A 57,001-nucleotide genomic window follows, 5' to 3' on the forward strand; every position below is an offset into this window, starting at 1 on the left:
CCTAAAAAGGCGGCTGATGCTTTGGCGAACCTGGGTGTTGAGGTCAAAGACCTTGATGGTAATTTGCGCTCGGTTCCCGAGTTGTTGCAGGAATTAGCGCATGCGACCGAGGGGTTGGGATCGGCAGAGCGAGCCGAAGCAATCAAACAAATATTCGGTGAAGAAGCTTCGGCCGGTATGACCGAGCTACTTAAGCAAGCCGGAACCGGCGCGCTGGATAGCTACATTCAACAACTACAAAAAGCCCAGGGTACGGCTGATGCCATGGCTCAGAAAATGAGTGCAACTACCTCTGGTAGCCTCAAACGACTGGGTAGTGCGCTAGAAAGCGTGGCCATTAGTGTCGGTAGTTTATTGCTGCCAACCATTGCTGCAGGCGCTGAACTGTTTGCGGGCATGGCCAGTTGGGTGTCTGGTGCCGCACAAGAATACCCCATGCTCACGAAAGCGATTGTGGGTGCAACCGTGGGCTTGGTGGCCATAAAGGTTTCTGCCATTGCAGGTGCTTACGCCTTTACCTTTCTCAAAGGCGGTGTGCTTTCGTTGATGACAGCCTACCGAACCTTAAGTGCTGGTTTAGCGCTGGCGCAGCTGGGTATGGCTCGAATGAATGTGTTGTCAGCATTAAGTGCTGTGCGCATGGGGGTCGTCACGGCGGCTCAGTGGGCGCTTAATATTGCTATGACTGCCAACCCCATTGGTCTAATTATCGCGGGTATTGCTGCACTGGCTGGTGCAGCTTATCTACTGTTTCAGCATTGGGAGCCTATTGGCGAGTTTTTCTCTGGCCTTTGGGATGGCGTAAAAGAAATCACGAGCGGCGCTGTGGATTGGCTTCTTGGTAAGTTGGACTTGCTCGCTAAACCCTTTCAGTTACTCGGTGCTGCCTGGGATGCTGTGGCTGGCTGGTTTGATGATGACGAGTCCCAGTCTCCAAGTTCTGGCAATGGTCAACGAAAACGTAATGTCGCGACTGCAGCGGTTGGTAGTGTTTTGGCCGCTCAGCCAGTGATGGCATTACCTGATGGCAGCAACGAAGTCACTCCCAGAATCGAAGCTGCTTCCCCTGCAAATTATCAGCAAAACAGTGTCGCTATTGATGCGCCCATCACAATTCATGCCGCACCTGGCATGGATGAACGGGCGATTGCTGGAGAAGTACAACGTGCCTTAGAGCAGCGTGAAGCGAGAGCTGCCACTGAGCGTCGAGGTGCGCTTTTTGACGGAGGGTGAATGATGAGTGAAACCATGATGGCATTGGGAGTTTTTCGTTTTTCTTTAGATACCGCCGCCTACCAAGACTTTAAACGAAGCCAAACGTATCGCTGGCAATCACAAGAGCGATTGCTACGCAGACCTGCTTTGCAATTTATTGGACTAGGGGAAGAAACCATCGAATTGAACGGACTCATTTATCCGCATTTTCGCGGCGGCTTAACTCAAGTGGAGGCCATGCGTATTGAGGCCAGCAAAGGCTTGCCACTTGTGTTGGTAGATGGGCTTGGTTTTGTCTGGGGGCAATGGGTCATCAAACAGATCAGCGAGGGCCAAACGGTTTTCCAGCCAAACGGGCAACCACTCAAGCAGACGTTTCAATTAAGTCTTTCTCGCTATGGGGATGATATCCGATGAATACGGCTGCGAAGTATCGGACTCGACAAGGCGACATGCTTGATCGCATTTGCATTGAATACTACGGGTATTCGAGCGAGGCCGTTGAAGCAGTGTTGAAGCACAACCCCGGCTTAGCTGCGCTTGGTTCTGTGTATGAGTCAGGAGTGATCATTGCCTTACCTGACTTAAAGAGGCCTGAACTAAAACTACAGGGGCAAGCCGATCGTGTGCGGCTTTGGGACTGACTGGAAAAATTAATGTGGAGTGAAATGTGCGGCCTGACTTTCGAATCATTGCTGATGCGCAGGATATTACAGAGGTGATTCGCGATCGTTTGTTATCCCTTCGACTCACCGATGAATCCGGTACCCAATCCGACGCTTTGGAGATCCAGCTGGATGATCGAGATTCAATCATTGAATGGCCTGCCCATGGTGCAGAATTGGTCGTGTCGCTGGGCGACACCAAAGATAATCTCGTCGCCATGGGTGTGTATACCGTTGATGAGATCGAACATGCCGGGCCACCTCAAACACTGACGATTCGAGCCAAAGCTGCCGATATGAGAGCGTCATTGAAAGCGCCTAAATCACGCAGTTGGGATAACCTCAGCTTGGGTGACTTAGTGCGAACGATTGCGGCAGAGCATGAGTTAGAACCAAAAATTGCTGAGGCCTTAGATGGGTTTGCATTTGAGCACTTAGATCAAACCGATGAATCTGATTTGCACCTATTAACACGGCTCGCTCGTGAACACGGTGCCGTTGCCAAACCCGTAGCAGGTAACTTGATTTTCGTACCAAGAGGCGAAGCCCGATCAGCGACAGGACAAGCAATTGAGACTTTAGAAGTGTTACCTACCCACGTACAACGCCATCGATTTACTCAGGCGGAGCGTGGCAAATATTCAGCGGTAAAAGCCTTCTGGCACGATGCCAATAATGCCGAAAAGCAGAGCTTCATCGTCGGTGATGGTGAGCCTGTTTTCGCCATACGTCATACCTACAGTGATGCTCAGCAGGCAACGGCAGCAGCTAGTGCCAAGCTCAAAAGCCTGATTCGAGGTACAGCTACCTTGTCACTAACGCTAGTTGGGAATCCATTGGTTCAAGCAGAAGGCAAGCTACGAGTCGGCGACATTCGTGACCCGGTTAACGGTGAGTGGCTTGTTACTCGGGTTGAGCATCAGCTCGATGCGAGCGGACTGCAAACACGGTGTGATGCTGAAGTCCCCAATAACTGATTGAATATTCTTGATTGTTGAAACCGCCCCTGAGGCGGTTTTGTTGTTTTAGGAGAGCATAAATGGCGCCTGCCAAAGAAAAAGAGAACGGCATGGTCGTCATGCCAAAAGACGAATTTGAGAGCCTTTTGAATAACGCTGCCGAGCGAGGAGCTGAACGAGTATTGGCACATCTGGGTTTAGAAAACGGTCATGCCGCACGTGATATTCGAGAGCTTAGGGACCTATTGGAAGCCTGGCGAGATGCTAGGCGAACCGCATGGCAAACGGTAATCAAAGTCGCCACCACTGGCATTCTAGCCACATTACTGCTAGGTGCCGCCATCAAATTGAAACTGTTCGGAGGACAATAATATGCTCACATTGTTAGGTAGTCTACTTGGCTTTATTTCAAGCGCTTTTCCTGACTTGCTGAAAATCTGGCAAGACAAACAAGACAGAAAACACGAGCTACAAATTCTCGATCGACAGATGGAGCAGATACGCCTCGGCCATAATCAGAGGCTTGAAGAAATTACCGTCAATGCGGATATCAACGAAAGCCTCGCTTTGCTCAAACACGACAGTCAGCCTTCCGGAGTAAGGTGGGTGGATGGGCTTCGAGCTTCTGTGCGCCCGGTAATCACTTACGCTTTCTTCCTGCTGTTTACCACTGTAAAAGTCAGTGCGCTTTATGTGCTGGTGGTTGATCAGGGTATGGAGTTTGTTGTGGCTTTGCCACAAATATGGGATCCAGAAACGCAAGCACTGTTTGCTGCTGTGATGAGTTTTTGGTTTGGTCAGCGTGCTTTGGCAAAATCTAGGGGGCAGTAATATGCGCCACATTACCCAAGATGGCATCGACTTGATCAAGCGATTCGAAGGTTTTAGCTCGTCAGTTTATATCTGCCCCGCCGGTTACCCAACCATCGGCTATGGACACTTGGTCCGTTCGGGCGAGTCTTTTACCGAAATCACTGAGACTGATGCCGAGGAACTATTGCGTAAAGACGTTGAGTCAGCAGAGCGGGCGGTTTTACGTTTGGTGAATGTCCCACTAACTGATGGCCAGTTTGATGCGTTGGTTTCATTTACCTTCAACCTTGGATCAGGGGCTTTTCAACGATCTACTCTTCGAAGAAAGGTCAATCGCCAAGCTCATTCCGAGGTACCGGAGCAGCTAATGCGCTGGGTGTGGGCTGGTGGGCGTAAGCTAAACGGCCTCCGCAAACGGAGGAGTGCTGAATCGATACTTTATCGGTTACAAGCGTAGGTTGTAGATAAAATTTTACAGACTATTACTGCTAACTAAATCGATTCAACAAAAACCGACTAAAAGAAGTATTATCTGCTCCAGGAATAAGTGGTAGAGCTCCAACCCCTGTTAAATCAAATTCACTTTCAACCTCTTCCACAACCTGTGATGGCTTTGAATTAACAAAGAACTTAAATTTGTTTCCTGGATATAAAACAATAGCACTGTCAGAATCATAAATAGCATCTAGGTATGCGTGCATTTTATTTACATCATCGTTCTTAAATGTTTTATATTCCAAATCATCACTACCAATATAGGAATTAATCCGATATTTAGCATCGAAATGAAAAAAGACTCCCGTAGCCTTATTCTGAACAGTAATGTCTGGGCGCAAAGTAGTTGAATAACTTCCACCACCAGAAATAGAAAATGACCTGTTATAACTAACGGCAAAATTATCATTTTCAAATGTCGTACTGTACTTTATTGTATCCTCCTTAATCTTGGAGGTTTTTTCTGAAACAAAAACTTGCTCGCCCAATATTTGATAGGAGACTTTATAAAAACACCACATCTCATAAAGAGTCGCAATATCAACAAGGTCTACTTTAAGCTCATTCTCAAATTCCTCGAAAATATGACGAACAGAAAACAATGAGTTCGTAAAATACTTCAATAGATTGTTATAGCCATCACGAGAAGAAAGAACAGTTGAATTCGTAGAAATCCTTGAAGGGCTATCAATATCTATAAAAAACGAATCTGACAATATCCGCCTGATGGTTAACAAAAGAGAATTAGCGCGTTCCACTACCGCATCAGGCAACTTTTTTATATTTAATACACTCAAACATATTTGTTGGCAGTATTCGTAGAAAAACTTCACAAACTGGTTTTCAAGAGTATTAGAAGAAAGAACACTCTCTTCGTAATGAACCCGATGCGATGCTGCTTCATTACCACCACTGAACCCAACTTTAGCCAACTGCCTTACTGTACTAGGTGATATTTTTCGAAGCTTCCAAATTGGGGTCTCTCTAACGGAAACCTCATATTTCAAAGAAGTGTTTCTCTTTATCTTTTCAAGCTGATAGCCCGCTTGTTCAAACTGTTCATACTCAAAAAATATCTGATATATGTAATTAAGCCGATGAACAAGATTATTCTCCACAGACTCCCAATCTTTCTCGGCGTGATTATATAAAGCAGAACTATAGGAAAATGACATCTTCCTACTTAATTCATCCAACTCATCCACAATCACTTTTATTTGTTCTGCCCCAGTCATTCCCGAGTCGAATTTTTCAGACCTAACATCGATCTCTCTATCAAAAAACCTAATCTTTCCTATAAAGTTTTTTATGCAAAGTTCTGCAATCTTATTTCCATGATGCCAGGACAAATGAGCCTTTAGCTCACTTCTACTAAAAAAATCAGAAACCTCTGCACTATCTGGGGAATCGAGCAAAATAAAATACGTCCGATTTTCCAGAATAAAATCGTCTTCAACGGCAACTTTGGGATTCAGGCTTGAGTATATGGTGAACATTGTTATTCAATGAAGCTAGCAAAACCTTGGGTAGATAATGTTTTATACATCTTTATAAGCTTCTCAAGACTCCTGCTGAAAGTGAGTGCGTCTAAGTCTAAGGCTTCGATTTGATTCATGTTGAAATTCTCAATCCCCCCATCTGAACCTGACAGAAAATAGATAATTTCTTTTAGTGGTTCATTTAACTTCGCAAAATTCCCATAGAGTTTAGGAAGCACTTTTTGAAGAATCTGAACATCTAAAGCTTGAAGCTCAATATCTTCGTTATCAGCGATATTTACCTTGGAATTTGAAATAAAGTGAGAAACTTCGCTAATAGTTCTATATCCAAAGTGCAAATTAGACTTTTTCAATACATCAAGAAGCCCAACAATGATACGCTTAGCTTCATCACCCAATCCATCAAACTGATCAACGCTAGCTTTTGTAAAAGTTGTAAAATCGGGAAAACTGGTTAACTTGAAGTTTCCGCCATTGGGCATGCCTCCCAAATATACTTCGTTAAACTCAATGACGTTTGCCCTATCCAAAACCTTTGGGCTAAACATATAAGTTGTATCATCTACATTTACAGTTCCAGTAACATAGAGATTAAGAGGCAATTCTAAACTTGATCGAATCTCATCATATTCATCATCATCAGTAGAAACAAAATGATTCCCAGAGTAGAGGTGAATCCCTTCTTGTTTAACACTGCCATCATCGTTAACCGTCCTACTCTCCATACAGCTTAGAAAGTCACTGAAATAATGCTCAACCTTCGACAAATTCATTTCATCCAAAATGACAAAAAAAGGAATCTCAGGGTTTTCTTCAGCAACAAGAATAAACTTTAGAAGTTTAGTCATTGTGTATTTTTCAGTGATTGGATTGTAGTAACCAAATAACTCAGATGAATCAGTCCAATTACTTTTTACCGAGATAAAACATTTGTTGTTTATCTCTGAAAGCCTAACCGCTTCATTTTCATCATTAGCAGCGACAACTTGCTCATCATTAATAGAGTCAACTCTAAACCGATGAACTCCAACCCTTCTTAGTTTCAAAATATCCCCAACCTCGAAGTTATTCTGAAAGAACTCACTTGAGTCAAACTCTTGAGCAGCACCACGCGCTGACTTGGCTCTTATTCTTACAAGAGGATTTCTAGCTCGCTGGAGGTAAACACCTATTTCTGCACTCTGCCCATCAGCCAGCTCAATCGTCATCACAACTGGCTGAGATATATTTTCATCACTCTCTGGGCGATTTTCACGAATTTCTTCAATTCTTGCGTTTAGATCCTCTATCTCTGCTTGCTCAAAGATATGATCTAATTGATTATATTGAAAATTTCCTCGATCACCTTTCATTAAACCATTTTGCACTTTTAGAATTATTTCACCGTCACCATGAACAGCTTGATTTTGTTGCTGTGGCACAATATTGGGTAATTGAGGTTCAAATAACTGTGCTATTTTTGTTTTACCTGTTCCAGAGATACCTGAAAGTATTACAAAGGGTTTTGTTGAAAGGGAGAGCGCATACCTGGTCAAAATTTCATCAGAAAATTTATATCCCTTTCTAGAATAGCTTTCAAAATACTCATCTATAGCCACAAAAATAACCTCTATTATATGTATATGGTCAAAATACTATACAAATCAATGCTGATCCATAATTTAAGCCAAGAGTTGCTTCTTATTAAAATAACGATGTTTAAGGTTGCATCGGGTTTTCGGTTCAGGTAATTTAGCATGTATAAGGTTTGACTCTATTTTCGGTTCTAAAAGTCTCTAAGGATATTCTTATATGGGAAATGCTCTTTCGATTGAAGTTGCCTCAAATATTTTGGGCGTATGCAAACAGACCCTAAGAAGATGGGACGAAACTGGAAAGCTAAAGGCAGCAAGAAGCGAAAGTGGATATAGACTGTACCATTTGAATGACCTTCAAAAGCATATCCCTGAAGACAAGGCAAAGCCTTTCTTGAAATGGGCTGGCGGTAAATCTCAGCTACTTCCAAACATACTTCCCCATGTACCAGATGATTACGAGGAATATCTTGAACCTTTTGTAGGTGGTGGTGCATTATTTTTTACGCTTCAGCCCAAAAAAGCAAAGCTAAACGACATTAACCCAGAGCTAATAAATACTTATAAACAGATCAGAGATAATGTCGATGAAGTCATTTCTATTTTAGACTCTCACCAGAAGAAACATTCCGAAGAATATTATTACAAGATTCGCTCAATGAATGTCAGCCGCATGAAGGAAGTTAGTCGAGCGGCTAGATTTATCTATTTAAACAAAACCTGCTTCAATGGATTGCATAGAGTTAATCAAAAGGGGCAATTTAATGTTCCAATGGGAAACTATAAAAACCCTAAAATCCTTGACGATTCGAACCTGCGAGCTTGTTCAAAAGCCCTAGAAAATACCGAACTGTTTTCAATGGATTATCGGGAGTTCCTTAAAGCACATAGCACACCTAATAGCTTCATTTATCTTGACCCTCCATATATTCCAGTATCTGAATATTCGGATTTTGATCGATATGCGGAGGGGAAATTTAGAATTGGTTCCCAGCTTGACCTTTCATATTTGTATTCAGAATTAGTCGAAAGCGGTGCAAACGCACTGCTTTCCAATTCTTCATCAGAACTATCTTACAGACTGTATTCAGAGTTTAAGGTTGAAACAGTCCAGGCAAGCAGGTTTATAAATAAAGACGGTAGTAAGCGAGGAAAAGTAGATGAAATTTTAGTTCATCCTAAAAGAGTGCAAGAACCATCCTTTCCTTCTACACGGTACATGGGAAGCAAAACATCTCTGCTTCCATATATTTCTGAGATTTTAAGCAAACAAAATGGCTCTACTGTTTTAGATGCCTTTAGCGGAAGTGGAGTTGTAAGCTACCACCTTAAAAAGCTTGGATTTGAAGTTATCTCTAACGACTTCCTTTCATACTCTTCTTCAGTAACCACTGCTCTGGTAGAAAACAATTCAGTCAAACTCGAAGCCAATGATATTGACTTCCTACTTTCCAAAAACAGGAAAGCAGGAAAGTTTGTTCAAACTACATTTAAAGATATATATTTCTACGATGAAGACAACAAATTTCTAGACAACACTCTGGCAAACATTGAGCTTTTAGACTGTAAATATAAGAAAGCTCTAGCCAGATCAGCGTTGTCTCGTGCTTGTTTAAAACGCAGACCTAGAGGTATATTTACGTATGTAGGCTTCAAATATGATGATGGCCGCAAAGACTTATCTTTCTCTTTAAGGGAACACTTTCTTTTTTCTGTTGATGATTTTAATAAAGCTGTATTCAACAACGATCGAAAAAACAAGGCATACAATATGTCGGCACTTGATCTAAATGTCGAGTCTCCAGACATTGTTTATTTAGACCCTCCCTACTTCTCCAAACACTCTGACAATGATTATGTTAGGCGGTATCATTTTATTGAAGGTTTGTGCCGTAACTGGGAGGGTATCGAACTTCAGGAGCACACAAAAACAAAGAAGTTTAAAACGTATTCTTCGCCATTTAATACAAAGCCTGGCACATATGAAGCTTTTGAGGTGCTATTTAATAAATATAAGAACTCTACATTCTTAATATCCTACTCTTCAAATAGCTTGCCAACAAAGGAAGAGCTAACTGCAATGCTTGAAAACGTTGGAAAAAAAGTGACACTGAAAGAAATTGACTATAAATACTCAGCAGGGACTCAAGGTCACAAAGTAAACAATAACAATAATGACGCACTAGAATATTTGTTTTTGGCTGAATAAGAGACCTTAAGCTGATTCAGTTAACACATATAAGCATATTCGTCATCGAGAAGTCACGGACTCTGATTTTCATATTATTTTTCACTCGCTGTTTTGGTAGGTTGTCCCCACTCCTACCAATACTGCAAACAAACCTTTCTCCAAGTCCGTCGATAACCTATTGATTTTAAAGGGCTGTGTTTTCTCTGGTCATGGACTTCGGCACTAAGTAAATGGGAGAGGCGCAGAGAGTATTCGGCAATTTAGAGAATATTCGCCTTGGATAGTCTGAGATTAAGAAGAGGGCGAAGTCCGTAAACCCTTGCCACGTAAGGCCTGTAGCGCGGGGCGCAGGCATAAAAAAAGGTGAACTGAGATCAGTTCACCTTCTTCAATTGGTGGAGCCGGGGGGAGTTGAACCCCCGTCCGCAAGCACTCTGCCTTAGGGTCTACATGCTTAGTTCCACTATTTGATTTAACTCATTACAGCCCAGTGGCCAAGACGTAACAAGCGATCCTGATAAAAGTTTAGCTGATCCACCCCAGGCAGGCTTCACTGCGATCCTGTTCTATATGACAGTCAGTAGCGCGGTACAGGCACCTTGCTAAAGACCGCTAGCGGCGAACCACTAGATGGTGTTACAAAAGGCTACTTACGCAGCCAGTGCAGCACCGTAGTTGTCATCGTTGGCAACTAATAATGTGCAGCTTTGGATTTACGTGATTCGCTACCCTCACGACATGCACCTAAGGTTTTGTTACCGACGTCGAATCCAAATCGGCCCCTTAGAAGTTCGGCATTATAGGCAAATTCCATCCAAGAAGACAGGTTTACCTTAACCTTAAGACCATTAATGGGGGCGATGGGTTCCGCTTTCAAGGGGCCGGTGGTCTTGTGTCGGCTGCGGGCAGGTGCTCGGGAAAGATGGGTACCATCAGGGTGTTGTCCGCAGCGCGGGCAGGCAGGCCGACCATTTCATCGTAGGCGCTTTGTTGACGCAGGAACATGGCTGCGGGCTTGAGTGGGTCCAGCTGATCGCGCATTTCAATCAAGCTGCGGGTTTTCAGCGGGGTGTCGTCGTCCAGCCAGATCAGGCGTTCTGTGTCGCCTTCACAGTGAAAGGCCTGATAGATGCCGCCTTCGTAGGAGTCGATGATGACGTGCAGCGGTTCCCCGCTGCGCAGATCGTGCAACATTACCTTGTTCATGATGCCACCTCAGGGTTGGGTTCACCCTGAATATACGCATCAATGTCAGAAGGCGATCACTTTTTGACCGTTGATGCTGCCACTAATGTTAGCCGCCGGTTTTAACCACCGATGCTCTGGATCAGGGTGGTCAGTACCAGCAGCGGGCAGACGAATTTGACGTAGTTGGGCCAGACTTTCCAGAAGAAGGTGCCTTCGATTTCCGGGTGGCCGGCCTTGATTTCCTGCAGCAGGTTGTCACGATGCCAGATCCAGCCGGCAAACACACACAGCATCAGGCCCAGCAGGGGCTGGCTGTAGACGGTGGTGAGGTTGATGACGAAGTCGAACAGGGTGCCAAAGTTAAACAGGATCACGGTGGAGCAGCCAAAGATCAGGGTGCCAATGACCAGCGTGGCCTGGCGGCGGCTGAAGGAGGTTTCTTCCACGGCGAGGGAAACGGGGACTTCCAGCATGGATATGGAGGAGGTCAGCGAGGCAATGGACATCAGGATAAAGAAGGCCAGAGCCACCCACATGCCGATGGCGCCCATGGATTCAAACAGGGTGGGCAGTACCTGAAAGATCAGGTCGGGCCCGGCGATCAGGTCGCCGGCTTCGGTAAAGATGTTGGCGCCGTATTGTTTGGCGACGTAAATCGCCGGGATGATCAGCAGGCCGGCGACAAAGGCGGTGCCCGAGTCCACCAGCGTCACCATCACACCCAGTCGCGGCAGGCTCTCTTTGTTACTTAAATAAGAACCGTACACCAGCATGGTGCCAACACCCAGCGACAGGGAGAAGAAGGCTTGTCCCATGGCGTCGACAAACAGGCTTGGCTTGAGCTGGCTGAAGTCCGGCAGCAGATAGACGCGCAGGCCTTCGCCGGCGCCGGGCTGGGTCATCACGTAGATGATCAGGCCCGCCAGAATCACCATCAACATGGGCATCAGGCGGGTGGACCACTTCTCAATCCCGCCGGAAATGCCGTTGGCGATGATGTACATGGTCAGCAGCATGAAGATGCCCATGCTGATGATGTTGCGTTCGTTGCCAAAGCTCACCAGCCACTGGCTGGCACTGTCCCAGCCCAGCAGGCTGGTGACGGATTCGGCCAGGTAGCAGAGCATCCAGCCGGCGACGATGCCATAAAAACTCAGAATCAGGCTGGCAATGATCACGCCGTAAATGCCGACGCCGGTGCCCAGAATACGGGAGGCCTGATTGGGTGCGATGCCGCGCAGGGCGGTGAGGATGTTGGATTTGGAGTGGCGGCCAATGATCAGTTCGGCCATCAGGGCGGGGTAGGCGAGGGCGAAGGCCATCATAAAGTACACCACCACAAAAGCGGCACCGCCGTTGCTGGCGGTCTGGGTGGGAAAGCCCCAGATGTTCCCCAGGCCAATGGCGGAGCCCGCCGCCGCCATAATAAAGCCGAATTTGGATGAAAACTGTTCTCTGGATGCCATACCGAAGCTCTGTTTGTTTCTGCCGAAGCTCTGAATTTGTTCTTGTTGGGAGCGATCCTGTCCGCTCGCTGAGCTGGGGTGGGAGCACTGGTAATCGGGTATTGTGCGTGCAGAGGGGATGTGGGTTCAAGTTTTATCCCAAATAGGCGGCTTTCTGGGGGCTGCGTCACGTCTGGCTTAGGTCTGGACTGGCCAGTCAGCTTAAGTTGTTGAAACAAGTGTTTGAAAGAGGTCTAATGCGCCGGTTTTATGCTGCCAAAATACCATGAACACTTTGCCTGTTATTGGTGCAGAGTGAAAAGTAGCCAATATGAGCTATATATACAGCGGTGGTTATAAAAAATATAAGCCCTGTCCGAACGGGGCATAAATACTTTTGAGGAGACATTAATGTCTGATCTGCAGAGAAAAGAAAAAACGTCGCCATTCGTGCGCGCTTTGCTGCCGGCCTGTATTGGAGCCATTGTGAGTGTAGGGGTACAAGCACAGTCAGAGATTGCACCGGCCAACCCTTCAGAAATGATTGAAGAGGTCATCACTCTGGGTACCCGTATGGCGGGACGTACGGCCACGGAAAGTCTGGTGCCGGTGGATGTGATCTCGGAAGAGGCCATTCAAAATTCCGGTGCAGTGGATACTGCTGACATGCTGCGCAAGCTGGCACCTTCTTTCAATATGAACAACACCACCACGTCGGATGGTCAGGATCTGATGCGTCCGGCAACCCTCAGAAGCATGGCGCCGGATCAGGTGCTGGTGCTGGTGAACGGCAAGCGCCGTCATCAACAGGCTCTGGTGGCGGTACAGGAAAACGTTGGCCGTGGTTCTGCCGGTACCGATCTGAGCTCTATCCCTCTGACAGCCATTGCCCGTGTTGAAGTGTTGCGTGACGGCGCTGCGGCTCAGTACGGTTCCGATGCAATTGCCGGTGTGATCAACATCGTTTTGAAAAGCTCTCCGGGTGGCAATGCCTGGACACAATACCGCACAACGTCTGAAAACGATGGCGATACCGTGAAAGCGGGTATTACCTACGGCTTTGAGTTCGATAATGGCGGTCATCTGAATCTGACCTACGAGTATCTGGATCAGGATCCAATGAACCGTGCTGCCGAGTCCAACTGGGGCGGTGCAAGCCCGATTACCGACCAGCTGGTGCTGGTGGGTGAAAGTGATGTCTCCAGCGATTCGTTGTGGTTGAACGCGGCTCTGCCCATCGGTTCCGGCGAGCTGTATGCGTTTGGTGGTTACACCAAGAAAGAAGGTGAATCGCTGGGTTTTTACCGCGGGCCTAACGATGGCCGTGTCTGGTCTTCACTGTATCCGAACGGTATTACGCCGGGTCTGGGTACCGAGACTGAAGACAAGTCCTTTGCGCTGGGTTACCGCATTACCTTAGGTGAGTGGGACGCCGATGCCAGTTTGGCCTGGGGCGAGAACCGTTTTGAGTTCCGCAACACCGAGTCCCTGAACGCCAGTTACGGTCCAAGCAGTCCTACCTCTGCCTATGATGGGGCGCTGGTTACTGACCAGTTGACCTTCAATGTCGATGGTCGTCGCAGTATCGATCTGCCGTTTGCTGTCGATTCTTCTCTGGCATTGGGTGCCGAGTGGCGTGAAGATGGCTTCAAACAGGAAGCCGGTGATGAAGTTTCCTATGCCCGTGGTTCTCAGTTGTGTGATGAAAACTTTGTGAACTCCACTGATCCGGCAAAAAATCCTGCCACTTGTGAGTATACCGGCAGCAGTGGTTTGGTAAACGGCACTACTGTACCCGGCATGCAGGGTTTTCAGGGGTATTCTCCTGCTCTGGAAATCGACACCGATCGCGACAGCTACGCCTTGTACGCTGATCTGGAAATGTCTCTGACTGATCGTCTGGATGTGGGTGGTGCAGTTCGTTATGAGGATTACTCTGACTTTGGCGATACCACCAACTTCAAGTTGTCCGGTCGTTATCAGCTGACAGAAACGCTGGCCGTGCGTGCCGCCTTCTCCACGGGCTTCCGTGCTCCGGGTGTACAGCAGCAGTATTTCTCGCAGCGCAGTATCTCCATCAGCAATGGTCAGCTGGCCGATCTGGTGACCATTCGTCCCGACAGTGAGCTGGCCAACGACTTTGGTTTCAGTGATCTGAAAGAAGAGACTTCCGAGAGCTACAGCTTCGGTTTGGTTTACACCGGCGATTTCTGGACCAGTACGCTGGATCTGTATCAAATCGATATTGAAGATCGCATTGTTTACTCAAGCAATATCTCTCCGACGGGTGATGCAACCAATCCGATTGATATCATCTTTGCGGCCAATGGCGGAGCAGGTCAGGCGCTGGATGGTGTGGCGAACGTATCCATCTTCACCAATGCGGCCGATACCAAAACTGTTGGTATGGACTGGGTGAACCAATGGGACTGGGCGCTCAATAGTGGTGACAACATGGTGTTTGAAGCCACGTTGCATATGAACAACACTACTATTGAAGAAGTGAATACCTCTTCTCCGATTGTCTCTAATGACACTGTCTTCAGTGAAAGTAATCAGTTGCTGGTTACTGATGGGCAGCCGGGTAAGAGAGCCACTTTGGGAGCCACCTACAATGCGGAATCCTGGAGTCTGACTTCTCGCGCGACCTATTATGGTGAGGTAACTACCGCCAGCTACGGCACAGAGAAGAATACCTGGAGTGCCAAAACGCTTGTGGATTTGACCGGTGTGTGGAACGTTACCGAGTCTATTCAGTTGTCAGCGGGTATTCTTAACCTCTTTGATACCTACCCTGACAAGTGGGGTTCAGAAGGTGGTGACTTCCCTGCGCTGGGCTTTGAGTACGGTTGGACCACCTTCCCGTTCTCAATCGCTGGTCGTGAGTACTATGTACGGGCGTCGCTGAATTTCTAAGTGCTGCTTGTCTCGTCTGAGTAAAAGGGCGCATTCGCGCCCTTTTTTGTATTTGCCCGTTGGGCTCCAGAATTAAAGAAGTAAGGTCGATTCATGACGTATATTGAATGGCTAACTTTAGCCGGTTTGTGTTTTCTCGGTGCGGCCAGTCCTGGCCCCAGTCTGGCGGTGATGATTGAGCAGACGTTAAAGGGCGGGCGTAATCAGGGCATGATTGCTGCTGTGGCGCACGGTGTCGGTGTCGGCGTCTATGCGCTGCTGGCGGCGCTGGGCTTGGCGGTCGTCGTGCAGCAGACGCCGTGGTTGTTTGATGGCCTGCGCTGGTTGGGGGCGCTTTTCCTGCTGTTTCTGGCTTATCAGTCTTTTCGTTCGCCGATGGCGTTTGGAGAGGCCGAAGCTGGGCACACTGTGTCGTCACGGCAGGGCGTGGTGACGGGTTTTCTGACGGCGTTTCTGAACCCCAAGCTGGCGATTTTCTTTCTTGCGGTTTACACCCAGTTTGTCACGCTGGAAACACCCATGATGCAGAAGCTGGGCATGGCCGGGGTGTCGGCTTCGGTGGATGCGCTCTGGTATCTGGCGGTGGTGATGATGGTGTCACATCCCAAAGTGATGGCGAAGCTAAAGCAAAACGCAGAAGCTTTGCAAAGGGTGTTTGGCGTGCTGCTGGTGTTGGTCGCGGTGCGGGTGATCTTGCAGTAACGTAAGAAGTGCCGGAGCTGAGCGCATTGGCATCTAAAAGCTCTGTGAGACAAAAAAGCCGGCGGATGCCGGCTTTTTTAGAGGTATTTAACTTAGGCGGGCTTTTGAAACAGGCGCTGTTTCTCGCGTGCCCAGTCCCGCTGTTTCTCGGTTTCGCGTTTGTCGTGCATTTTCTTGCCCTTCGCCAGGGCAATTTCACACTTCACCAGATGGCCTTTCCAGTAGAGTGCGGTGGCGACACAGGTGTAGTCTTTTTGTTCTACGGCCTGTTGCAGCTTGGCGATTTCCTTGCGGTTCAGCAGTAATTTACGCTGGCGGGTCGGCTCGACGACGAAGTGGGTCGATACGGTGTTCAGCGGGGAAATCTGGGCGTTAAGCAGCCAGGCCTCGCCGTTCTTGAAGAACACGTGACTGTCGACAATTTGTACTTTGCCTTCCCGCAAACTCTTCACTTCCCACCCCTGCAGGGCGATGCCCGCCTCGTACTTGTCCGATAAATGGAAGTCGAAGCGCGCTTTTTTGTTCAGTGCGATGGTATTGCCGGAGGGCTTTTTGGATTTCTTCTTGGCCATGGCGGCGGATTATATCGATTAGGTTGTCCGGGTAACAGCATTAATTCCTCCGCCCGGGGGAGCGGAGGAGAGAAGGACCGCCTTAGATCAGGCTCATTTCAAAGAACTTGTTTAAGACGGTGTTAATAAAGACGAACAGCAGGATCACGGGGACAAAGGTGCTGAGTGCGAAGTTGGAGTAGCGCTCCAGCAGCGAGCCTTTGAAGTCGGGGGCACCGTGTTCCAGTTCTTCGCTCATACCGGCTTTTTTCCAGCGATAGATCACCAGCAGGCAGATCATAAAGCCGTTGAGCGGCAGGATGGTCTCGTAGAACACATCATAGACGAGATCGAAGAAGGAGCGTTCGCCTCCGCCGTAGGACAGAAAGTGGGTTAAAAAGTCGACAATGCCAAACGACACGGCACAGGCCAGGGCAATCAGTACCATGGTGAGGCCCACGGCTGCCAGCGCCCGATTGCGGCTGTAGCCTTTCTGATCCATTACGCCCGAAACAGGGACTTCAATAATGGAGACCAGTGACGTCAGTGCGGCAAAGAACACCAGCAGGAAAAACACGGAAGCCACAAGACTCGCCCCCCAGTAGCCTACGGAGGCCTGCATGGCGAGGAAGATTTTGGGCAGGAAGGTGAAAATAAGAGAAACAGAGGAGTCTGACAGGTCGGCGGGATTGGTGTCCGGATTAAACGAAAAGATGGCCGGCAGCACCAGAAGACCGGCGGTAAAGGCGACACCGGTATCGGCCAGTGCGACCATCTTGGCCGAGCCGGGAATGCTGTTTTCCCGGTCCATATAAGAGCCGTAGGTGATCATGATGCCCATACCCAGCGACAGTGAGAAAAACGCCTGTGCCATTGCGCCGTTAATCACCTGCGCATTGATTTTGCTGATGTCTGGGATCAGGTAGTACTTGACCCCGAGCATGGCGTTGTCGCGGGTGAGAACAAAGATCACCAGCCCCAGCAGCATGATAAACAGCGCGGGCATCATGATCTTGGCGCCGCGCTCAATGCCTTCTTTCACACCGAAGTGCAAAATAATACCCACCAGTCCGGCAATCAGGGCCAGGTAGACAAAGACAAGGGGGCTATTGATGAAATTGCCAAAATAGTCGGGGTTGGTGAGGGCTTCCAGATCGCCGCCGATGATGGCAAACAGGTAGCCCAGCACCCACAGGGTAATCACGGAATAGAACACGGCAATCATATAGGGGGTGACCAGGGCGAGCCAGCCGCCAATGGACCACAAGGGATTGTTCTGCGAGAAGTGTTGGTAGGCGCCCAGGGGATTCTTGCGGCTGTTCCGGCCTGCACTCAGTTCCGCCATCATCACCGGTAGGCAGATCAGCACAATAAAAATCGCGTAAAGCAGTAAAAAGGCTGCGCCACCGTTTTTGGCGGCATTGACGGGAAAGCCCACCAGATTGCCAATACCAACAGCAGACCCTGCTGCTGCCAAAATAAACCCCAATCGTGAACCAAACTGTTCCCGTGTCGTTGCCATGCCGGTCTCTTTGTTGTCGTTTTGATTTTAGTTGTGGTTCTGTTTTGTCTTCACGGTTTCCTGCTCCAGTCGGGTCGATCTGACTTTGAGCATAAACTCTCACCCCTCAACAGTATGGCTGGATATTATCAACTTTAGCGGTGTTTATTCCAGTGCCGCAGGGGCGCCGTGGGAGGAATGACAGACTCGTCGGTGCGAGTAAGGACAAACTTGCAAAATGGCGGGCTTCTTGGCAAGTGCACGGCGAGTCTCTACAATCGGCCGGCTAATCAGGTTGGCCTAGCCGACACAGATGGCCGACACAGATGGCCGACACAGATAGCCGACGCAGACGGAGCCCCAGTGACCCAAATACATCGCAGTGCCCTTGTGGCCTATTCTGACCAGCAAATGTTCCAGCTGGTGAACGATATAGAAGCCTATCCTCAGTATATGGACGGCTGTATTGGTGCCGAGGTGCTGGAGCGCAGCGAATCCGAGATTACCGCGCGCCTCGATTTGAGCAAAATGGGGATGCGTTACAGTTTTACTACTCGCAATCACCTGGTTGAACCGGAAACCATGGATATGCGTTTGGTGGAGGGGCCGTTCCGTCAGTTGAAAGGCCTGTGGAGTTTTCGCGCGCTGGCGGAAAATGCCTGCAAGGTGTCGCTGGATCTGGAATTTGAGTTTAACAATGGCCTGGTGGCCAAGGCCGCAGGCAAGTGGTTTGAGTCGGTGGCCAATGAGCTGGTGGACGGTCTGTGTCGCCGTGCTCAGCAGATTTATGGCTAGTGCCGGAGAGTGATATGTCAGATATAGAAATGATTACGGTGGAAGTGGCCTACGCCCTGCCGAAAAAGCAGAAGATTGTGGAGTTGCTGGTGCAGCCGGGCACCACCGCGCTGCAGGCGGCCAAGCGGTCTGGGCTGGAGAAGGAGTTTCCGGAAATTGATTATGAAACTGCCAAAATGGGTATTTTTGGCCAGGCTCTGGGGACCAAGGGGCTGAAAAAGGCCAATGAGCATGAATTGCAGCCGGGCGACCGGGTGGAGATTTATCGGCCGTTAACGTCCGACCCGAAAGAGGTGCGACGCAAGAGAGCGGCTAAGGCAAAAGAGGTGGCGGAAGGCGACAAGTAATCAGGGTAGGTGACGCCGGGTTGGAGAAGGCGTCACCGAATCAGGTGGGTGTTACTCCGCTGCAGGCGCTTCGGGAGTCACCGCGGCGCTGGGGGTGTAATCGCCACTGAAGTAAGACAGGGAGTCGCCTTCAAAGTAGATACTGACGCGCTCTTTTACCAGCTCACCCTTGCCGGGGGCCATACTATAATAGTAATCCCAGCGGTTGGGGTTGAAGGTGTCCTCGATCAATGGGGTGCCCATAACATAGCGAACCTGACGTTTGGTCATGCCCGGCTTGAGTTGATCGATCATCTCCTGGGTCACGATGTTGCCTTGCTGAATATCAATTTTGTACACGCCCGGGAACTGAAAATACTGGCAGCCGGCCAGTAACAGCAGTGAAGTGGCGAGAAAGAGGCGTTGTACGTGTTTTTGCATAGCAGGGGTTCCACAAGGTAGAGTGAACGGGGATAATACCTGATCATTGGCGACGCTGAGAAGACTTCCGGCAGGATTTTCCGGAAACACTTGGCTCAGACCCTTCAGATTTTGGCATAGAACATTGAGAATTAGAGGCAAACATGGCGGATCAAAACCAGGAACTGCGTAAAGCAGGCTTAAAAGTAACTTTACCTCGTGTCAAAATCTTACAGATGCTTGAGGCTTCCGATCAGCGTCACCTCAGTGCTGAAGACGTTTACAAGCAACTGATGGAAGCGGATGAAGATGTGGGCCTGGCAACGGTTTATCGGGTACTGACTCAGTTCGAAACAGCGGGGCTGGTTGAGCGTCACAACTTTGATGGCGGTCACTCGGTATTTGAGCTGGATCGCGGCGATCACCATGACCATATGGTTTGTGTGGAAACTGGCAAGGTGATTGAGTTCCACAACGACGAAATTGAAAAGCTGCAAGTAGCCATCGCGGAAGAGCATGGTTACGAAATTACCGGTCACAGCCTGGTGCTTTACGTTAAGCCCAAGTCGTAAGCTCTTATTTGTGAGGTTGGGTCCTGCACAGCAAGTTCAGGGGCTTGGCTGGCAAACTCAAATATTTTAATAACAAATGTACTGCTGATAGCGCGGTATTAAAATCAAGACGTACGATTCGGCCCAGTGATTTCGTACAGATGTTTTTGTATTACAGAGGCACTTCTTCTTATGAGCGACGCTCAATCTCCCAAAAAGTTTAATCTCAACATGGTTCAGGTTCTGGATCTCGGCTGTGGCATCATGCATCAGGCGTTTATCAAGCAGCCTGCCGATAAAGCCAAGGCGCTGCTGAAAGACCTGAAAAACGGCAAGCGCATCCCGCTGGGAGCCCTGACACTGACCAACAAAAATGCCGAAGGGGAAGTGAAGGATCAGTTGGAAGTGCCCATGTCGCTGGAGCTGGATTACTCCGAGTTCAAAGGCGCCGGCTTTGGTTTTCCGGTATTCGAAGCTGCACTAAAAGCAATGCTGAGTCGGATCGGACAAACGCTGAAAGCCAAGAAAGATCTCAACATTCTCACCAATCAGGAAACCGGCGGTACGCTGGTGCACCAGCCGGGTGTCGTGAAAGTGGATGACCAGTTCAATGTGCTGGTGGTTTGCATCGAGCCGGGTAAAAAAGAAGACATCATTTTCAAGTTGATGTTTGTCGATCCGGATCAGTACGAGCAACTGCGCAGCGAGCCGGCAGACAAGTCGGCCGAGGCCTGATTGTTCAGAAGTGATTCAGGCCGGGGCTGGGTTGAGTAAACTCAGTCGGCCATCTCCAGCATTTCCCGCGCGTGGGCGATGGTTTGTTTTGTCATCTGCGCCCCGCCCATCATGCGCGCAATCTCCATAATCTTGTCATCGCCGTTGAGTTGAATCAGCGCTGTCTGGGCAGAAGTTTTGTCCGTTTCCTTGTGCACCTGTAAATGTTGATGTCCTTTGCTCGCCACCTGCGGCAAGTGAGTCACGCACAACACCTGACCCTGACTGCCCAGCTGCCGCAGCAGGTCGCCCACCACATCCGCAGTGGCGCCACCGATGCCCACATCCACTTCGTCAAACACCAGGGTGGGGGTGGTTGAGCTCCTTGCGGTGACCACCTGAATCGCAAGGCTGACACGGGACAGTTCACCGCCGGAGGCCACTTTGGCCAGCGCTTTGGGGCTTTGTCCCGGATTGGTGCTGATCAGAAACTCGATGTCGTCCAGTCCGTGGGGGCTGGCGTGTTCAGAGCCGCTGTGCAGTTGGATGGCCAGTTGTGCGTTTTGCATGGCCAGTGCGCGCAGTTGCTGATTAATGGCTTTCTGCAGTTGTTTGGCAGCCTTGTGCCGTTGCGCTGACAGCTTTTCGGCGCAGGCGATATAGGCAGACTGGCAGGCATTGGCTCTGGCTTCCAGCTCGTCCAGTTGTCCTTCGCTGCCATCCAGTTGTTCCAGCTCGCCGGCCAGCTCTTCATGCAGGGATTGCAGCTCGGTGGGCGAAATCCGGTGTTTGCGGGCAATGTCGTAGCAGCTGGACAGGCGCTCTTCGATAAAGGTCAGGCGCTCGGGGTCCATTTCAAAGCTGTCGATGTGGTGGTTGATCTCGCTGTGGGCTTCCTGAATCTGAATTTGCGCACTGAACAGCAGCTCTTCGGCGCTGGCGAGGGCTTTGGGCTTGTCGTTCAGATCCTGCAGCAAGTGCAGGGCTTTGCCCAGCGTGGTGAGCAGGCCGCCTTCTTCGTCGTCACAGATTTGTGCCGCCAGCTGGCTGTTTTGCAGCAGGGTGTCGGCGCTGGCAAGCTGGCGCTGTTCGGCCTCCATGGCTTCCAGCTCGTTGTCTTCCAGTGCCAGGGCATCCAGTTCCTGCACCTGATAGCGCAACAGTTGGGTGCGGGCGGTAATCTCTTCGGCGTTGTCTCGCCACTCCTCAAAATGCTTTTGTGCATCCTGCCAGTCCCGATACAGGGTTTTGCACTGACGCGCGAGCTCCTGATGGTTGGCGTAGTCGTCCAGCAGGCGGCGGTGGGTGTCTTTCTTTAATAGAGATTGGTGCGCGTGCTGGCTGTGGATGTCGATGAGCATTTCGCCCAGTTCTTTCAGCTGGCCGAGGGGCACGGGCTGGCCATTGATGTAGCCTCTGGAGCGTCCCTCACGGGTCACCACCCGGCGCAGCAGGCAGTCACTGTCGCTGTCGAGGTCGTGATTATCCAGCCATTGACGGGCTCGGGGGATGGCTGACACATCAAAGGTGGCGCAGATGTCGGCACGCTGACGGCCGTTTCTGACCCGGTCCGGGTCGGCGCGATCACCGAGGGCAAGCCCCAGTGCGTCCAGCAGAATGGACTTGCCGGCACCGGTTTCCCCGGTAATGGCGGTCATACCCCGGTTGAGTTCCAACTCGAGGGCATCCACAAGCGTAAAGTTCTGAACGCTGAGGTGGGTCAGCATGGTTGTGCTCCTGAAGCAGAGAGGCCTGGCGGGCTATGGCCCGGCCAACTGGCAGTGGGCTGTGATAATTCCGTTAATTTATAAAATAACCATGTGTATTTGTACAGTAGTTTTGTGGTTCAGGCAAATCCCCAGGTGTGTTCTGATAAATCCTGACAACAGAGCCCTTGAAAGATGTTTGGGCGGCCCCATATTGGCAGCAGGTCTTATGAATAACCCCATGAATTATCTTGGTATACGGAGTTCAGTGTGTCAGACGAACAGCAGACTACACCCGAAGTGGAAGAGGCAGCCGCAGCGGCTGCTGAGAAAAAAGCAGAAGAGCAGGTCGCCGAAGCGAGCGCTGAAGATGCGCCAACGGTCGATGCCGTTCAGGCTGAGATCGAGAGCCTGACCCAGCAGCTGGCCGACGCCAAAGAGCAGGAGCTGCGCGCTCAGGCGGAAGCTCAGAACGCTCGTCGCCGTGCCGAACAGGATGTGGAAAAAGCCCACAAGTTCGGACAGGAAAAGCTGGTCAACGATCTGTTGCCGGTGATTGATAATCTGGAGCGTGCGCTGGACGCCATGAATGTTGACGATGAGGCATTGAAGCCGGTGATTGAAGGTGTCGAGCTGACGCTGAAATCCTTCCAGGACACCCTGACCAAGCACAAGATTGAGGCTTTGAACCCGGTGGGTGAGCCGTTCGATCCGCAACTGCATCAGGCAATGACCATGGTAGAGAGCCCGGATGCCGAGCCCAATACCGTGATCAATGTGTTCCAGAAGGGTTACACCCTGCACGGTCGTCTGGTGCGTCCGGCGATGGTGGTGGTGGCCAAGTAAGGTCGCGGCTGCCCGCGATCCGCAGGCTGCGGCCTGTTTGAGGGGTTGTCTGGCGGAAGGAGTTTGAAAAAAACTCACCGTCAGGGTTGAAAAACAGCCAGCGGGGCCAATATAGAAGTCAACAGTTTGAGAAACATCCAGTTGCGACTGGTTGAGAACGTTTTAACAAGCCCTGCACCGTGATGCAGGCTCGAATTTTCGGAGATTATCGAAATGGGTAAAATCATTGGAATTGACTTGGGTACAACCAACTCTTGTGTGTCTGTACTCGAGGGCGGTAAAGCCAAAGTTATTGAGAACGCCGAAGGCGATCGCACCACACCATCCATCGTTGCGTTTACTGACGACAGCGAGATTCTGGTCGGTCAGAGCGCCAAGCGTCAATCCGTTACCAACCCGAACAACACTCTGTTCGCGGTTAAGCGTCTGATCGGTCGCAAGTACAAAGATGACGTGGTTCAGAAAGACATCTCCATGGTGCCTTACAAAATTGTTGAGGCTGACAACGGTGATGCCTGGGTAGAAATCAAAGGCGACAAAAAAGCTCCGCCACAGATCTCTGCCGAAGTACTGAAGAAAATGAAGAAAACCGCTGAAGACTATCTGGGCGAGAAGGTAACCGAAGCGGTTATCACCGTACCGGCTTACTTCAACGATTCTCAGCGTCAGGCGACCAAAGATGCCGGTAAGATTGCCGGTCTGGACGTGAAGCGTATCATCAACGAGCCAACCGCTGCGGCACTGGCTTACGGTATGGACAAGGCACAGGGCGATCGCACCATTGCGGTTTACGACCTGGGTGGTGGTACTTTCGATATCTCCATCATTGAAATTGCCGATGTTGATGGCGAGCACCAGTTTGAAGTACTGGCCACCAACGGTGACACCTTCCTGGGTGGTGAAGACTTCGACCTGCGTCTGATCGAGTATCTGGCGGCTGAGTTCAAGAAAGAAAACGGCATCGACCTGCACAACGATCCACTGGCTCTGCAACGTCTGAAAGAAGCCGCTGAGAAAGCCAAGATTGAACTGTCTTCTTCACAGCAGACTGAAGTGAACCTGCCGTACATCACTGCCGATGCGACAGGGCCCAAGCACTTGGTTGTTAAGCTGACCCGCTCCAAGCTGGAGTCTCTGGTCGAAGAGCTGGTTACCCGCTCTCTGGCGCCTCTGAAAGTGGCACTGGCTGATGCCGATCTGTCTGTCAGCGAGATTGACGATGTGATTCTGGTGGGTGGTCAAACCCGTATGCCAATGGTTCAGGCCAAAGTGGCTGAGTTCTTCGGTAAAGAAGCGCGTAAAGATGTGAACCCTGATGAAGCGGTTGCCATGGGTGCTGCGATTCAAGGTGCGGTTCTGGCCGGTGATGTGAAAGACGTACTGCTGCTGGACGTAAGCCCTCTGACTCTGGGTATCGAAACCATGGGTGGCGTGGCGACTCCTCTGATCGAGAAGAACACCACCATCCCAACCAAGAAGTCTCAGGTCTTCTCCACGGCTGAAGACAACCAGACTGCGGTTACCATTCACGTGGTACAGGGTGAGCGTAAGCAAGCTTCCCAGAACAAATCTCTGGGCCGTTTTGATCTGGCCGACATTCCGCCTGCACAGCGCGGTATGCCGCAGATCGAAGTGACTTTCGACATCGACGCCAACGGTATCCTGAACGTGAGCGCGAAAGACAAGGCCACTGGCAAAGAGCAGTCCATCGTGATCAAGGCCTCTTCGGGCTTAAGCGATGACGAAATCGAAAAAATGGTACAGGACGCCGAAGCCAACGCTGAAGCCGATAAGAAGTTCGAAGAGCTGGTGACTGCTCGCAACACTCTGGACGGCCTGATTGGTGCGACCAAGAAGACTCTGGAAGAAGCGGGTGACAAAGCCACCGACGAAGAGAAATCTGCAATCGAAGCGGCTCTGGCAGAAGCAGAAACTGCTGTGAAAGGCGACGACAAAGAAGCGATGGAAGCGGCAACCACCAAGTTGACCGAAGCTTCCAGCTCTCTGGCTCAGAAGCTTTACGCTGAGCAAGCTGCCCAGGCGGGTGCTGCTGGTGGTGCCGAAGCCGGTGCTGACAACGCAGCCGACGCTGATGACGGTGTTGTTGACGCCGAGTTTGAAGAAGTTAAAGACGATAAGTAAGTTCCGCGTTTCGCGAAAAACTTCTTAAAGTTATTGGCTTTTGACGAAGGCGCGGGCAAGTCCCGCGCTTTCGTTGTCTAGAACGTAAATTCAAAGTCTAGAACGTAAATTCAAAAGCGCGCTTTAGAAGCACCGTTTCAAGAAGCTGCTTAACGTTTAGCGAAACCGTTTTAGAAAAACCGTTTTTAGAGAAAGCAACAGCGCTTACAGGCTGAGAAATATGTCCAAACGAGATTACTACGAAGTCCTTGGGGTCGATCGCGATGTCACCAAGGCCGATCTGAAAAAAGCCTATCGCCGTGTGGCGATGAAATTTCACCCGGATCGCAACCCGGATGACAGCGAGGCAGAGGCAAAATTCAAAGAGGCCAGTGAAGCTTACGAGGTCTTGTCCAATGCCGAGAAACGCAGTGCCTATGACCAGTTCGGTCACGCCGGTGTTGATCAGCAGGGTGGCTTTGGAGGCGGCGGCTTCGGTGGAGGCGGCGGCAGCTTCAGTGACATCTTTGGTGATGTGTTTGGGGATATTTTTGGCGGTGGAGGCGGCGGCCGCGGTCGCGGCGGTCCAGCGCGCGGTTCCGATTTGCGCTACACCCTGGATCTGGATCTTGAGGATGCGGTTCGCGGTACTTCCGTTAAAATCCGCGTGCCGACACTGGTAAGCTGTAATACCTGTGACGGGTCCGGTGCGAAAGCCGGTACCAAGCCAGTGTCCTGTACGACCTGTGGTGGTGTGGGGCAGGTGCGCATGCAGCAGGGATTTTTCTCTGTTCAGCAGACCTGTCCGAACTGTCGCGGTAAAGGCACGATCATTTCTGACCCCTGTGGCGATTGTCACGGTCAGGGCCGCGTAGAAGAAACCAAGACCCTGTCTGTGAAGGTGCCACCCGGTGTGGATACCGGCGATCGCATTCGTCTCTCCGGTGAGGGTGAGGCGGGTACTGATGGCGGTCCGGCCGGTGACCTCTATGTGCAGGTGTCGGTAAAAGATCACGAGATTTTCCAGCGCGATGGCAAAAACCTGTACTGTGAAGTGCCCATCAGTTTTGTGGATGCGGCTCTGGGTGGCGAGCTGGATGTGCCGACCCTAGACGGACGCGTTAAGCTGAAGGTGCCTCAGGAAACCCAGACCGGCAAATTGTTCCGTCTGCGTGGCAAGGGCGTGACGCCGGTTCGCGGTGGCGCAGCCGGTGATCTGATGTGCCGGGTGATCGTCGAGACGCCGGTGAGCCTGAGCAACAAGCAAAAAGACTTGCTCAAAGAGTTCAAGGCGTCCATGAAAGGTGATAAAAACTCTCCCAAGCAAAACAGCTGGTTCGAGGGTATGAAAAACTTTTTTGGCGATATGAAAATCTAAAGGCTGAGTGATTCCAGAACAGTCTTTTAAGGAAACCGTTATGGTAAAAATTGCAGTGACCGGGGCAGCCGGTCGCATGGGTAAAACCCTGATCGAAGCGGTGGCGCTGGCCGAAGGTGTTGAGCTGACTGCGGCTCTGGAGCGTCCCGACAGCTCTCTGGTGGGTGCGGATGCTGGCGAGCTGGCCGGACTGGGCAAGAATGGCGTTACCATTGCCGGTGACATCAATGATGTGATCAATGACTTTGATGTGCTGATCGACTTTACCGCACCGGCGGCCACTCTGGTGAATGCCGCAGCCTGCGCGGCGGCGGGCAAGAAGATTGTGATCGGTACCACCGGTTTTACACCGGAAGAGGAACAGCAGCTGCTGGCCAATCAGGCGCAAACGGCTCTGTGTAAGGCGGCCAACTTCAGCACCGGCGTGAATGTCACTCTGAAGCTGTTGAAGCAGGCGGCCGAAATTCTCGGTGACGATTACGATATCGAAATTTACGAGGCGCACCACCGCCACAAGGTGGATGCCCCTTCCGGTACAGCTCTGGCTATGGGTGAAGCTGTGGCTGAAGGCGTCAATCGCAATCTGCGCGAAGTGGCGGTTTACGGTCGTGAGGGACAGACTGGCGCTCGCAAGCGTGAAACCATCGGTTTCGCCACAGTTCGTGGTGGTGACGTCGTTGGCGACCACACGGTGATGTTTATGGCGGATGGCGAGCGGGTGGAAATTACCCACAAGGCTTCCAGCCGTATGTCGTTTGCCCGTGGTGCCGTGCGTGCTGCGGGTTGGCTGAATGCTCAGCCGGCTGGTCTTTACTCCATGCAGGATGTACTGGGCCTCTAATGTCGGCTGTGGTAGCTTAGTCTGATTTCAGGCGGTTCCTGCTTCCAAAAGCCCCTGACGAAGTGATTCGTCAGGGGCTTTTTTTGTGCGGTTTCGTGACTTGATGTAAGTAGTTACTTAGCTTTTCGGTGATTTTTGTTGATGAAGTTTGAGTCAAACCGCTAAAGGTTTGAGGGGAATGCTCGATAACCTTCAATGAAATGGAAATAAAAACCGTGTGGGAAGCACTGTGAGCTGGTGCTTTAACTGCCACCGAACATAGAGTTGGAATGATTATGCGTAGTTTGTCCTTGAAGTGGAAAGTCCTGCTGGGCGTTACCGTCACCAGCATTATTGCCGTAGTTGTCTCGAGCGTGGTCTCCGTCAACAGTGAGGTGGGTCGTGTTGAAGAAGCCATCGAAAAAGACACTCTGACCCTGGCCCGGATTGTGGGCAGCAGTGCCGCAGGCGCCATGGCGTTTGGTGATACCGCCTCTGCGGGTAGCACCCTGCTGGCACTCTCTAACAGTGCTCGCGTTGAGTCAGCGGTCATCTTTAATGGCAGTGGATCACCGTTTGTCTGGTATGTAAAAGGTGAGAAAAAGACATCTGGCGACATGCCGGCGGGGTTGCCGGGGCGCGCCGGTGCTCAGAGCCTGACCATTGAAGAGGATTCTCTGGAGCTGTTTGAGCCCATTGTCGCCGACGGTGCTCAGGCGGGAACAATTTACATGAAGGTCCAGCTCGACGAGCTGGATGAAGCAGTGAGTGCGGCCATCTGGAGTTCGGTAGCGACAGTGTTGATGATCAGTGCTCTGGCGGCGGCGATTTCCTATGTGATCCAGGCCAGCATCGTTACACCGATCAACGCCGTGGTTGGGGCTCTGCGTGACATTGCCGAGGGCGAGGGGGATTTGACCCGTCGTCTGCCGGTCAACTCTCAGGATGAAGTCGGTCAGCTGGCGCAGTGGTTTAATACCTTTATCGCCCGGGTGCACAATATCATTTCCGATTTCTCGGCAACCGCCACCGAGCTGAACGGTAGCGCTACCCGCCTGTCGAATACCGCCAAAGAGACCGAGCGCGGGGTGGTCAGTCAGCAGTCTGAAATCCAGCAGGTTGTGGCGGCGGTACGTGAAATGGCCGCGGTGGTGGAAGATGTGGCCCATAACGTCACCCAGACTGCCGATAATGCCGAACAGGCGGACTCCGAGGCCCTGGAAGGTAATCGCGTTGTCACTGCCACCATGGCTCAGATCGAGAGCCTGTCGAAGGATATCAACGATGCGTCGGAAGTGATCGACAAGCTGCAGCAGGAAACGGACAACATCGGTTCGGTTCTGGATGTGATTCGCGGCATTGCCGAGCAGACCAACCTGTTGGCACTTAATGCGGCCATTGAAGCGGCACGTGCCGGTGAGCAAGGGCGTGGTTTTGCCGTGGTTGCCGACGAGGTCCGTACACTGGCTTCCCGCACCCAGAGCTCTACCCAGGAAATTCAGCAGATGATTGAACGTCTGCAGTCGGGTGCTCTGGAGGCGGTACAGATGATGGCCAAGGGTACCAGTCAGGCCAGCGAGTCTGTGGAGCACGCTGAGGCGGCCAGCCGCTCTCTGGATGCCATCACCGAGGGTGTCAGTGCCATTAAAGACAAAACCAACCAGATGGCCAGTGCCTCTGAAGAGCAGAGTGCGGCGACCCGTGAGATGGAGCGCAATATGAACAATATTGCCGATGCGGCGCGTTCAACCTCTGAAGGCTCTGTGGAAATTGCCTCCAGCACGGCTTCTCTGGCCGAGATGGCGGCCAAGATGGAAGGGATTGTTAAGCAATTCCGCATCTGATGGGTTGAGCGATCATGTCCATGCCGGATATTGCACCTCGGGAGGGCATCTGGCATTGGACACAAGCAGGACAAATCGCGTACAATCGCGCCTCAGATCGATCTTGGCCAAGGCCGCATAAGCGAACTAGACTGGTTGTTACATTTTCCACTGCAAAACGGGCTGATTTAAAGCCTGATAAAACAGCTGGGCGGGATGATAACAACACTGGTTGATGGTTATGAGATGCAAATAATTCAGAAGCGAGATGAAGCCAGGGGTTTCATCTCGCTTTTTTGCAACTGTCTTATTTGCAGCGGACCGGACAATTCCTACCCCAGACACTGTATGTGGCTTGAAGAGCTACCCAAATAACGTGCGACAGCAATCGCGCGGCAGCGTTGCTCGGGCTAGCGAAAAGCACGGCCGGGTGTGTCAGCCCAGCTGTTCACAGCGCCGGATTGATCGATAGAAATGAATGCACAGCGCGAGAGCGCAACCGCTGTGAGTGCTGGCCAGCCACGATGGCAAGCACGATACAGCCTGAAGATGAAGCCAAAACACATGAGGAGTCTAACTTGACAACTGGTGCCCTTACCCATCAGATGGACAGACCCGCCATCCTGGTACTTGAAGACGGTAGCGTATTCCGCGGCAGCGCCATCGGTGCTGATGGAATCTCCACCGGAGAGGTGGTGTTTAACACCGCGATGACCGGTTATCAGGAAATACTAACCGACCCCTCGTACGCGCAGCAGATTGTCACGCTGACCTATCCGCACATTGGCAATACCGGGACCAACAGCGAGGACGAAGAGTGCGATCGCATCTGGGCCGCTGGTCTGGTGATTCGCGATCTGCCGCTGCTGGCCAGCAACTTCCGCAGCGAACAGTCTCTGGACGAATACCTCAAACAGCGCAATATTCTCGGTATTGCTGATATCGACACCCGCCGCCTGACGCGTATTCTGCGTGACAAGGGCGCCCAGAACGGCTGCATCATGGCCGGTACGGTGGATGAAGATCAGGCTCTGGCCGCGGCCAAAGAGTTCGGTGGCCTCAAGGGGCTGGATCTGGCCAAGGAAGTGACCACTGCCGAGAGCTACTCCTGGCAGGAAGGCAGCTGGCAGCTGGGCAAGGGGTTTGTGTCTCCCTCCGAATTGAAATTCAAAGTGGTTGCCTACGATTACGGCGTCAAACGCAACATCCTGCGTATGCTGGTCGATCGTGGCTGTGACCTCACTGTTGTGCCTGCCAAGACCCCGGCCGCCGACGTTCTGGCAATGAATCCGGATGGTATTTTCCTGTCCAATGGCCCGGGTGACCCGGAGCCGTGTGATTACGCCATTGAGGCCATCAAGACCATTCTGGAAACCGATATCCCTGTGTTTGGCATCTGCCTGGGTCACCAGCTGCTGGCACTGGCTTCTGGCGCGCAAACCGTCAAGATGGGCCACGGTCACCACGGTGGAAACCACCCGGTACAGAACATCGAAGACGGCACAGTGATGATCACCAGCCAGAACCACGGTTTTGCGGCGGATGAAGCCAGCCTGCCTGCTAACCTGAAGGTTACTCACAAGTCGTTGTTTGATGGAACCCTGCAGGGGATTCACCGCACCGATAAGCCCGCGTTCAGCTTCCAGGGACACCCTGAAGCCAGCCCTGGCCCACACGATGCCGCGCCACTGTTTGATCACTTCATCGAATTGATGCAGGAACGTCGTTAAGACACGCAGTAGGACATTTGTTCGTGGTTCGATGTCAGATGCAGCGCTGATCCCGATGATCGCCTCATCCGACATCAGACATCCAACCCGAGAGATAGATAGAGCACAACATGCCAAAAAGAACTGACATACAAAGTATTCTGATCCTGGGTGCGGGGCCGATCGTCATCGGTCAGGCCTGTGAATTCGACTACTCTGGCGCCCAGGCTTGTAAGGCCCTGCGCGAAGAGGGTTACCGGGTAATCCTGGTCAACTCCAACCCTGCCACCATCATGACCGACCCGGCCATGGCGGATGCCACCTACATCGAACCGATTGAGTGGCGCACGGTTGAGAAAATCATTGAGAAAGAGCGCCCGGATGCGGTGCTGCCGACCATGGGTGGTCAGACGGCGCTGAACTGTGCGCTGGCACTGCACGACAACGGCGTGCTGGAGAAGTACAACGTCGAGCTGATCGGTGCCAACCAGAAAGCCATCCACATGGCGGAAGATCGTCATCTGTTCGATCAGGCCATGAAGCGTATCGGTCTGGAATGTGCCCGCGCTGACATCGTGCACTCCATGGAAGAAGCGTTGGAAGTGCCAAAGAAATTCGGTTTCCCGGTGATTATCCGTCCGTCCTTCACCATGGGCGGTTCCGGCGGCGGTATCGCCTACAACTGGGAAGAGTTTGAAGAAATCTGTACCCGCGGTCTGGATCTGTCGCCGACCAACGAGCTGTTGATTGACGAATCCCTGCTGGGCTGGAAAGAGTACGAGATGGAAGTTGTTCGTGACAAGAACGACAACTGCATCATCGTTTGTTCCATCGAGAACTTCGACCCCATGGGTGTTCACACCGGTGACTCCATTACGGTTGCCCCTGCCCAGACACTGACCGACAAAGAATTGCAAATCATGCGTAACGCCTCTCTGGCGGTACTGCGTGAAATCGGCGTTGAGACCGGTGGCTCCAACGTTCAGTTCGCCATGGACCCGAAAACCGGTCGTCTGGTGGTGATCGAGATGAACCCTCGTGTAAGCCGCTCTTCGGCTCTGGCGTCCAAGGCAACCGGTTTCCCGATCGCCAAGGTTGCGGCCAAGCTGGCCGTGGGTTACACCCTGGATGAATTGCAGAACGACATCACCGGTGGCGCGACCCCGGCTTCGTTTGAGCCCTCCATCGACTATGTTGTGACCAAGATTCCTCGCTTCACCTTTGAGAAGTTCGGTGATGCCGATGCCCGTCTGACCACCCAGATGAAGTCTGTGGGTGAGGTCATGGCCATTGGCCGCACTTTCCAGGAGTCTGTACAGAAAGCGCTGCGCGGTCTGGAAGTGGGTTCTGCCGGTTTTGAGCCAAAGGTGGATCTGAAATCCGACGATGCCCTGGCGCACATTCGTCGCGATCTGTCGACGCCGGGTGCTGAACGCATCTGGTATGTGGGCGATGCGTTCCGTGCTGGCATGTCCGTGGATGAGGTGTATGAAATCTCTGCCATCGATCCCTGGTTCCTGGTTCAGATTGAAGATCTGATCAAGTCCGAGCAGATGTTGTCAGCGATGCCTCTGACGGAAATCACCGCAGACCTGATGTTCCGCATGAAGCGCAAAGGCTTCTCGGACAAGCGTCTGGGTGAGTTGTTGAGCGTGAGTGAGAAGACCCTGCGCAGCCACCGCAACAAGCTGGGTATCCACCCGGTCTACAAGCGTGTGGATACCTGTGCGGCCGAGTTCTCTACTTCCACGGCCTACATGTACTCCACCTACGAGGAAGAGTGCGAAGCCCTGCCGTCGGATCGTGAAAAGATCATGGTATTGGGCGGTGGCCCGAACCGTATTGGTCAGGGTATCGAATTCGATTACTGCTGTGTACACGCCGCACTGGCCTGTCGTGATGACGGTTACGAGACCATTATGGTCAACTGTAACCCCGAGACGGTATCTACCGATTACGACACTTCCGACCGCCTCTACTTTGAGCCGGTAACGCTGGAAGACGTGCTGGAAATTGTGCGCAAAGAAAAGCCAAAAGGCGTGATTGTGCAGTTCGGTGGTCAGACGCCATTGAAACTGGCCCGCGCTCTGGAAGCGGAAGGTGTACCCATTATCGGTACCAGCCCTGAAGCGATTGACCGCGCCGAAGACCGTGAGCGTTTCCAGCAGATGCTGATGCGCCTGGATCTGAAACAGCCGGAAAACGCCATTGTTCGCTCTACCGAAGAAGCGGTTCGCATGGCTCAGCAAGTGGGCTACCCACTGGTTGTTCGCCCGTCCTATGTACTGGGTGGACGCGCCATGGAAATCGTTTATAAAGAGGAAGAGTTGCGTCAGTACATGCGCGAAGCGGTGCAGGTGTCGGATGACGCGCCAGTGTTGCTGGATCACTTCCTGAATGCCGCCATCGAGGTGGATATCGACGCAGTGTGCGACGGTACTGATGTAGTGATTGGCGCCATCATGCAGCACATTGAGCAGTGTGGTGTTCACTCCGGTGACTCGGCCTGTTCCCTGCCTCCGTATTCTCTGCCGGCCAGCGTGCAGGACGAAATGCGTGAACAGGTGCGCAAGATGGCCGTTGAACTTGGCGTTATCGGCCTGATGAACGTACAGTTGGCCTATCAGGGCGGCGAGATCTACGTGATCGAGGTGAACCCGCGTGGTTCCCGTACCGTGCCATTTGTGTCCAAGTGTATCGGTGTGTCTCTGGCGAAAGTGGCGGCTCGTGTGCAGGCAGGCAAGAGTCTGGCGGAGCAGGGTTTCACTACCGAGATCGTGCCGAACTACTACAGTGTCAAAGAGGCCGTGTTCCCGTTCAACAAGTTCCCAGCGGTTGACCCGATTCTGGGGCCTGAAATGAAGTCCACCGGTGAAGTGATGGGTGTGGGCGACACTTTTGCAGAGGCTTACGCCAAAGCCCAGCTGGGTGCCGGTGACGAGATTCCGACCGAAGGTCGCGTGTTCATCAGTGTGCGCGATTGCGACAAGGATGAATTGCTGCCGGTTGCAAAAGATCTGGTCGAACTGGGCTTCAGCCTGGTGGCTACCCGCGGTACCGCGAAGTTCCTGGCGGGCCACGGCATCAATGTGGATGTGGTCAACAAGGTGATTGAAGGCCGTCCTCACATTGTCGATATGATCAAAAACGACGAAATTTCCATGGTGTTTAACACCACCGAAGGCAAGCAAGCCATTAAGGACTCTGCTTCCATTCGTCGCAGTGCGGAAAACCACCGCGTCTACTACACCACCACCATTGCCGGTGCGGCAGCGGTCTGTATGGCTCTGCGTTTCGGACAGCAGCAGCAAGTTCGCAGCTTACAAGAGCTGCACGGGAGAATTGCAGGATGAATAAAGTTCCAATGACGGTTGAAGGCGCTAGCGCATTGCGTGAAGAGCTGGATCACCTGAAAAAAGTCGAACGTCCACGCATTGTGCAGGCTATTGCCGAAGCTCGTGAGCACGGTGACCTGAAGGAAAATGCCGAATACCATGCTGCCCGTGAGCAGCAGGGTTTCTGCGAAGGTCGTATTCAGGAAATCGAAGGCAAGTTGGCCAGTGCCCAGGTGATTGACGTGACCCAGTTGCCGAAAGGTGACAAGGTGATTTTTGGCACCACCGTGGTGATTGTGAATGTCGACACGGATGAGTCCGTGACCTACAAGATCGTTGGTGATGACGAGGCCAATGTAAAGGCCAACAAAATCTCCATCAACTCGCCCATTGCCCGTGGTCTGATTGGCAAGGAAGTGGGTGATATCGCCGTCATTCGCACTCCTGGCGGTGAAGTTGAGTACGAAATCGACGAAGTTCAGTTCGTTTAAGTTCGTGCGTCAGCATTAGATCCCTGAAAAAGGCGGCTCAGTGAGTCGCCTTTTTTGTCGCAATATTCCTTTAACTCCTGCTGCCATGCCTCTGAATACGACCGGCATGCTTTTAAATCCCACAGACAGACCTTTCCCAATCAGTCATCTACTAAAGTAGGGTGTAGCTATCCATAACCCTGGTTTATGATGGCTGGATAAAACCTTATACACGCTATCCGAGCATAATTTATAAAAGTAGTTGAGGGAGTTGTTATGTCAGAGGTACACGTTTATCCCGTGCCCGCCGAAGTGGCCGAAAACGCCTGGATTGATCGGGCCAAATACGATGCCATGTATCGTCAATCCGTCGAGGATCCGGATACTTTCTGGACTGAACAGGCCAATGAGTTTTTGACCTGGAGCAAACCCTTCAGCAAGGTTCAGGAGTTTGATTTCCACAAAGGCACCGCCAGCTGGTTTGGTGATGGTGAATTGAACGTCAGTGTGAACTGTATTGACCGTCACCTGGAGACCCGTGGTGATCAGGTCGCCATCATCTGGGAAGGCGATGATCCCAACGACGATAAAAAAGTGACCTACCGTCAGCTGCACACCGAAGTCTGTAAGTTGGCCAATGTCCTCAAGGCCCGTGGGGTTAAAAAGGGCGACCGTGTCTGCATCTATATGCCGATGATTCTGGAAGCGGCCTACGCCATGTTGGCCTGTACCCGTATCGGTGCCGTGCACTCTATCGTCTTTGGCGGTTTCTCCCCGGATGCTCTGCAGGGGCGTATTCTGGACTCTGATTGTCAGGTTGTGATTACCGCTGACGAAGGTGTTCGCGGTGGCAAATCCGTTCCTCTCAAAGTGAATGCCGACAAGGCACTGGAAGGCTGCCCGAATGTGCACACCTGTCTGGTGGTCAAACGCACCGGCGGTTCTGTGGCCTGGTCGGAAGGGCGCGATGTCTGGTACGACGAGGCTATGGAACAGGCGTCTGCCGAATGTGAGCCAGAGCCAATGGCGTCGGAAGATCCTCTGTTTATTCTGTACACGTCTGGCTCCACCGGTAAGCCCAAAGGAGTGTTACACACCACCGCAGGCTATCTGCTGCAATCGGCCATGACGCACAAATATACCTTCGATTACAAAGACGGTGAAATCTACTGGTGTACCGCTGATGTGGGCTGGGTGACCGGTCACAGTTACATTGTCTATGGTCCGCTGACCAACGGCGCCATTACCCTGATGTTTGAAGGGGTGCCAACCTATCCGTCGGCTTCGCGCTGCTGGGAAATCGTCGACAAACACGAAGTGAATATTTTCTATACCGCTCCCACGGCCATTCGCGCGTTGATGGGTGCCGGTGACGAGATGGTCACCAATTCTACTCGTGAATCCCTGCGTCTGTTGGGCACTGTCGGTGAGCCCATCAATCCGGAAGCCTGGGAGTGGTATCATCGCGTGGTGGGCGAGAGCCGCTGTCCCATTGTGGATACCTGGTGGCAGACCGAAACCGGCGCTCATATGTTGACCCCGCTGCCGGGGGCGACTGACCTGAAACCGGGTTCGGCGACCCTGCCATTCTTCGGTGTACAGCCGGTGATTCTGGATGCGGAAGGTAATGAGATCGAGGGCCCCTGTGAGGGCAGCCTGGCCATCAAGGCTTCCTGGCCAAGCCAGATCCGCTCGGTCTATGGCGATCATCAGCGCTGCGTGGATACCTACTTCAGTACCTATCCGGGATACTACTTTACCGGTGACGGGGCCCGTCGTGACGAAGATGGTTACTACTGGATTACCGGACGGGTTGACGATGTGCTGAACGTCTCCGGTCACCGCATGGGAACCGCAGAAATCGAAAGTGCGTTAACCTTGCATTCACAAATTGCGGAAGCGGCTGTGGTGGGTGCGCCTCACGATATCAAAGGGCAGGGTATCTACTGCTACGTCACGCCTATGGCAGGCGTGGAAGGCAGCGACGAGCTGAAGAAAGAGCTGGTGAATCTCTGTGTGCAGGAAATCGGGCCGATTGCCAAGCCGGATTGGATTCAGTGGGCGCCAGGCCTGCCGAAAACCCGTTCCGGTAAAATCATGCGTCGTATTCTGCGCAAGGTTGCCGCCAACGAGCTGGATACGCTGGGTGACACGTCGACCCTGGCCGATCCTTCGGTTGTTGATCAACTGATTGAAAACCGCCTGAATCGCTAATTTCCTCGATTAAGGGCAAGACAGCCAGCCTCACTGTGGCTGTCTTGCCTTTCCTTTCCCCTGCTTTTTTATGCCATACTTCGCGTTTTCACGGGTGAAGTCCTTCCATGCATTGGCTCCAGTCTGAATTACTCTATATTGCCGGTTTATTCGGGGTGATTGTGTTTGCCGTCTCCGGTGCTCTCGCTGCGGCGGAAAAAGGGCTCGATGTTTTGGGCTTTGTGCTGTTTGCCACGGTCACCGGTGTAGGCGGTGGTACGGTGCGGGACCTGATTCTCGGCGTGGATGTTTTCTGGGTGGTCGACGCCCTTTACTTACAAGTTTGTGTCGCAGGTGGTGTACTGACGTTCTTTTTGGCTCCACAATTTGCCGCCCGGCAGAGATTGCTGTTGTGGATGGATGCCATGGGGCTGGCACTGTTTTCAGTGCTGGGTACGGTCAAGGCGTACGATTTGGGGGTCGATCCTTTAGTGGCCTGTGCCATGGGGATGATCACGACCACCTTTGGTTCAGTCATTCGGGATATCCTGTCCGAGCGTCAGCCGGTGTTGCTGGGCCCGGAAATCTACGTCACCGCTGCATTGGCAGGAGCCCTGAGTTACCTGTTGCTGATTAATACTCTGGCTGACAAGACCGTAAGCACGGCCATCGCTGTGGCTATTGCGTTTTCGGTCAGAGCGGCCGCCATGATCTGGGATCTGCGACTGCCCAAGTTTTCCAGATACTGAGTGTTGTATCTGGTTAAGCTATTCATCGAGTTAATGACAAAGGCTGGCTTGTGTGACCATGAGTTGCCCCGCCGGCCATTTGGAGAAGTATTGGAGAGGTACATTTATGGAGAATCAACAAACCGCCAATGGGGGTGATTGGGACAAGGTTCAGTGGGATTACCCGAATCCCTTCCTGCTGGATGTGGCCGTCTCAGAGCAGGATATTGATGGCCTGCAGCACGTCAACAATGCGGTTTATGTCAGTTGGTGTCAGGATGCCGGGTGGGCTCACTCCAAAGCACTGGGTATTGGTCTGAAAGACTATCAGGAGCTGGATCGTGCGATGGCCATTCGTCGCAGTGAGTTTGATTATCTGCAGGCTGCTTATCTGGGGGACGATCTGAAGGTAGCCACCTGGCTCACCGGTAACGACAACAAACTCTCCATGGAGCGCCGCTTCCAGCTGGTGCGAGCCAGCGACGGAGCCACACTGTTGCGTGCCCGCTGGGATCTGGTGTGCATCGAAATCAGTAGCGGTCGTCCCAAACGTATGCCGCCGGTGTTCAAAGAGATCTATGGCGCAGTGGTCGTGGAGTAGCGGTACGGTGCCAAGCCAAGCTATTGAGGGCGTGACTAGCCGGTAATCAGCGGGCGAACCATGCGCGTGAGGCGCTCGCATTCTGCCGGAATGTCACTGACTTCCGGCTGGAAGAGCTTGCGAATGATGTACTGGGTAAAGGCGCCCAGCAATGTGTCGTGCAGGTCGAATGCCGGTACATCCTTGCGAACTCTTCCCTGTTTCTGCCCTTCGTACAAAATCTCTTCCAGCAGCTTCACCAGATAGCGATCACTGAAAGCCGGGTCTGTGATGCGCTGCCGGGCCGGGATGGTCAGAAAGACGATTTCCGCCAGTTCCCGGTGAGTGAGATAGAAGCTCACAAAGGTGTTGATAAAAGCATCCAGTTGCATAAGCGCATTATCGGGATGTTTTTCTACCTCGGTGCGAATGCTGTGTTCCAGCTCGGTCAGTTCGGGGGTAATGCAAGCAAAGATCAGAGAGTCTTTATTGCCGAAGTATTTGTAAATTGTCTGCGGGCCCACCCCCGCCTGTTTGGCAATGTCCCGTATACCCACCTTGTGGAACAAACCCTGTGAAAACAGCTCAATAACCGTTGTGCGGAGCAGTTCCAGAGTTTCGGGGCTGATGTTGCGGCGATCCTGTTTTTCGGAGTTAGACATCATCTTCTGACTTGCGGAATGAGTCTGAAATATAACTGAGGGGCAGTTGGCCAGCAATTGCATCAATTTTCAGAATATGACCTGGTTGGCGATTTTACGGAATTCGTTGATCGCAGGAGGAGCCACGTGTGGCGGGCAAGACTATCAAAATTGATGGGTGTGCTTATAATAACCCTCTGAAGATCGCCGCAAGGGCCTGGCGATCAGGTTTCTGTCAGTTGTGGAGGAGAGAGCATGTCAGATCGTGATACAGATGAGCTGCAGGCCTTTCAGAGCGCAATGGGTGATGTGAAGCCGATCAAGCAGGAAGCCCGTGTCACTCTCTCACAAACGTCATCCTCCCGTGATCGATTGAATATGCTCGCCCGTCGCGAAGCGGCTACAGCGCTGGCGGATGAGATACGCAATGACTTGTCCGGTGAGTACGTTGAGCCTGTGGATCCCAATGCCATTCTGAGTTTTCAGCGTCCCGGCGTTCAGCACGGGGTATTCCGTAATTTGCGCCTGGGTAAATACGCCATTGAGGCCCGTCTCGACCTGCATCGCCATAGTGTTGAAGAGGCGCGACAGGCGGTGTTCCGCTTTGTTCGAGATTGCTTGCAGCACGATATTCGTTGCGCCCTGATTACCCATGGCAAGGGCGAAGGGCGCAAGCAGCCCGCCGTGCTCAAGAGCTGCATGAGCCACTGGTTGCCCCAGCTGCCCGAGGTGCTGGCCTTTCACTCGGCGCAAAAGCAACACGGAGCCTCCGGAGCCACCTATATCCTGATCCGCAAGAGTGAGCGCAAGCGGCAGGACAACCTCGAGCGCCACCAAAAGCGCAGGCTGTAAGCCTTTTACAACAAAACCCCGCTAAATTGATCTCCCATGCAAATTTCTGCGCAGGTTTATGCGCAGATGTGCTATTTTTATTTCTACTTGTAACCCAAAAATCTAAATGCAGTGCCGGCGGTAAAGCCTTTTGAAGGAGTGAACATGGAATTTAATGTCGAAGAGATTATGGAAACCATCCCTGAATTGATCATGGTATATGGTCTGAAGGTGGTGATGGCGCTTGTCGTTTTCTTTGTGGGTAAGTGGATCGCAAAGATGCTGGCGTCGGCTTTTGAGCGGGGAATGGCGTCTAAAAACATCGATCCAACGGTGGCCCACTTTACTCGCAATATCATTTATTACGCGTTGTTTGCGGTAGTAGTGATTGCGGCACTGGGGCAGTTGGGCGTACAAACGGCTTCCTTCGTCGCCATTGTCGGTGCTGCCGGTCTGGCCATCGGCTTTGCCCTGCAGGGCTCGCTGGCAAACTTCGCCGCCGGTGTGTTGTTGATTTTGTTCCGACCCATCAAGGTTGGGGATTATGTCGAAGCCGGTGGCTCTGCCGGTGTGGTGAAAGAAATATCGATTTTTACCACGATTTTGACCACGCCCGATAACAAGGTGGTGATCATTGCCAACAATCAGGTGATGTCCAACAACATCGTCAACTACTCCACCATGCCCACTCGCCGTGTCGATCTTACTGTGGGTATCAGTTACGGATCCGATATCAAGCTGGCCAAGCAGATCATGCAGGAGATTGCCGATAATGACAGCCGTGTCCTGAAGGATCCTGCGGTACAGATTGCGGTTAAGGAACTGGCGGATTCTTCCGTGAACTTCGTGTTCCGCTCCTGGGTCAACAGCGCTGACTACTGGGGTGTGTTCTTTGATTTTACCGAGCAGGTGAAACTGAAGTTCGACGAACAGGGCATTGAAATTCCGTTCCCGCAAATGGATGTGCATTTCGATAAGTCGGAGGAGAAAGCCGCTTAAAACAGCTTTCCTTGTGAGTGCGAAAGCCCCTGAACGGCAACGTTCAGGGGCTTTTTTTTTTGGCACATTGTTTTTACTTTCCGAAATCTTTTGAGTGGTGTCAACTTTGTGTCGCGGGCGGTTCGGGTTCTGTTGCAATTGAATGATAATTTGGTTTTATGTGCCAATTATGATTAAGGTTAATAATGATTTAGGCGATAATATTAACAACGTTATTGCGATGAATCATAAGGAATATCGCTGCCATTACGCTGAGTGTTGACCGCAAGTTGATGCGCTTTGCAGGCAAGTAACGCACTGTCTGATTGGTAAATAGGAAAGAAGTAAAAATGGCATTTGATTATGGTTCGATAGATCTTGGTTTAAAAAATCCGTTTAAAAAAGAGGGCCTTGTTACAGCCCTGCGTGGCGGTGTGCAGGTTCTGCTTGGATTGTACTTGTTGGTGTCTGCGGTTCAGGTGGTCAAAGAGCAGCCGCTTATGGGATGGGTGCTGGTCGTGTTTGGACTGGGTATGCTGGGCATGGGCTTGCGTGCAGCAGGTTCCGGTATTTACGCCACCATGCGTTACTTTGTCGGGCGTAACCATCCGACGTCTCTGGCATACAATTTCAGCGCCTCCGAAGCCAGTACGGCTGATGAGGAAAGTGCTTATGTGGCTTACTCGGCCCAAGGGCTGGAGGAGATGCTGGTAGGGCGTAAAAACAGCACCTTTAAAGAACCTCGAGGATTTTTGGCCCGTCTGTTACACAGCATCTTTCCCAAGCTGCTCTTTATGCCGTACCCCATTCGTAATCAGGCGCAGCGTTTATTTTCCGCCTGGGTGAACTCGCTGGTCGCCTTGATGGGATATGCTTTAGTGGCATTTGTTTCTCTTGGTGGATTTGCCGGAGATGCCGGCGAGCTGATGTTCCCTCTGTATACTGTGTTTCTTCTGGGGTATTTGTTGTGGGTTTGGCGGGCGACAGGCCGTCCTATCAAGCGTAAAGCTGAGATACAGATTGAATCGTCCGGTGTTGGCGGTCTGGTGAAAGTCATTGGCGTGTCGTTGATTGTGCCGGTAGTGCTGGGGTTGCTGGTGTCCTGGTTTATGTCGGTATCGCGTATCGAAAAAACCGAGATTCAGGTCGTTGTTGATAGCCTGCCGAGCTTGTATGCCGGCTGGTATATGCTGGGGCTCTTTGTATTGGCTATCGGTGCTACTGCGCTGCTGGTGCTGATGCTCAAACGTCGTATGCAGGCGGTAAACCCGGTGGCAGAAGTGTCAGAACTGCGTGAAAACTGGCAGGAGTCCGTACACCCGGATGAGATCTTTATTAACCTCGACAATCTGGTGATGGCCAATCGCCGTTACAAGGAGGTGCCTAACCGTGTCTATCGCGAGCTGGATCCTCATCTGGAAGAGCAGGTGAATGAGAAGGGCGGTTTCCGCGGTGAAATGATTCAGGAAATCCAGCCGCGGGTGAAAGCGATGGATATGGGTGGCATGTTTGGCAAAATACGCATGGCCAGCCTGTTGGCGGGTAATGTGTTGTTTGTTGCTGCCATGATTGCCACGGTGGCGTTGGCCTATGATTTCGGGTCCGCCTTGCAGTTTTTCAGCGGTGCCTGGAAATACCTCGATGCTGAAATTTTGATCCAGTTGATGGCTCCGAATGAAGGAGGTGAACCTAATCTGATTCGTGAGGTGTTGTCGTCCTGTGTCCACTTACTGCTGTTGGGTATTCTGTTCAGAGCGTTTGCACGTATTCTCACCAACGCCGCACACCTGTTTTTTGCTGAAATCCAGTTTGAGTCTCTGCTGATCTATTTCAAGTGTGAGGGCACCTTTACCGAGTCCAAGATCTCAACCGGTACCGGTATTTATGACAGCACCCGTTCAGAGAATACGCTGGTGCGCAGCAGCATCACGCCCTGGGTTATTGTCTCGCGGATTGTCTCGACGACGTTTGCGGCAACGGGTATGCGCAATCTGGAGCATCCGCGCCACATTCTGGAAATGCACCGCGACGATCAGGAATTGCAGTCCATCAAGAGTGATGTGGTGAGCTTCCTGAAAGATCGTGAATCCATTGCTTCCATTACCAGCGAGCGTGATCTGGTGAATGCCTCGCAGATCCACCAGCTTAACGAGCAGACTCGGGCTCAACAGGGGCAGGGTGCTCTGGGGCGTGATGAAGAAGCGGCGGGTTATCTGCGGCGTGAATCCGGCTTGCTGGAAAAGGATGATGAAACGGTGTGACGCTGTCACACCTCAATTGTTGTTTATCTCAAATCGTCTGAACCTTTTCTGGAGCCCTAGATTCTATGGGGCTCCAGTTCCACATCATAAAGACGCTTGCCCATCAGCGTCATTTCTCCCCGGTAGCGATAATCGCCGGTGGCTGTAAATTCAAATTCGTACCGCCGGGCAATGGAAAAGTTGCCACGCTTGTCGCGTTTGGGACGCAGACTCAGCAAGGAGACGGTATCGTCCAGCAGCTGGACGTCCATGTGTTCACAGTGTTGTTTGGCCAGGCCGATGGCCCGGTCGCGAAAACCGGCGTTCTGCCAAATCAGCAGGCCAATCAGGCCCACGGCGAAGGCTATCATCAAATCGTAAATGGTCATGCAGTGCGGTATCTCCTGGGCTTTTCAGGGTTCCAATGGCCGTTACTATACCTCAGTTGGCCGCTATTGGTGTTATCGCTCAAACTCTGAGTGAGTGGTTACTTGCTTCGAAAGGCCTCCAATAGAACATCCATCATCGCTTGAGAGGCGGCGGAAAGCGGGTAGCGACGACGAGTCAGCATGCCGACTTCACGAACCAGCCCGGCACCGCGCAGAGGCCGGCAGCGGGCGCCCACTTCCTGCATTTGCTGTTCACAGAGCGCGGGCACAATGCTGACCCCCAGGCCACTGGCAACCATCCGCCCAACGGTAATCAGTTGATGGGCCTCGTAAGCCGGCGAGAAAGGGAGCTGATGATGTGACATCAGCTCACCAATCAGCAGGCGCACCTGAGACGGCGATTGTAGTGTGATCAAGTCCTGCCGTGCCAGATCGGCGATATCGACATCGGCGTGTTGTGCCAGTGAGTGTTCCGGAGGCAGGACGGCCACAAAGCGATCTGCAAACAGCGGGGTAAAGATCAGGTCGTCCTGGGCCTCGGGGTCGAAGCTGATGCCCAGTTCGGCACGCCCGGTTCGCACCATGCGTACCACTTCTTCGGCGATGACGTCGTGCAGAGCCACCCGAATCTGGGGGTGCTTCTGTTTGAAGGTAGCCAGCCCCCTGGGCAGCAGATTGGCGGCAAAGGAGGGCATGGCTGCAAGCGTAATTCGTCCTGTGCGCAGGGCGAAGCGGTTTTCCAGGTCTTCCAGTGCGTCGTCCCAGTCACCCAGTAATCGCTTGGCTGTCGGCAGGAAGTCCTCACCTTCGGGGGTCAGGGCAAAGGTGCGGGTGGTACGGGTCAGCAATTGTCCTCCAACCGCTTCTTCCAGGGTTTTGATGGCGGTGCTCAGCGCCGGTTGGGAGAGGTGAATCTGAGCCGCTGCTTCGGCAAAACTGTTAGAGCGGGCCACGGCGACAAAGGCGCGGATCTGTTTGAGGGTGGCATTGCTCACGACACTTGTCCTTTATTTCAAAAAATTTATCAATTCTTCGTATTTTTTCATTTGATAAATATAAGCCGATCTTCCAATCTAGGCAAGACGGTGCTTTTCCGTGACATGCGGCAACCACCAGCGAAAGTGGTCTGATGTTGCCATACTCACAGCACACGATAAGAGAGATTCAACGCATTCACCATTGGGTGGAGCGTGCCAATTGGAGGAGTTCAAACCATGTCGGGTTTTGACAAGGTGGTAAGCAGTTACGAAGAAGCAATGGAAGGTCTGCAAGATGATATGACCATCATTGCCGGAGGCTTTGGCCTCTGTGGTATTCCGGAAAATCTGATCAATGAAATCAAGCGTCGTGGTGTTCACGGCCTGACCATTGTGTCCAACAACTGTGGCGTGGACGGGTTTGGTCTCGGCGTGCTGCTGGAAGACAAGCAGGTCAAGAAAATGATTTCCTCCTACGTCGGCGAAAACAAATTGTTTGAGCAGCAGCTGCTGGCTGGCGAGCTGGAAGTAGAGCTGACGCCCCAGGGCACTCTGGCCGAGAAAATGCGGGCCGGTGGTGCAGGCATTCCTGCCTTTTACACGGCCACCGGTTACGGCACTCTCGTGGGGGAAGGCAAGGAAGTGAAAGAATTCAACGGCCGCAACTATATTCTCGAAGAGGCCGTGACCGGTGACTTCGCCATTGTGAAGGCCTGGAAAGCGGATCGCTACGGCAATCTGGTGTATCGCCATACGGCGCAAAACTTCAACCCCATGGCTGCAACGGCTGGCAAGATTACTGTGGTGGAAGTGGAAGAGATCGTTGAGCCGGGTGAACTGGATCCCACACAGATCCACACCCCGGGTATCTATGTGGATCGCCTGATCAAGGGCACCTTCGAAAAACGTATTGAACAGCGCACTGTTCGCGAAGCTTAAGGAGAGTCGATTATGTCATTAACTCGTGAACAACTGGCCATGCGAGTGGCCCGAGAGCTGGAAGACGGCTTTTATGTAAACCTGGGTATTGGTATTCCCACGCTGGTAGCAAACTATGTTCCGAAAGGTATGGACGTGATGCTGCAATCAGAGAACGGCTTGCTGGGTATGGGGCCTTTCCCCACCGAAGCCGAAGTGGACGCGGACCTGATTAACGCGGGTAAGCAAACGGTCACTACGATTCCCGGGTCTTCGATTTTTTCGTCGGCAGAATCCTTTGCCATGATCCGCGGTGGTCACGTCGATCTGACCGTGCTGGGCGCTTTTGAGGTGGATGTGATGGGCAATATCGCCTCTTACATGATTCCGGGCAAACTGATCAAAGGCATGGGCGGTGCTATGGATCTGGTGGCCGGTGCTGACAATATCATCGTCACCATGACTCATGCCTCCAAGAACGGTGACTCCAAGCTCTTACCTCAGTGTACCCTGCCGCTCACCGGTGCTGGCTGTATCAACAAAGTGGTGACGGATTTGGCCTATGTGGAAATCGCAGATGGCAAGTTCTGGTTAAAAGAGCGCGCACCCGGTGTCTCAGTGGATGAGATCGTCAAGTTGACGGCTGGTGAACTGGTGGTGCCTGAAGTGGTTCCGGAAATGGAGTTTTGATCGTTATAAAGTCTTAGTCCTATGAAAGTTTGGGTCAAGTTGGCGGAAACGTCATCCTTTCTGTGCGGGGAGCTTTAGCTCCCCTTTTTTTGTTCTATACTCGCCTATTGACCCAAGGTGAACAAAAATATCGCCTGCCATAACTTACCCCCGTATACTTCGCCCATGTGGAGGCCCTCCCTTGAGCGGTCAGCAAGGATAAGGAGGTAGACTGTTAATGAAGTTTATTGTTGTTGCGGCTTTATTCGCAGCGTATTTGATTTGCCTGAATGTTATGTCCCGGGCTATCGCCAAATTCGGCAACCGAAAATCCGTCAGCATCTATCGTATTGAATATATCCGTAAAACCCTGAAGATGGGCTTGACCACGTTATTCGTGATCGTGTTGTTTTTACTGCTGGGGATTGAATATTCCCAGCTTACCGTGTTTCTGTCATCAGTGTTTGCGGTTATAGGTGTGGCCTTGTTTGCCCAGTGGTCAATTCTGAGCAATATGACCGCCAGCCTGATTATCTTTTTCTTCTTCCCTTACCGGGTCGGTGATCAGGTGAGGGTGGTGGACAAGGATGATGACATATCCGGCTGTATTGAAGAAATTTCTCTGTTTCACGTGTTGATTCGTCGGGAAGGTGAATTGATCACCTATCCCAACAACCTGATTCTGCAGAAAGCCGTTATTAAAAACCCCAGACCCGTGGCAGACGCAGCGCCGGCATCCGGGGATTATGAAATTTAATCACAGGCCTGGCCTGAGACTGTTTATCTATCATCAGTTTGAGTTGGGAGAGCCTCTTGGCACAATCACAAGCAAAACGCATTATCGGAAGTGAAGAGTGGTGTTCGTTTCCTGAATTGGGTATTCCGGCCATCAAGGCGCGGGTGGACTCAGGTGCGAAAACCTCTTCAATCCATGCTTTTAATATTCAGACCTTCCGCCGCAGCGGCGTTCTCTGGGTCAGTTTTGAGGTTCACCCCATACAGAACAACCGGCATATTGTTATCCGCTGTGAACGGCCTGTTATTGATCGGCGTTCAGTAAAGAGCTCCAGTGGCGATGCCGAGACCCGCTATGTTGTGTCGGCACCGATGAAGATGGGAGACGAGATCTGGGACGTGGAGTTAACTCTGTCCAATCGCGATTCCATGGGATTTAGAATGTTGCTGGGTCGCGAGGCGATGATGGATCGGCTGATTGTCGATCCGGCCGAGGTGTGCACCCAGGGTGATGTTACTCAAGCTGAGATCAACACCTTCTACGGCACCCGCCAATCGAAAAAAAGCGGTTTAAAGATAGCGCTCCTGGCCAGCAACGAAATGCTCTACAGCAATCAGCGTTTGTTGGAAGCGGGTGAAGAGCGCGGCCATGACATGGAGTTTCTGAACGTTACCCAGTGTTTCATGAAACTGGATGCGGTAGATCCGGAGGCGCATTATCGCGGTGGTAAGTTGCTCAATGACCTGGATGCAGTGATCACCCGGATTAAACCGCGAGTGACGTTTTACGGCACGGCCCTGGCACGGCAATTCGAGAGCATGGGCATCTACACCACCAACAGTTCAGTAGCGATTTCCCAATCCCGCGACAAGCTGTTTGCCCTGCAGTTAATGCTGAAAAATGGCATCAGCATACCAACCACCGGCTTTGCCAACTCGCCCATGGATACCAACGAGTTGATTGATATGGTGGGCGGCGCTCCTCTGATTGTGAAGTTGCTGGAAGGCACCCAGGGGCGAGGCGTGGTGTTGGCCGAAACCCGCAAGGCGGCCGAGAGTGTGATTAATGCGTTTAAAACGCTGCAGGCGAACTTGCTGGTGCAGAAATTCATCAAGGAAGCGGACGGTAAAGACCTGCGCTGCTTTGTCATTGGTGGCAAGGTGGTGGCGTCGATTGAGCGTAAAGCCGCACCGGGTGAGTTTCGGGCAAACCTTCATCAGGGTGGCTCGGCAGCGGTGGTGAAAATCACCGCAGAAGAACGTGCTCTGGCGATCAAGGCGGCAAAGATTCTCGGGCTACAGGTGGCGGGTGTGGATATTATCCGCTCGTCGGCCGGGCCGTTGTTGCTGGAGGTGAACTCCTCACCGGGACTCGAAGGTATTGAGTCGGCAACAGGCAAAGATATCGCCGGAATGATCATTTCTTCTATTGAGAAGAAACTCAATTGGAAGCGGGAGTTGCCGGTAGAAGAGTAACTTTCCCGGTATTTGGTCTGGTTTGAAGATGGCTCTCACGTCAAAAGCGGAGAGCCATTTTTTTTCTGTCCGCTTTGTCCTTCAGTCTGGTGCTGGGCTCAAACCGGCTGTGAAAACCGGTGATTTGTGGCAGCCGGAGTAGGCTCCTATACTGCTATAAACGCCTGTATTTTTCACTCGCACGGATATCAGGTTGGTGTCAGTGAGTGTGACCATCAACGGGAGGTACTGTCGTTTATGGCATATCCTCAGTCATTGCGTTATTTGTCCGGCTTTGGCAACGAGCACGAGAGCGAGGCACTGGAAGGTGCGTTACCGGTGGGACGTTTCAGCCCACAACGGGTGGCTTATGGCTTGTACGCCGAGCAATTCAGCAGCACGGCGTTTACCGCGCCCCGGCACAGAAACCGCCGCACCTGGCTGTATCGTATCCGGCCTTCGGTGCTGCAAGGCCGGTATCGGCCTGTAGAGCGCGGGTTGATTCGCACTGCACAGGGCGAGCATCCGGCTGTTCCACCGGATGTCTTTCGCTGGGACGCGTTTCCCGTTCCGCAAACGCCGCAGGATTTTATCGACGGCTGGATCACCATGGCCACCAATGGTGACGTGCGAGTGCAGCAGGGCATGGCCGTTCATCTGTTCTGCGCCAACCGCAATATGGATGCCCGCTACTTTTGCGATGCAGATGGAGAATTGTTGATTGTGCCTCAGCAAGGGGCCCTGATGATCTATACCGAAATGGGTATCCTGCAGGTGGGTCCGGGTGAGATTGCGGTGATTCCCAGAGGCATCAAATTCAGGATTGATCTGCCGGAGGGACGTGCGCGAGGTTACCTGTGTGAGAACTACGGTGCGGTGCTGGAGTTGCCGGAGCGTGGGCCGGTCGGTGCCAATGGTTTTGCCAATGACCGTGATTTTCAATATCCGGTAGCCTGGTATGAAGAGCGTGATGAACCGGTCACGTTAACTACCAAGTTTGCCGGTCAGCTGTATTCGGCAGATCTGGATCATTCACCGCTGGATGTGGTGGCCTGGGTGGGAAACTCGGCCCCTTACAAATACGATCTGGCGCGTTTTAATGTGATTAACTCGGTCAGTTACGATCACCCTGACCCGTCTATCTTTACGGTACTAACGTCTTCGTCCGATACGCCGGGTATGGCAAATATCGATTTTGTGATTTTCCCTCCGCGCTGGATGGTGGCGGAAGAGACGTTTCGTCCTCCGTGGTTTCATCGCAACATCATGAGTGAATGTATGGGATTGATTCATGGGGTTTACGATGCAAAACCCACAGGGTTTGAGCCGGGCGGATTGAGTCTTCACAACAGTATGTCTGCTCATGGCCCAGAGGCGGAAGTGTTTGAAAAAGCTTCGACGGAAGATCTCGAGCCACGTCGTCAGGATAATACCCTGGCGTTTATGTTTGAATCCCGCTATGTCCTGGCGCCAACGGAGTTTGCTCTGTCCTGTTCACAGCGACAATCTGATTACGAGCAATGCTGGTCGGGACTGACAAAACAGTTTCGTTCTCCCGTCGCGCCACACGGATCATAAGCTGCGGATAAGCCATCAGTTACGGATAGTTGTAAGCACAGACCACGAGGGAGTACTGAATAATGTTGAATGAAACGCATGACCCGTCGTTAACCAGTTGGGTTACATCGGCGAATGAGGACGGGACGGACTTTCCTATTCAGAATCTGCCGTTTGCGGTTTTTCGCATGGCTGGCAGCGATGAATATTATCGCGGTGGCGTGGCAATTGGTGATCAGGTTTTGGATCTGGCCGCTGTGGCCAGTATTGGGTTGTTCAAAGGGCTTGCGCAGGATGCGCTGAATGCCTGTACCCATGAAGAGTTGAATGAATTCATGGCGATGGGCAAAGAGGCCTGGTCGGCACTGCGGCTGGCACTTTCACGTTCGCTTCGCAGTGGGGCCGTCGAAGAACCGGTTCTTGAATCCTGTCTGGTGTCTCAGTCCGACGTGGAGTTCAAGCTGCCTTGTCTGATCCACGATTACACGGATTTTTACGCGTCGGTTTATCATGCGCAGGCGGTGGGGGCTTTATTCCGTCCAGACAATCCTTTACTGCCCAACTACAAGTGGGTGCCTGTTGGATACCATGGGCGCGCGTCCAGTATCGGGGTGTCAGGACAAATGTTTCCCCGGCCACAGGGGCAGATTAAATCTCCCGATGACGACACCCCTGGCTTCGGCCCTTGTCGGCGTCTCGATTACGAAGTCGAGGTAGGCATTTATATCGGCCCGGGAAATCAGCTGGGACAGCCGATTTCCATCGATGAGTCGGAAGATCATATCTTCGGCTTGTCGCTGTTGAATGATTGGTCCGCACGGGATATTCAGGCGTGGGAATATCAGCCACTGGGGCCGTTTTTGGCCAAGAGTTTTGCCTCTACGGTTTCGCCCTGGATTGTCACTGCGGAGGCGCTGCTGCCCTTCCGTGAGCGTTTTACCCGCCCTGCAGGTGATCCGGAACCCTTGGCTTACCTCTCCTCGAAATACAATTCGGAAGCCGGCGCTTTTAATATGACGCTGGACTGTTTTGTCAGAACAAGCGGCAGTCATGAGGACAACAAGGTGTCGTCTTCCAATTTTAAATACGCGTACTGGACGGCTGCACAGATGATCACGCACCATACCGTCAATGGTTGTAATCTTCAGCCCGGAGATTTGCTAGGCAGTGGTACCCAGTCGGGACCGGAACCGGAAGAGGCTGGCTCTTTGCTGGAGCTGACCAAGGGCGGTAAGGAGCCGGTGAAGCTGTCTAATGGAGAAGAGCGGTGTTTTCTGGAAGATGGTGACAGTGTCATCATGCGCGGTTTTTGTCAGAAGGAGGGGGCCAGGCGCATTGGTTTTGGCGAAGTGGTGAGCACGGTACTGCCGACGGGTTCATTTAATCCGCACAATGGATCCATTCACTAGTCAGAAAAGCAAGGAGAAAAGAATGGAACTGTATGGTTACTTTCGTTCTTCGGCCGCCTTTCGGGTGCGGATTGCCTTGAATCTCAAGCAGCTTGATTATGAGCAGGTGGCCATTAATTTACTGCTTGATGAGCAGTCGTCCGAATCCTATCGGGCAATTAATCCGCAAGGGTTGGTGCCCAGTATCAAAATCGATGATGATACTTTTCTCACCCAGTCTCCAGCTATTCTTGAGTGGCTGGATGAAACCTATCCGCAAGTACCTCTGTTGCCAGCCAATAGTCTGGATAAAGCGAGGGTTCGCAGTTGGTGTTTTCAGGTGGCCTGTGATATTCACCCGATTTGTAATTTGCGGGTACTCAAATACGTAGCAGAAAATCTCGGAGCCGGTGAGCCTGGTAAAAAAGAGTGGCTACATCATTGGATGGGTGAGGGCTTTCGTGCGCTGGAATTACAGTTGCAGGCGCAGTCTGGTGGAACCTATTGTTTTGGCGAGCAGGTGACACTGGCGGATGTTTATTTGGTCCCGCAGGTCTTTAACGGTTTGCGCTTTGATGTGGATATGACGACTTATCCAAGAATTATGTCGATTTATCAGGCGTGTAATGAATTGGAGGCGTTTAAACAGGCTCAGCCTGAGCGAAACAAGCCCTGATTGTTTGTTTGGATAGTTTGTCTGTTCGGAGAGTTTGTTATGAGAGGCAGTCAATCCCTGATCATTACCAGAGATTGACTGTGCCTGTTCACCGTTCAATCAGCAGTTGCATTTGAACGGTGTCAGTCAGGCTTATTCCTCAATTTTTTCTTCGGCTGCTTCCATGGCATCTTCCATGGCGTCACCAGCTTCTTCAGTGGCATCTTCCACTTCATCAGCGGCGTCTTCAGCAGCATCTTCTGCATCGTCAGCCATTTCGTCCATCTTGTCGCCAGCATCTTCGGCCATATCTTCAGCAGCGTCCATTGCATCGTTCATGGCACTTTCCGCATCATCAGCCATGTCAGAAGCTTTCTCGGAAGCGGTGTCCATCATTTCATGGGCACTTTCCTTCGCGTCATCCATCATGGTGCTTGCATCGTCCGCAGGGGCTTTGTCGTCGCTGCACGCGGCCAGCAAGCCAGTCAGAACCATAACAGAGAGAGTGGTCTTCAACATGTTCATAGAGTTTTCCTTCTTCTTGAATGTTAAGCGAAATTTTTTGTAGTTATAGTGGCAATCAGTTTGTCGTCATCGCAAGCTGCGAAGACAGCGATTCTCCATGCCAGAGAATAGCCTGCACAATTACTGAGAGTCCGTCAATTTATAACGGTTAACCAGAGTCTACGCGTCTTTTATAAGGATAGGAAGTGTCGAACCTTTGACGGGCGTTGGAAACGGGGCATGGTTCTCATCCTTTTGTTCGAGCTTTGAGACGAATGCCAGGCTCGGCATTTATAACAATCAGTAATGGGTGTTATCCTTTTTTGAAACCTGATTTGGGATCTGTGGCCGTGTTCAAGCGTCTAAGTAAAACCAACAATAGTGGGATGAACAGATATGGTGTTAGTAAAAATTCTCGGCATTTTGTTTCTTGCTCTGATTGTGATTGTTCCGATGCTGGATCGTTTCGGCAAACGCCACTCTGACGAAGATGTCAGTAAAATCAGTCGATGGATTTTACCGCTGGTGATGTTGTTGGCGGTATTGCAGCTGGTACTGTACATGGTAGGTAAGTAATGACTTCCGCAGGAAAATCCCCCCGGGGTGCTCTTCTCCCTGCTGGCGTTGGGCGCGCGTGCTCTTCCTGCTACCCGATCTTTAGTGTTTTTACCTCTCTAAGGCAGTAATCACCCACTAACTGGCAATTGTTGCCATGGGGGCGGCCTCATGGATTGTGGTATTCTGCTGCCTGTGATTAAACCGCCTGATGGCAGTCGATAGACATAACAAGAGATATAGAACGAGGTAAATATGAAGTTTCAGGTGATCCCTGTGACCCCTTACCAGCAGAACTGCACGTTAATGTGGTGTGAGGAGACAAAAAAAGCCGCTGTTGTGGACCCCGGTGGTGACCTCGATCGCATCGAGCAGGCCGTCTCACAGCATGGTGTCGAGCTGGAAAAAATTCTGGTCACCCATGGGCATTTGGATCATGTGGGAGGCGTGGCGGCTCTGGCGAAAAAGCTGAATCTGCCCATCGAAGGGCCTCATAAAGACGATAAATTCTGGATTGATATGTTGCCGGAGCAGTCTCAGATGATGGGTTTCCCACCTGCCGAGGTGTTTGAGCCGAATCGCTGGCTGGAAGGCGGTGACGAAATTACGGTGGGTAATGAGACCATCGAAGTGCGCTTTTGCCCTGGTCATACTCCCGGCCATGTCATTCTGTTCCATCGCCCCAGCCAGTTGGCGATCGTGGGTGATGTACTGTTTCAGGGGTCAATTGGGCGTACCGACTTCCCTCGGGGTGATTACGATACGCTGATTGATTCCATTCGCACCCAGTTATGGCCTTTAGGGGATGAAGTTCAATTTATTCCCGGTCACGGTCCTATGTCGACCTTTGGTCATGAACGTAAAACCAACCCGTTTGTTGCTGACAAAAATCTTAAGCAGTAATTGAAGTGAACGTTTAGAGATAGTGATTTATGAGTGAAAGCATCTGGTTTGCCACACCTACTCTGGAAGAGTTGAACAGTCTGAACAATAAAACCATTCATGGGCCATTGGGTATCGAGTTTACTGAAATCGGTCCGGACTATCTTTGTGGCACTATGCCTGCAGGGCCTCAAACCTTTCAGCCCATGGGGCTGATTCACGGAGGAGCCAATGTGGTGCTGGCGGAGAGTTTGGGCAGTGTTGGAGCCAATATGGTTATTGATCGGAGTCAATATTATTGCGTTGGGCAGGAAGTGAATGCGAACCATATTCGCGGAGTCCGTGAGGGCATCGTTACCGGAACCGGTCGCTTGCTGCACGCTGGCCGAACCTCCCAGGTGTGGGAAATCAAGATTGTTAATGAAGCCGGTAAGCTGACGTGTGTGTCACGCCTGACCATGGCCGTTGTTCCTCATGATCGCTAGCCGTAGATAATCTGTTATCGCACGGGTTTAATCATTGCATTGAGATCTACGTAAACTTATTTAAGGAGTTTCCATGAGCTGGACAGTCTATTTATCAGGTGAAATCCATACTGACTGGCGTGAACAAATTGAACAGGGCGTAAAAGAAGCTGGACTGGATGTGGTCTTTTCCTCCGCAGTCACCAATCACGAGGCGAGCGATGCCGCCGGTGATCACCTGATGGACAATGACAACAGTTTTTGGCGGGATCATCAGTCGTCCAAGGTTAACCTGATCCGTACCAAAACCCTGATTGAAAAAGCAGACATCGTTGTGGTGCGCTTTGGTGACAAGTACAAACAGTGGAATGCCGCCTTTGATGCGGGCTACTGCGCTGCCCTGGGCAAACCCTATATTACGCTGCACGACGAGAGCATTATCCACCCGTTAAAAGAGGTCGATGCTCAGGCCATGGCGTGGGCCAAGACCCCGGCTCAGGTGGTCGAAACACTCAAATACGTTATTGCAGCCTGACTTCGGTGTTGTGTTCTGGTTTGTCGATAGATTGCAGGGATGAGGTGCGGCTGTACTCAGCCGCCATGACCAGCAGAATCAGCAGGCTCAGAACAGCGATCAGGCTGCGTACAAACATGCCCCGGCGGGAGCGACGCCTGCGGCCCGACAGAGAATAGGTGTAAGACTCCTTTAAGATACGATGCTTGGGGATGCGGGGTTGATCGAAGCACATACTGCTCTCCTGATGTTGTGTGTCGGATATCATTTAATCATCACAATATGGCGCGATTCTTCAGAATCCTGACGCAGCAGTGAGCAATCATGATCAATTGTGGCAAGCCGCTGCGAGCCGCTTCTTTTTCGGTACAATGACTCCACTGGAACACTAGGATTGGAAACCGACCTATGGCTCGCAAAATTGCCATCGTTGAAGATGAGCTGGCTATCGCTGAAAACTATCGTGATGCACTGACCCGGCAAGGCTACGAAGTGGCCTTGTACAGTGAACGCCTGCCGGCACTGGAAGCCTTTCGCCAGGGGCTGCCGGATTTGGCCATTATCGATGTCGGGCTGGGAGAAGAGATCGAGGGCGGCTTCGATTTGTGTCGCGAGCTGCGGGCGATGGCGCCTGAGCTGCCGATCATTTTTCTGACCGCCCGTGACAGCGAATTTGATGTGGTGTCGGGCTTGCGTCTGGGGGCCGATGATTACCTGACCAAAGACATCAGTCAGCCTCATATGCTGGCCCGGATTGTGGCGTTGTTCCGGCGGGTCGATGCCTTGCGACAACCGGTCGCTCAGGCCCAGGAAGATGTGCTGAAGCGGGGGGCTTTGTTGCTGAACATGGATCGTATGTCGGCCCATTGGCAAGGTCAGCGGATTGACCTGACGGTAACAGAGCTTTGGGTTGTGCACTGTCTGGCGCGCCACCCGGGACATGTTAAAAATCGTCAGCAACTGATGGACGCTGCCAATGTGGTGCTGGACGATAACACCATCACTTCCCATGTGAAGCGTATTCGTAAAAAGTTTATGCGCGTGGATGCCGGTTTCGCAGCCATCGAGACTGCCTATGGCATGGGCTATCGCTGGTTGATGTCGGAATAATCTATGGGCATCTTTTAACATGCGATTGCGTCGCCAGCTGGTATTGGTCAGTCTGCTGACCCTGAGTTTGCCGTGGGCAGGCTGCCAGTATATTCAGGAAATGGAAGGGGCATTGCGTCAGGGGCAAGTGGTGGCGCTGGGTGCGACGGCTCAGGCCGTTGCCAGCCGAATTGCCAGTGAGCCGGCACTGTTGGCGGATGTCAGTGGTGATCGCTGGCATGAAAACCCTGACGATCAGCTCTATGTTCATCGCGTTCAGGCGCCCATGCAGCTCGATGGCTATGATGATGACTGGCGCTCACTGAATATCACGCCGCGTTATTTTTCGGCTTCCCAGGCGTTTGATGATGGCTCTGAAGTCGTCAGTGACACGCCGCCAGTCAGCCTGTCTTTGAGGGTTGCCCGCAAAGGCAATGCCCTGCTGCTGTTTGCCCAGGTGCAGGATTCCCGGATTCAGTACCACAACCCCAGTACCGGTCAGCTGGCCAGCGGCGATCACTTGCGTCTGCGAACTCGTTTGCCCGGTGGCGAGTTGCGCGATTACGTGATTCGCAGTGGCGCTCCCGGTGATACCCTGACGTTCTACCGCGACAGCCGGCAGCGCGTGCGACAGGAGCATCGAATCCTGGGGCAATGGCAAGAGCACGCCCGGGGATTTCAGGTCGAAATCCAGCTTCCCGTCAGTCTGATTGGGCAGCAATTGGGGGTGGCTCTGGTGGATGTGCAGCAACCGCCTTTGCAGCCCGTGTGGCTCGGAAATATCGAATCGCAATCGACACCTCCCTACTGGAGCAGCCTCAATGAGGAGCTGAACCGTGCAGTCTCTGTGTTTGCACGCGATGACCTCCGTCTGCGGGTAGTCAGTGCCAATCAGTGGCTGCTCGCTGACGCCGGTTCGCTGCGGGATTCATCCCCATACCCCGATGCCGAGTTCAGCCCGCAACAAGGCCAGTCTGACAATCAACAGCATGGTTTGATTCGCTGGCTATATCGGGTGGCGCTGGGTGGCGAGTACCTGCCACCACTGGGGAGTTATCGTGGAACAGGTCACTTTGCTTCGCCCGAAATCGTCAAGGCACAGCAGGGCTTGCTGGCTCAGGGCTGGTACCAATGGGGCCAGCGTCGGGTTGGCCGGGCGGCCGTGCCGGTTGCCGGTGGTGATGATCGAGTCGCGGCGGTGGTGGTGGCCGAGCAGAGCAGTGACAAGATGCTGGCTTTGACCAATTCGGCATTTAATCGACTGTTCTACTACACCCTGTTGGCGACGGCCATTACGGGGCTGGGGCTGTTGTCCTATGCCAGCTGGCTGT

Annotated in this window: 54 protein-coding genes, 1 other RNA gene and 1 pseudogene (2 of these 56 only partly in view); 42 read left to right on the forward strand and 14 right to left on the reverse strand. The window is 52.0% G+C overall.

Annotated features, from left to right (window positions below; translation table 11 throughout):
* From KOI40_RS05480 to KOI40_RS05510, 7 genes are all read left to right on the forward strand, one after another.
* A protein-coding gene (locus KOI40_RS05480; protein ID WP_216096440.1) for a phage tail tape measure protein crosses the window boundary here: on the forward strand, positions 1–1,233 show its 3' portion. It extends 1,083 nt beyond the left edge of the window; the window shows 1,233 of its 2,316 coding nt (coding positions 1,084–2,316); the start codon falls outside the window, past its left edge; the stop codon is at positions 1,231–1,233.
* Positions 1,234–1,632, forward strand: coding sequence for a phage tail protein (locus KOI40_RS05485; RefSeq protein WP_233710017.1), 399 nt, complete (start codon positions 1,234–1,236; stop codon positions 1,630–1,632).
* On the forward strand, positions 1,629–1,859 hold the full coding sequence (locus tag KOI40_RS05490; protein WP_216096441.1) for a tail protein X: 231 nt from the start codon (positions 1,629–1,631) through the stop codon (positions 1,857–1,859). Before KOI40_RS05485 ends, KOI40_RS05490 begins: the two co-directional genes overlap by 4 nt.
* Before the next feature lie 26 nt (positions 1,860–1,885).
* Positions 1,886–2,857: a contractile injection system protein, VgrG/Pvc8 family gene (locus KOI40_RS05495; protein ID WP_216096442.1), complete on the forward strand. Its 972-nt coding sequence runs from the start codon at positions 1,886–1,888 to the stop codon at positions 2,855–2,857.
* Positions 2,858–2,919: 62 nt separating this feature from the next.
* Positions 2,920–3,210, forward strand: a complete 291-nt coding sequence (locus KOI40_RS05500) for a DUF6127 family protein (RefSeq protein ID WP_078462491.1) — start codon at positions 2,920–2,922, stop codon at positions 3,208–3,210.
* Between the two features lies 1 nt (position 3,211).
* Entirely contained in the window at positions 3,212–3,670 is a 459-nt protein-coding gene (locus KOI40_RS05505; protein WP_197479624.1) for a hypothetical protein, read from the forward strand.
* A 1-nt stretch (position 3,671) separates the two neighbouring features.
* Positions 3,672–4,109 carry a lysozyme gene (locus KOI40_RS05510; RefSeq protein WP_216096443.1) on the forward strand — a complete coding sequence of 146 codons (438 nt, stop codon included), beginning with the start codon at positions 3,672–3,674 and terminating at the stop codon, positions 4,107–4,109.
* 31 nt (positions 4,110–4,140) lie between these two features.
* Here the strand turns inward: KOI40_RS05510 and KOI40_RS05515 are convergent, their stop codons facing one another.
* Positions 4,141–5,643 (reverse strand): DUF2357 domain-containing protein, encoded by a 1,503-nt coding sequence (locus KOI40_RS05515; protein WP_216096444.1) that lies wholly within the window; start codon positions 5,641–5,643, stop codon positions 4,141–4,143.
* 2 nt (positions 5,644–5,645) lie between these two features.
* Positions 5,646–7,244 (reverse strand): McrB family protein, encoded by a 1,599-nt coding sequence (locus KOI40_RS05520; protein ID WP_216096445.1) that lies wholly within the window; start codon positions 7,242–7,244, stop codon positions 5,646–5,648.
* 193 nt (positions 7,245–7,437) lie between these two features.
* Between KOI40_RS05520 and KOI40_RS05525 the strand changes: the two genes are divergently transcribed.
* Positions 7,438–9,429 (forward strand): Dam family site-specific DNA-(adenine-N6)-methyltransferase, encoded by a 1,992-nt coding sequence (locus tag KOI40_RS05525; protein WP_216096446.1) that lies wholly within the window; start codon positions 7,438–7,440, stop codon positions 9,427–9,429.
* Positions 9,430–9,804: 375 nt separating this feature from the next.
* On the opposite strand, the gene ssrA is transcribed toward KOI40_RS05525, so the two are convergent.
* The 3 genes from ssrA to KOI40_RS05540 all read right to left on the reverse strand — a co-directional run bounded on the left by ssrA (position 9,805) and on the right by KOI40_RS05540 (position 12,065).
* Positions 9,805–10,194, reverse strand: a transfer-messenger RNA (tmRNA) gene (gene ssrA, locus KOI40_RS05530).
* A gap of 90 nt (positions 10,195–10,284) precedes the next feature.
* The gene (locus tag KOI40_RS05535; protein WP_216096447.1) at positions 10,285–10,617 is read right to left on the reverse strand and encodes a DUF6482 family protein; all 333 of its coding nucleotides are present in this window, start codon (positions 10,615–10,617) and stop codon (positions 10,285–10,287) included.
* A 101-nt stretch (positions 10,618–10,718) separates the two neighbouring features.
* Positions 10,719–12,065, reverse strand: a complete 1,347-nt coding sequence (locus tag KOI40_RS05540; RefSeq protein WP_216096448.1) for a sodium-dependent transporter — start codon at positions 12,063–12,065, stop codon at positions 10,719–10,721.
* 390 nt (positions 12,066–12,455) lie between these two features.
* Between KOI40_RS05540 and KOI40_RS05545 the strand changes: the two genes are divergently transcribed.
* Both KOI40_RS05545 and KOI40_RS05550 read left to right on the forward strand, forming a co-directional pair.
* Positions 12,456–14,960 (forward strand): TonB-dependent receptor plug domain-containing protein, encoded by a 2,505-nt coding sequence (locus KOI40_RS05545; protein ID WP_233710018.1) that lies wholly within the window; start codon positions 12,456–12,458, stop codon positions 14,958–14,960.
* A gap of 93 nt (positions 14,961–15,053) precedes the next feature.
* On the forward strand, positions 15,054–15,662 hold the full coding sequence (locus KOI40_RS05550; RefSeq protein ID WP_216096449.1) for a LysE family translocator: 609 nt from the start codon (positions 15,054–15,056) through the stop codon (positions 15,660–15,662).
* 92 nt (positions 15,663–15,754) lie between these two features.
* Here the strand turns inward: KOI40_RS05550 and smpB are convergent, their stop codons facing one another.
* Together smpB and KOI40_RS05560 are read right to left on the reverse strand one after the other, a co-directional pair.
* Positions 15,755–16,234 (reverse strand): SsrA-binding protein SmpB, encoded by a 480-nt coding sequence (gene smpB, locus KOI40_RS05555; protein WP_216096450.1) that lies wholly within the window; start codon positions 16,232–16,234, stop codon positions 15,755–15,757.
* Between the two features lie 82 nt (positions 16,235–16,316).
* Positions 16,317–17,735: a sodium-dependent transporter gene (locus KOI40_RS05560; RefSeq protein WP_216096451.1), complete on the reverse strand. Its 1,419-nt coding sequence runs from the start codon at positions 17,733–17,735 to the stop codon at positions 16,317–16,319.
* Between the two features lie 342 nt (positions 17,736–18,077).
* Between KOI40_RS05560 and KOI40_RS18590 the strand changes: the two genes are divergently transcribed.
* Together KOI40_RS18590 and KOI40_RS05570 are read left to right on the forward strand one after the other, a co-directional pair.
* Complete coding sequence (locus tag KOI40_RS18590) at positions 18,078–18,509, forward strand: type II toxin-antitoxin system RatA family toxin (protein WP_216096452.1); 432 nt, start codon at positions 18,078–18,080, stop codon at positions 18,507–18,509.
* A gap of 14 nt (positions 18,510–18,523) precedes the next feature.
* Positions 18,524–18,856, forward strand: coding sequence for an RnfH family protein (locus KOI40_RS05570; protein WP_216096453.1), 333 nt, complete (start codon positions 18,524–18,526; stop codon positions 18,854–18,856).
* A 51-nt stretch (positions 18,857–18,907) separates the two neighbouring features.
* On the opposite strand, the gene KOI40_RS05575 is transcribed toward KOI40_RS05570, so the two are convergent.
* Positions 18,908–19,276 carry an outer membrane protein assembly factor BamE gene (locus tag KOI40_RS05575; protein WP_216096454.1) on the reverse strand — a complete coding sequence of 123 codons (369 nt, stop codon included), beginning with the start codon at positions 19,274–19,276 and terminating at the stop codon, positions 18,908–18,910.
* Between the two features lie 143 nt (positions 19,277–19,419).
* On the opposite strand from KOI40_RS05575, the gene fur reads away from it, so the two are divergent.
* Complete coding sequence (gene fur / locus KOI40_RS05580; protein WP_216096455.1) at positions 19,420–19,827, forward strand: ferric iron uptake transcriptional regulator; 408 nt, start codon at positions 19,420–19,422, stop codon at positions 19,825–19,827.
* Between the two features lie 171 nt (positions 19,828–19,998).
* Positions 19,999–20,541 (forward strand): hypothetical protein, encoded by a 543-nt coding sequence (locus KOI40_RS05585; protein ID WP_216096456.1) that lies wholly within the window; start codon positions 19,999–20,001, stop codon positions 20,539–20,541.
* A gap of 41 nt (positions 20,542–20,582) precedes the next feature.
* Here KOI40_RS05585 and recN read toward each other — a convergent pair whose 3' ends face one another.
* On the reverse strand, positions 20,583–22,247 hold the full coding sequence (gene recN, locus KOI40_RS05590) for a DNA repair protein RecN (protein ID WP_216096457.1): 1,665 nt from the start codon (positions 22,245–22,247) through the stop codon (positions 20,583–20,585).
* A 249-nt stretch (positions 22,248–22,496) separates the two neighbouring features.
* On the opposite strand from recN, the gene grpE reads away from it, so the two are divergent.
* From grpE to KOI40_RS05645, 11 genes are all read left to right on the forward strand, one after another.
* The gene (gene grpE / locus KOI40_RS05595; RefSeq protein WP_216096458.1) at positions 22,497–23,072 is read left to right on the forward strand and encodes a nucleotide exchange factor GrpE; all 576 of its coding nucleotides are present in this window, start codon (positions 22,497–22,499) and stop codon (positions 23,070–23,072) included.
* Between the two features lie 213 nt (positions 23,073–23,285).
* Complete coding sequence (gene dnaK, locus KOI40_RS05600) at positions 23,286–25,214, forward strand: molecular chaperone DnaK (protein WP_216096459.1); 1,929 nt, start codon at positions 23,286–23,288, stop codon at positions 25,212–25,214.
* Between the two features lie 220 nt (positions 25,215–25,434).
* A complete protein-coding gene (dnaJ, locus tag KOI40_RS05605; RefSeq protein ID WP_216096460.1) occupies positions 25,435–26,571 on the forward strand; it encodes a molecular chaperone DnaJ in 1,137 nt (378 codons plus the stop codon).
* Between the two features lie 40 nt (positions 26,572–26,611).
* The gene (gene dapB / locus KOI40_RS05610) at positions 26,612–27,412 is read left to right on the forward strand and encodes a 4-hydroxy-tetrahydrodipicolinate reductase (protein ID WP_216096461.1); all 801 of its coding nucleotides are present in this window, start codon (positions 26,612–26,614) and stop codon (positions 27,410–27,412) included.
* 275 nt (positions 27,413–27,687) lie between these two features.
* Positions 27,688–29,235 carry a methyl-accepting chemotaxis protein gene (locus KOI40_RS05615; protein ID WP_216096462.1) on the forward strand — a complete coding sequence of 516 codons (1,548 nt, stop codon included), beginning with the start codon at positions 27,688–27,690 and terminating at the stop codon, positions 29,233–29,235.
* A gap of 584 nt (positions 29,236–29,819) precedes the next feature.
* Positions 29,820–30,944, forward strand: coding sequence for a glutamine-hydrolyzing carbamoyl-phosphate synthase small subunit (gene carA / locus KOI40_RS05620; RefSeq protein ID WP_216096669.1), 1,125 nt, complete (start codon positions 29,820–29,822; stop codon positions 30,942–30,944).
* A 110-nt stretch (positions 30,945–31,054) separates the two neighbouring features.
* Positions 31,055–34,276, forward strand: a complete 3,222-nt coding sequence (carB, locus tag KOI40_RS05625; protein ID WP_216096463.1) for a carbamoyl-phosphate synthase large subunit — start codon at positions 31,055–31,057, stop codon at positions 34,274–34,276.
* On the forward strand, positions 34,273–34,749 hold the full coding sequence (greA, locus tag KOI40_RS05630; protein ID WP_216096464.1) for a transcription elongation factor GreA: 477 nt from the start codon (positions 34,273–34,275) through the stop codon (positions 34,747–34,749). The genes carB and greA overlap by 4 nt, the downstream gene beginning before the upstream one ends.
* A 255-nt stretch (positions 34,750–35,004) precedes the next feature.
* Positions 35,005–36,942, forward strand: coding sequence for an acetate--CoA ligase (gene acs / locus KOI40_RS05635; protein WP_216096465.1), 1,938 nt, complete (start codon positions 35,005–35,007; stop codon positions 36,940–36,942).
* Positions 36,943–37,049: 107 nt separating this feature from the next.
* Entirely contained in the window at positions 37,050–37,670 is a 621-nt protein-coding gene (locus tag KOI40_RS05640; RefSeq protein ID WP_216096466.1) for a trimeric intracellular cation channel family protein, read from the forward strand.
* 106 nt (positions 37,671–37,776) lie between these two features.
* A complete protein-coding gene (locus tag KOI40_RS05645) occupies positions 37,777–38,250 on the forward strand; it encodes an acyl-CoA thioesterase (protein ID WP_216096467.1) in 474 nt (157 codons plus the stop codon).
* A gap of 35 nt (positions 38,251–38,285) precedes the next feature.
* On the opposite strand, the gene KOI40_RS05650 is transcribed toward KOI40_RS05645, so the two are convergent.
* Positions 38,286–38,894, reverse strand: a complete 609-nt coding sequence (locus KOI40_RS05650) for a TetR/AcrR family transcriptional regulator (protein WP_216096468.1) — start codon at positions 38,892–38,894, stop codon at positions 38,286–38,288.
* Positions 38,895–39,125: 231 nt separating this feature from the next.
* Between KOI40_RS05650 and smrA the strand changes: the two genes are divergently transcribed.
* The 3 genes from smrA (at position 39,126) to KOI40_RS05665 (ending at position 42,940) form a co-directional block, all read left to right on the forward strand.
* Complete coding sequence (gene smrA, locus KOI40_RS05655) at positions 39,126–39,722, forward strand: DNA endonuclease SmrA (protein WP_216096469.1); 597 nt, start codon at positions 39,126–39,128, stop codon at positions 39,720–39,722.
* 144 nt (positions 39,723–39,866) lie between these two features.
* A complete protein-coding gene (locus KOI40_RS05660; RefSeq protein ID WP_216096470.1) occupies positions 39,867–40,700 on the forward strand; it encodes a mechanosensitive ion channel family protein in 834 nt (277 codons plus the stop codon).
* A gap of 329 nt (positions 40,701–41,029) precedes the next feature.
* Entirely contained in the window at positions 41,030–42,940 is a 1,911-nt protein-coding gene (locus tag KOI40_RS05665) for a hypothetical protein (protein ID WP_216096471.1), read from the forward strand.
* A gap of 56 nt (positions 42,941–42,996) precedes the next feature.
* Here KOI40_RS05665 and KOI40_RS05670 read toward each other — a convergent pair whose 3' ends face one another.
* Positions 42,997–43,308 (reverse strand): DUF3301 domain-containing protein, encoded by a 312-nt coding sequence (locus tag KOI40_RS05670; protein WP_216096472.1) that lies wholly within the window; start codon positions 43,306–43,308, stop codon positions 42,997–42,999.
* A gap of 98 nt (positions 43,309–43,406) precedes the next feature.
* Complete coding sequence (locus tag KOI40_RS05675) at positions 43,407–44,303, reverse strand: LysR family transcriptional regulator (protein ID WP_216096473.1); 897 nt, start codon at positions 44,301–44,303, stop codon at positions 43,407–43,409.
* 219 nt (positions 44,304–44,522) lie between these two features.
* Here KOI40_RS05675 and KOI40_RS05680 point away from each other — a divergent pair, with 219 nt between their 5' ends.
* The 8 genes and pseudogenes from KOI40_RS05680 to maiA all read left to right on the forward strand — a co-directional run bounded on the left by KOI40_RS05680 (position 44,523) and on the right by maiA (position 51,683).
* Entirely contained in the window at positions 44,523–45,224 is a 702-nt protein-coding gene (locus tag KOI40_RS05680; RefSeq protein WP_216096474.1) for a CoA transferase subunit A, read from the forward strand.
* A gap of 12 nt (positions 45,225–45,236) precedes the next feature.
* On the forward strand, positions 45,237–45,893 hold the full coding sequence (locus KOI40_RS05685) for a 3-oxoacid CoA-transferase subunit B (protein ID WP_216096475.1): 657 nt from the start codon (positions 45,237–45,239) through the stop codon (positions 45,891–45,893).
* A gap of 217 nt (positions 45,894–46,110) precedes the next feature.
* Positions 46,111–46,629 carry a mechanosensitive ion channel domain-containing protein gene (locus KOI40_RS05690; protein ID WP_216096476.1) on the forward strand — a complete coding sequence of 173 codons (519 nt, stop codon included), beginning with the start codon at positions 46,111–46,113 and terminating at the stop codon, positions 46,627–46,629.
* 116 nt (positions 46,630–46,745) lie between these two features.
* Positions 46,746–47,048: pseudogene (locus KOI40_RS18365) on the forward strand (ATP-dependent zinc protease family protein); the annotation flags it as partial.
* Positions 47,049–47,135: 87 nt separating this feature from the next.
* Complete coding sequence (gene rimK, locus KOI40_RS18370) at positions 47,136–48,083, forward strand: 30S ribosomal protein S6--L-glutamate ligase (RefSeq protein ID WP_369413156.1); 948 nt, start codon at positions 47,136–47,138, stop codon at positions 48,081–48,083.
* A gap of 237 nt (positions 48,084–48,320) precedes the next feature.
* Positions 48,321–49,640 carry a homogentisate 1,2-dioxygenase gene (hmgA, locus tag KOI40_RS05700; protein WP_216096478.1) on the forward strand — a complete coding sequence of 440 codons (1,320 nt, stop codon included), beginning with the start codon at positions 48,321–48,323 and terminating at the stop codon, positions 49,638–49,640.
* A gap of 62 nt (positions 49,641–49,702) precedes the next feature.
* Positions 49,703–51,028: a fumarylacetoacetase gene (fahA, locus tag KOI40_RS05705; RefSeq protein WP_216096479.1), complete on the forward strand. Its 1,326-nt coding sequence runs from the start codon at positions 49,703–49,705 to the stop codon at positions 51,026–51,028.
* Positions 51,029–51,050: 22 nt separating this feature from the next.
* Positions 51,051–51,683, forward strand: a complete 633-nt coding sequence (gene maiA / locus KOI40_RS05710; protein ID WP_216096480.1) for a maleylacetoacetate isomerase — start codon at positions 51,051–51,053, stop codon at positions 51,681–51,683.
* Positions 51,684–51,815: 132 nt separating this feature from the next.
* Here the strand turns inward: maiA and KOI40_RS05715 are convergent, their stop codons facing one another.
* Positions 51,816–52,187, reverse strand: a complete 372-nt coding sequence (locus KOI40_RS05715) for a hypothetical protein (RefSeq protein ID WP_216096481.1) — start codon at positions 52,185–52,187, stop codon at positions 51,816–51,818.
* 375 nt (positions 52,188–52,562) lie between these two features.
* Between KOI40_RS05715 and KOI40_RS05720 the strand changes: the two genes are divergently transcribed.
* The 4 genes from KOI40_RS05720 to KOI40_RS05735 all read left to right on the forward strand — a co-directional run bounded on the left by KOI40_RS05720 (position 52,563) and on the right by KOI40_RS05735 (position 54,602).
* Positions 52,563–52,742 (forward strand): hypothetical protein, encoded by a 180-nt coding sequence (locus tag KOI40_RS05720; protein ID WP_216096482.1) that lies wholly within the window; start codon positions 52,563–52,565, stop codon positions 52,740–52,742.
* A gap of 234 nt (positions 52,743–52,976) precedes the next feature.
* Complete coding sequence (locus tag KOI40_RS05725; protein ID WP_216096483.1) at positions 52,977–53,624, forward strand: MBL fold metallo-hydrolase; 648 nt, start codon at positions 52,977–52,979, stop codon at positions 53,622–53,624.
* 29 nt (positions 53,625–53,653) lie between these two features.
* Positions 53,654–54,088: a hotdog fold thioesterase gene (locus tag KOI40_RS05730; protein ID WP_216096484.1), complete on the forward strand. Its 435-nt coding sequence runs from the start codon at positions 53,654–53,656 to the stop codon at positions 54,086–54,088.
* Positions 54,089–54,161: 73 nt separating this feature from the next.
* Positions 54,162–54,602 (forward strand): YtoQ family protein, encoded by a 441-nt coding sequence (locus tag KOI40_RS05735; RefSeq protein ID WP_216096485.1) that lies wholly within the window; start codon positions 54,162–54,164, stop codon positions 54,600–54,602.
* On the opposite strand, the gene KOI40_RS05740 is transcribed toward KOI40_RS05735, so the two are convergent.
* On the reverse strand, positions 54,589–54,816 hold the full coding sequence (locus tag KOI40_RS05740) for a hypothetical protein (protein ID WP_216096486.1): 228 nt from the start codon (positions 54,814–54,816) through the stop codon (positions 54,589–54,591). The two genes, KOI40_RS05735 and KOI40_RS05740, sit on opposite strands and share 14 nt — an antisense overlap.
* Positions 54,817–54,989: 173 nt before the next feature.
* On the opposite strand from KOI40_RS05740, the gene pdsR reads away from it, so the two are divergent.
* Both pdsR and pdsS read left to right on the forward strand, forming a co-directional pair.
* Entirely contained in the window at positions 54,990–55,691 is a 702-nt protein-coding gene (gene pdsR / locus KOI40_RS05745; protein WP_216096487.1) for a proteobacterial dedicated sortase system response regulator, read from the forward strand.
* Positions 55,692–55,710: 19 nt separating this feature from the next.
* Positions 55,711–57,001, forward strand: the 5' portion of a protein-coding gene (pdsS, locus tag KOI40_RS05750) for a proteobacterial dedicated sortase system histidine kinase (protein WP_216096488.1). 863 nt of this gene lie beyond the right edge of the window; the window shows 1,291 of its 2,154 coding nt (coding positions 1–1,291); it begins with the start codon at positions 55,711–55,713; the stop codon falls past the right edge of the window.

It is taken from the genome of Pseudomaricurvus albidus (assembly GCF_018863235.1).
GTDB lineage: Bacteria > Pseudomonadota > Gammaproteobacteria > Pseudomonadales > Cellvibrionaceae > Pseudomaricurvus > Pseudomaricurvus albidus.

What these genes read in the sequence shown, in the direction of transcription:
- KOI40_RS05485 (WP_233710017.1), top strand. Translation starts at nt 1,234, where the DNA reads ATGATGAGTGAAACCATGATGGCATTGGGAGTTTTTCGTTTTTCTTTA.
- KOI40_RS05490 (WP_216096441.1), top strand. Translation starts at nt 1,629, where the DNA reads ATGAATACGGCTGCGAAGTATCGGACTCGACAAGGCGACATGCTTGAT.
- KOI40_RS05500 (WP_078462491.1), top strand. Translation starts at nt 2,920, where the DNA reads ATGGCGCCTGCCAAAGAAAAAGAGAACGGCATGGTCGTCATGCCAAAA.
- KOI40_RS05505 (WP_197479624.1), top strand. Translation starts at nt 3,212, where the DNA reads ATGCTCACATTGTTAGGTAGTCTACTTGGCTTTATTTCAAGCGCTTTT.
- KOI40_RS05510 (WP_216096443.1), top strand. Translation starts at nt 3,672, where the DNA reads ATGCGCCACATTACCCAAGATGGCATCGACTTGATCAAGCGATTCGAA.
- KOI40_RS05515 (WP_216096444.1), bottom strand. Translation starts at nt 5,643, where the DNA reads ATGTTCACCATATACTCAAGCCTGAATCCCAAAGTTGCCGTTGAAGAC.
- KOI40_RS05525 (WP_216096446.1), top strand. Translation starts at nt 7,438, where the DNA reads ATGGGAAATGCTCTTTCGATTGAAGTTGCCTCAAATATTTTGGGCGTA.
- KOI40_RS05535 (WP_216096447.1), bottom strand. Translation starts at nt 10,617, where the DNA reads ATGAACAAGGTAATGTTGCACGATCTGCGCAGCGGGGAACCGCTGCAC.
- KOI40_RS05540 (WP_216096448.1), bottom strand. Translation starts at nt 12,065, where the DNA reads ATGGCATCCAGAGAACAGTTTTCATCCAAATTCGGCTTTATTATGGCG.
- KOI40_RS05545 (WP_233710018.1), top strand. Translation starts at nt 12,456, where the DNA reads ATGTCTGATCTGCAGAGAAAAGAAAAAACGTCGCCATTCGTGCGCGCT.
- KOI40_RS05550 (WP_216096449.1), top strand. Translation starts at nt 15,054, where the DNA reads ATGACGTATATTGAATGGCTAACTTTAGCCGGTTTGTGTTTTCTCGGT.
- smpB (WP_216096450.1), bottom strand. Translation starts at nt 16,234, where the DNA reads ATGGCCAAGAAGAAATCCAAAAAGCCCTCCGGCAATACCATCGCACTG.
- KOI40_RS05560 (WP_216096451.1), bottom strand. Translation starts at nt 17,735, where the DNA reads ATGGCAACGACACGGGAACAGTTTGGTTCACGATTGGGGTTTATTTTG.
- KOI40_RS05570 (WP_216096453.1), top strand. Translation starts at nt 18,524, where the DNA reads ATGTCAGATATAGAAATGATTACGGTGGAAGTGGCCTACGCCCTGCCG.
- KOI40_RS05575 (WP_216096454.1), bottom strand. Translation starts at nt 19,276, where the DNA reads ATGCAAAAACACGTACAACGCCTCTTTCTCGCCACTTCACTGCTGTTA.
- fur (WP_216096455.1), top strand. Translation starts at nt 19,420, where the DNA reads ATGGCGGATCAAAACCAGGAACTGCGTAAAGCAGGCTTAAAAGTAACT.
- KOI40_RS05585 (WP_216096456.1), top strand. Translation starts at nt 19,999, where the DNA reads ATGAGCGACGCTCAATCTCCCAAAAAGTTTAATCTCAACATGGTTCAG.
- recN (WP_216096457.1), bottom strand. Translation starts at nt 22,247, where the DNA reads ATGCTGACCCACCTCAGCGTTCAGAACTTTACGCTTGTGGATGCCCTC.
- dnaK (WP_216096459.1), top strand. Translation starts at nt 23,286, where the DNA reads ATGGGTAAAATCATTGGAATTGACTTGGGTACAACCAACTCTTGTGTG.
- dnaJ (WP_216096460.1), top strand. Translation starts at nt 25,435, where the DNA reads ATGTCCAAACGAGATTACTACGAAGTCCTTGGGGTCGATCGCGATGTC.
- dapB (WP_216096461.1), top strand. Translation starts at nt 26,612, where the DNA reads ATGGTAAAAATTGCAGTGACCGGGGCAGCCGGTCGCATGGGTAAAACC.
- KOI40_RS05615 (WP_216096462.1), top strand. Translation starts at nt 27,688, where the DNA reads ATGCGTAGTTTGTCCTTGAAGTGGAAAGTCCTGCTGGGCGTTACCGTC.
- carA (WP_216096669.1), top strand. Translation starts at nt 29,820, where the DNA reads ATGGACAGACCCGCCATCCTGGTACTTGAAGACGGTAGCGTATTCCGC.
- carB (WP_216096463.1), top strand. Translation starts at nt 31,055, where the DNA reads ATGCCAAAAAGAACTGACATACAAAGTATTCTGATCCTGGGTGCGGGG.
- greA (WP_216096464.1), top strand. Translation starts at nt 34,273, where the DNA reads ATGAATAAAGTTCCAATGACGGTTGAAGGCGCTAGCGCATTGCGTGAA.
- acs (WP_216096465.1), top strand. Translation starts at nt 35,005, where the DNA reads ATGTCAGAGGTACACGTTTATCCCGTGCCCGCCGAAGTGGCCGAAAAC.
- KOI40_RS05640 (WP_216096466.1), top strand. Translation starts at nt 37,050, where the DNA reads ATGCATTGGCTCCAGTCTGAATTACTCTATATTGCCGGTTTATTCGGG.
- KOI40_RS05645 (WP_216096467.1), top strand. Translation starts at nt 37,777, where the DNA reads ATGGAGAATCAACAAACCGCCAATGGGGGTGATTGGGACAAGGTTCAG.
- KOI40_RS05650 (WP_216096468.1), bottom strand. Translation starts at nt 38,894, where the DNA reads ATGATGTCTAACTCCGAAAAACAGGATCGCCGCAACATCAGCCCCGAA.
- smrA (WP_216096469.1), top strand. Translation starts at nt 39,126, where the DNA reads ATGTCAGATCGTGATACAGATGAGCTGCAGGCCTTTCAGAGCGCAATG.
- KOI40_RS05660 (WP_216096470.1), top strand. Translation starts at nt 39,867, where the DNA reads ATGGAATTTAATGTCGAAGAGATTATGGAAACCATCCCTGAATTGATC.
- KOI40_RS05665 (WP_216096471.1), top strand. Translation starts at nt 41,030, where the DNA reads ATGGCATTTGATTATGGTTCGATAGATCTTGGTTTAAAAAATCCGTTT.
- KOI40_RS05670 (WP_216096472.1), bottom strand. Translation starts at nt 43,308, where the DNA reads ATGACCATTTACGATTTGATGATAGCCTTCGCCGTGGGCCTGATTGGC.
- KOI40_RS05680 (WP_216096474.1), top strand. Translation starts at nt 44,523, where the DNA reads ATGTCGGGTTTTGACAAGGTGGTAAGCAGTTACGAAGAAGCAATGGAA.
- KOI40_RS05685 (WP_216096475.1), top strand. Translation starts at nt 45,237, where the DNA reads ATGTCATTAACTCGTGAACAACTGGCCATGCGAGTGGCCCGAGAGCTG.
- KOI40_RS05690 (WP_216096476.1), top strand. Translation starts at nt 46,111, where the DNA reads ATGAAGTTTATTGTTGTTGCGGCTTTATTCGCAGCGTATTTGATTTGC.
- hmgA (WP_216096478.1), top strand. Translation starts at nt 48,321, where the DNA reads ATGGCATATCCTCAGTCATTGCGTTATTTGTCCGGCTTTGGCAACGAG.
- fahA (WP_216096479.1), top strand. Translation starts at nt 49,703, where the DNA reads ATGTTGAATGAAACGCATGACCCGTCGTTAACCAGTTGGGTTACATCG.
- maiA (WP_216096480.1), top strand. Translation starts at nt 51,051, where the DNA reads ATGGAACTGTATGGTTACTTTCGTTCTTCGGCCGCCTTTCGGGTGCGG.
- KOI40_RS05715 (WP_216096481.1), bottom strand. Translation starts at nt 52,187, where the DNA reads ATGAACATGTTGAAGACCACTCTCTCTGTTATGGTTCTGACTGGCTTG.
- KOI40_RS05720 (WP_216096482.1), top strand. Translation starts at nt 52,563, where the DNA reads ATGGTGTTAGTAAAAATTCTCGGCATTTTGTTTCTTGCTCTGATTGTG.
- KOI40_RS05725 (WP_216096483.1), top strand. Translation starts at nt 52,977, where the DNA reads ATGAAGTTTCAGGTGATCCCTGTGACCCCTTACCAGCAGAACTGCACG.
- KOI40_RS05730 (WP_216096484.1), top strand. Translation starts at nt 53,654, where the DNA reads ATGAGTGAAAGCATCTGGTTTGCCACACCTACTCTGGAAGAGTTGAAC.
- KOI40_RS05735 (WP_216096485.1), top strand. Translation starts at nt 54,162, where the DNA reads ATGAGCTGGACAGTCTATTTATCAGGTGAAATCCATACTGACTGGCGT.
- KOI40_RS05740 (WP_216096486.1), bottom strand. Translation starts at nt 54,816, where the DNA reads ATGTGCTTCGATCAACCCCGCATCCCCAAGCATCGTATCTTAAAGGAG.
- pdsR (WP_216096487.1), top strand. Translation starts at nt 54,990, where the DNA reads ATGGCTCGCAAAATTGCCATCGTTGAAGATGAGCTGGCTATCGCTGAA.